This is a genomic window from Brachybacterium equifaecis, assembly GCF_023509525.1.
Taxonomy (GTDB): Bacteria; Actinomycetota; Actinomycetes; order Actinomycetales; family Dermabacteraceae; genus Brachybacterium; species Brachybacterium equifaecis.
The window spans coordinates 451,405-508,765 of the sequence record NZ_JAKNCJ010000002.1 but is presented as its reverse complement, the minus strand read 5'-3'; the positions used below and the strand labels follow the sequence as shown (position 1 = coordinate 508,765).

Annotated in this window: 47 protein-coding genes and 1 pseudogene (2 of these 48 running past the window's edge); 24 read left to right on the top strand and 24 right to left on the bottom strand. The window is 71.1% G+C overall.

What is annotated here, in order from left to right; translation table 11 throughout:
* From Bequi_RS06820 to Bequi_RS06795, 6 genes are all read left to right on the top strand, one after another.
* On the top strand, window positions 1–301 hold the 3' portion of the coding sequence (locus Bequi_RS06820) for a 5'-nucleotidase C-terminal domain-containing protein (RefSeq protein ID WP_249737194.1). 2,273 nt of this gene lie to the left of the window's left edge; the window shows 301 of its 2,574 coding nt (coding positions 2,274–2,574); its start codon lies beyond the left edge, outside the window; its stop codon occupies window positions 299–301.
* 130 nt (window positions 302–431) lie between these two features.
* Window positions 432–3,587, top strand: coding sequence for an ExeM/NucH family extracellular endonuclease (locus Bequi_RS06815; protein ID WP_249737193.1), 3,156 nt, complete (start codon window positions 432–434; stop codon window positions 3,585–3,587).
* Between the two features lie 167 nt (window positions 3,588–3,754).
* Window positions 3,755–4,942 (top strand): exonuclease SbcCD subunit D, encoded by a 1,188-nt coding sequence (locus Bequi_RS06810; RefSeq protein WP_249737192.1) that lies wholly within the window; start codon window positions 3,755–3,757, stop codon window positions 4,940–4,942.
* Window positions 4,939–8,082 carry an AAA family ATPase gene (locus tag Bequi_RS06805; protein ID WP_249737191.1) on the top strand — a complete coding sequence of 1,048 codons (3,144 nt, stop codon included), beginning with the start codon at window positions 4,939–4,941 and terminating at the stop codon, window positions 8,080–8,082. The genes Bequi_RS06810 and Bequi_RS06805 overlap by 4 nt, the downstream gene beginning before the upstream one ends.
* Window positions 8,083–8,344: 262 nt before the next feature.
* Window positions 8,345–8,851, top strand: a complete 507-nt coding sequence (locus Bequi_RS06800) for a DUF456 domain-containing protein (RefSeq protein ID WP_249737190.1) — start codon at window positions 8,345–8,347, stop codon at window positions 8,849–8,851.
* A gap of 78 nt (window positions 8,852–8,929) precedes the next feature.
* The gene (locus Bequi_RS06795; protein ID WP_249737189.1) at window positions 8,930–9,838 is read left to right on the top strand and encodes a class I SAM-dependent methyltransferase; all 909 of its coding nucleotides are present in this window, start codon (window positions 8,930–8,932) and stop codon (window positions 9,836–9,838) included.
* Between the two features lie 24 nt (window positions 9,839–9,862).
* Here Bequi_RS06795 and Bequi_RS06790 read toward each other — a convergent pair whose 3' ends face one another.
* Both Bequi_RS06790 and Bequi_RS06785 read right to left on the bottom strand, forming a co-directional pair.
* Window positions 9,863–10,510, bottom strand: coding sequence for a DUF6318 family protein (locus Bequi_RS06790; protein WP_249737188.1), 648 nt, complete (start codon window positions 10,508–10,510; stop codon window positions 9,863–9,865).
* Window positions 10,511–10,665: 155 nt separating this feature from the next.
* Window positions 10,666–11,184, bottom strand: coding sequence for a hypothetical protein (locus Bequi_RS06785; protein ID WP_249737187.1), 519 nt, complete (start codon window positions 11,182–11,184; stop codon window positions 10,666–10,668).
* 97 nt (window positions 11,185–11,281) lie between these two features.
* Here Bequi_RS06785 and Bequi_RS06780 point away from each other — a divergent pair, with 97 nt between their 5' ends.
* Both Bequi_RS06780 and Bequi_RS06775 read left to right on the top strand, forming a co-directional pair.
* Window positions 11,282–13,018, top strand: coding sequence for an ABC transporter ATP-binding protein (locus Bequi_RS06780; protein ID WP_249737186.1), 1,737 nt, complete (start codon window positions 11,282–11,284; stop codon window positions 13,016–13,018).
* Entirely contained in the window at window positions 13,015–15,081 is a 2,067-nt protein-coding gene (locus Bequi_RS06775; protein ID WP_249737185.1) for an ABC transporter ATP-binding protein, read from the top strand. Before Bequi_RS06780 ends, Bequi_RS06775 begins: the two co-directional genes overlap by 4 nt.
* A gap of 22 nt (window positions 15,082–15,103) precedes the next feature.
* On the opposite strand, the gene Bequi_RS06770 is transcribed toward Bequi_RS06775, so the two are convergent.
* The 4 genes from Bequi_RS06770 to Bequi_RS06755 form a co-directional block, all read right to left on the bottom strand.
* Window positions 15,104–15,943: a LuxR C-terminal-related transcriptional regulator gene (locus tag Bequi_RS06770; RefSeq protein ID WP_249737184.1), complete on the bottom strand. Its 840-nt coding sequence runs from the start codon at window positions 15,941–15,943 to the stop codon at window positions 15,104–15,106.
* A gap of 5 nt (window positions 15,944–15,948) precedes the next feature.
* Window positions 15,949–16,578 carry a hypothetical protein gene (locus Bequi_RS06765; protein WP_249737183.1) on the bottom strand — a complete coding sequence of 210 codons (630 nt, stop codon included), beginning with the start codon at window positions 16,576–16,578 and terminating at the stop codon, window positions 15,949–15,951.
* Between the two features lie 191 nt (window positions 16,579–16,769).
* Window positions 16,770–17,756: an IS481 family transposase gene (locus Bequi_RS06760; protein ID WP_249737182.1), complete on the bottom strand. Its 987-nt coding sequence runs from the start codon at window positions 17,754–17,756 to the stop codon at window positions 16,770–16,772.
* Between the two features lie 69 nt (window positions 17,757–17,825).
* Window positions 17,826–18,554, bottom strand: coding sequence for an alpha/beta fold hydrolase (locus Bequi_RS06755; RefSeq protein WP_249737181.1), 729 nt, complete (start codon window positions 18,552–18,554; stop codon window positions 17,826–17,828).
* Between the two features lie 74 nt (window positions 18,555–18,628).
* Here Bequi_RS06755 and Bequi_RS06750 point away from each other — a divergent pair, with 74 nt between their 5' ends.
* On the top strand, window positions 18,629–19,321 hold the full coding sequence (locus tag Bequi_RS06750; RefSeq protein ID WP_249737180.1) for a helix-turn-helix transcriptional regulator: 693 nt from the start codon (window positions 18,629–18,631) through the stop codon (window positions 19,319–19,321).
* Between the two features lie 164 nt (window positions 19,322–19,485).
* On the opposite strand, the gene Bequi_RS06745 is transcribed toward Bequi_RS06750, so the two are convergent.
* Window positions 19,486–20,211 (bottom strand): hypothetical protein, encoded by a 726-nt coding sequence (locus Bequi_RS06745; protein ID WP_249737179.1) that lies wholly within the window; start codon window positions 20,209–20,211, stop codon window positions 19,486–19,488.
* Between the two features lie 181 nt (window positions 20,212–20,392).
* Entirely contained in the window at window positions 20,393–22,171 is a 1,779-nt protein-coding gene (locus Bequi_RS06740) for a GMC family oxidoreductase N-terminal domain-containing protein (RefSeq protein ID WP_249737178.1), read from the bottom strand.
* 217 nt (window positions 22,172–22,388) lie between these two features.
* Between Bequi_RS06740 and Bequi_RS06735 the strand changes: the two genes are divergently transcribed.
* The 3 genes from Bequi_RS06735 to Bequi_RS06725 are packed head-to-tail and all read left to right on the top strand — an operon-like array spanning window position 22,389 to window position 25,116.
* Window positions 22,389–23,342: an ABC transporter substrate-binding protein gene (locus tag Bequi_RS06735; protein ID WP_249737177.1), complete on the top strand. Its 954-nt coding sequence runs from the start codon at window positions 22,389–22,391 to the stop codon at window positions 23,340–23,342.
* Window positions 23,339–24,337, top strand: a complete 999-nt coding sequence (locus Bequi_RS06730; RefSeq protein WP_430623098.1) for an amino acid ABC transporter permease — start codon at window positions 23,339–23,341, stop codon at window positions 24,335–24,337. Before Bequi_RS06735 ends, Bequi_RS06730 begins: the two co-directional genes overlap by 4 nt.
* The gene (locus tag Bequi_RS06725) at window positions 24,337–25,116 is read left to right on the top strand and encodes an amino acid ABC transporter ATP-binding protein (protein ID WP_249737176.1); all 780 of its coding nucleotides are present in this window, start codon (window positions 24,337–24,339) and stop codon (window positions 25,114–25,116) included. The genes Bequi_RS06730 and Bequi_RS06725 overlap by 1 nt, the downstream gene beginning before the upstream one ends.
* Before the next feature lie 115 nt (window positions 25,117–25,231).
* Here Bequi_RS06725 and Bequi_RS14225 read toward each other — a convergent pair whose 3' ends face one another.
* Window positions 25,232–25,999 (bottom strand): transglycosylase family protein, encoded by a 768-nt coding sequence (locus Bequi_RS14225; protein WP_283774724.1) that lies wholly within the window; start codon window positions 25,997–25,999, stop codon window positions 25,232–25,234.
* A gap of 373 nt (window positions 26,000–26,372) precedes the next feature.
* Between Bequi_RS14225 and Bequi_RS06715 the strand changes: the two genes are divergently transcribed.
* From Bequi_RS06715 to Bequi_RS06695, 5 genes are all read left to right on the top strand, one after another.
* Window positions 26,373–27,374: a LacI family DNA-binding transcriptional regulator gene (locus Bequi_RS06715; protein WP_249737175.1), complete on the top strand. Its 1,002-nt coding sequence runs from the start codon at window positions 26,373–26,375 to the stop codon at window positions 27,372–27,374.
* A gap of 67 nt (window positions 27,375–27,441) precedes the next feature.
* On the top strand, window positions 27,442–28,740 hold the full coding sequence (locus Bequi_RS06710) for an ABC transporter substrate-binding protein (protein WP_249737174.1): 1,299 nt from the start codon (window positions 27,442–27,444) through the stop codon (window positions 28,738–28,740).
* Between the two features lie 54 nt (window positions 28,741–28,794).
* On the top strand, window positions 28,795–29,733 hold the full coding sequence (locus tag Bequi_RS06705) for a carbohydrate ABC transporter permease (protein ID WP_249737173.1): 939 nt from the start codon (window positions 28,795–28,797) through the stop codon (window positions 29,731–29,733).
* Window positions 29,730–30,590, top strand: coding sequence for a carbohydrate ABC transporter permease (locus tag Bequi_RS06700; RefSeq protein ID WP_249737172.1), 861 nt, complete (start codon window positions 29,730–29,732; stop codon window positions 30,588–30,590). Before Bequi_RS06705 ends, Bequi_RS06700 begins: the two co-directional genes overlap by 4 nt.
* A 7-nt stretch (window positions 30,591–30,597) precedes the next feature.
* Window positions 30,598–33,699: a glycoside hydrolase family 2 TIM barrel-domain containing protein gene (locus Bequi_RS06695; RefSeq protein ID WP_249737171.1), complete on the top strand. Its 3,102-nt coding sequence runs from the start codon at window positions 30,598–30,600 to the stop codon at window positions 33,697–33,699.
* 14 nt (window positions 33,700–33,713) lie between these two features.
* Here Bequi_RS06695 and Bequi_RS06690 read toward each other — a convergent pair whose 3' ends face one another.
* Genes Bequi_RS06690 through Bequi_RS06680 form a run of 3 tightly spaced genes read right to left on the bottom strand, consistent with a single transcriptional unit; the run spans window position 33,714 to window position 35,859 of the window.
* Window positions 33,714–34,313 carry a GNAT family N-acetyltransferase gene (locus Bequi_RS06690; RefSeq protein WP_249737170.1) on the bottom strand — a complete coding sequence of 200 codons (600 nt, stop codon included), beginning with the start codon at window positions 34,311–34,313 and terminating at the stop codon, window positions 33,714–33,716.
* A complete protein-coding gene (locus Bequi_RS14370) occupies window positions 34,310–35,377 on the bottom strand; it encodes an App1 family protein phosphatidate phosphatase (protein ID WP_249737169.1) in 1,068 nt (355 codons plus the stop codon). Before Bequi_RS14370 ends, Bequi_RS06690 begins: the two co-directional genes overlap by 4 nt.
* Window positions 35,374–35,859, bottom strand: coding sequence for a GNAT family N-acetyltransferase (locus tag Bequi_RS06680; protein ID WP_249737168.1), 486 nt, complete (start codon window positions 35,857–35,859; stop codon window positions 35,374–35,376). Before Bequi_RS06680 ends, Bequi_RS14370 begins: the two co-directional genes overlap by 4 nt.
* A gap of 150 nt (window positions 35,860–36,009) precedes the next feature.
* Here Bequi_RS06680 and Bequi_RS06675 point away from each other — a divergent pair, with 150 nt between their 5' ends.
* Window positions 36,010–36,537: an arsenate reductase/protein-tyrosine-phosphatase family protein gene (locus Bequi_RS06675; RefSeq protein ID WP_249737167.1), complete on the top strand. Its 528-nt coding sequence runs from the start codon at window positions 36,010–36,012 to the stop codon at window positions 36,535–36,537.
* Window positions 36,538–36,609: 72 nt separating this feature from the next.
* Here the strand turns inward: Bequi_RS06675 and Bequi_RS14210 are convergent, their stop codons facing one another.
* The 6 genes from Bequi_RS14210 to Bequi_RS06645 all read right to left on the bottom strand — a co-directional run bounded on the left by Bequi_RS14210 (window position 36,610) and on the right by Bequi_RS06645 (window position 43,469).
* On the bottom strand, window positions 36,610–38,019 hold the full coding sequence (locus Bequi_RS14210) for a hypothetical protein (protein ID WP_283774722.1): 1,410 nt from the start codon (window positions 38,017–38,019) through the stop codon (window positions 36,610–36,612).
* Between the two features lie 271 nt (window positions 38,020–38,290).
* The gene (gene pgm, locus Bequi_RS06665; protein ID WP_249737166.1) at window positions 38,291–39,943 is read right to left on the bottom strand and encodes a phosphoglucomutase (alpha-D-glucose-1,6-bisphosphate-dependent); all 1,653 of its coding nucleotides are present in this window, start codon (window positions 39,941–39,943) and stop codon (window positions 38,291–38,293) included.
* Window positions 39,944–40,057: 114 nt separating this feature from the next.
* Window positions 40,058–40,921, bottom strand: coding sequence for a hypothetical protein (locus Bequi_RS06660; RefSeq protein ID WP_249737165.1), 864 nt, complete (start codon window positions 40,919–40,921; stop codon window positions 40,058–40,060).
* A 73-nt stretch (window positions 40,922–40,994) separates the two neighbouring features.
* Window positions 40,995–42,017 (bottom strand): inorganic phosphate transporter, encoded by a 1,023-nt coding sequence (locus Bequi_RS06655; protein WP_249737164.1) that lies wholly within the window; start codon window positions 42,015–42,017, stop codon window positions 40,995–40,997.
* A gap of 2 nt (window positions 42,018–42,019) precedes the next feature.
* Window positions 42,020–42,640 (bottom strand): DUF47 domain-containing protein, encoded by a 621-nt coding sequence (locus Bequi_RS06650; protein ID WP_249737163.1) that lies wholly within the window; start codon window positions 42,638–42,640, stop codon window positions 42,020–42,022.
* Window positions 42,641–42,836: 196 nt separating this feature from the next.
* Window positions 42,837–43,469, bottom strand: a complete 633-nt coding sequence (locus Bequi_RS06645; protein WP_249737162.1) for a hypothetical protein — start codon at window positions 43,467–43,469, stop codon at window positions 42,837–42,839.
* Window positions 43,470–43,491: 22 nt separating this feature from the next.
* On the opposite strand from Bequi_RS06645, the gene Bequi_RS06640 reads away from it, so the two are divergent.
* A complete protein-coding gene (locus tag Bequi_RS06640) occupies window positions 43,492–44,103 on the top strand; it encodes a DUF4126 domain-containing protein (RefSeq protein ID WP_249737161.1) in 612 nt (203 codons plus the stop codon).
* Here the strand turns inward: Bequi_RS06640 and Bequi_RS06635 are convergent.
* A complete protein-coding gene (locus Bequi_RS06635) occupies window positions 44,084–44,755 on the bottom strand; it encodes a hypothetical protein (RefSeq protein ID WP_249737160.1) in 672 nt (223 codons plus the stop codon). The two genes, Bequi_RS06640 and Bequi_RS06635, sit on opposite strands and share 20 nt — an antisense overlap.
* Window positions 44,756–44,869: 114 nt before the next feature.
* Window positions 44,870–46,960 carry a M3 family metallopeptidase gene (locus tag Bequi_RS06630; RefSeq protein WP_249737159.1) on the bottom strand — a complete coding sequence of 697 codons (2,091 nt, stop codon included), beginning with the start codon at window positions 46,958–46,960 and terminating at the stop codon, window positions 44,870–44,872.
* Window positions 46,961–47,086: 126 nt separating this feature from the next.
* Here Bequi_RS06630 and Bequi_RS06625 point away from each other — a divergent pair, with 126 nt between their 5' ends.
* Both Bequi_RS06625 and Bequi_RS06620 read left to right on the top strand, forming a co-directional pair.
* Entirely contained in the window at window positions 47,087–48,394 is a 1,308-nt protein-coding gene (locus tag Bequi_RS06625) for an OmpA family protein (protein WP_249737158.1), read from the top strand.
* A 27-nt stretch (window positions 48,395–48,421) separates the two neighbouring features.
* Entirely contained in the window at window positions 48,422–49,693 is a 1,272-nt protein-coding gene (locus Bequi_RS06620) for an ROK family transcriptional regulator (protein ID WP_249737157.1), read from the top strand.
* 29 nt (window positions 49,694–49,722) lie between these two features.
* Here Bequi_RS06620 and Bequi_RS06615 read toward each other — a convergent pair whose 3' ends face one another.
* Window positions 49,723–52,101 (bottom strand): alpha-galactosidase, encoded by a 2,379-nt coding sequence (locus Bequi_RS06615; RefSeq protein WP_249737156.1) that lies wholly within the window; start codon window positions 52,099–52,101, stop codon window positions 49,723–49,725.
* 170 nt (window positions 52,102–52,271) lie between these two features.
* On the opposite strand from Bequi_RS06615, the pseudogene Bequi_RS06610 reads away from it, so the two are divergent.
* Window positions 52,272–53,175, top strand: a pseudogene (locus Bequi_RS06610) (IS5 family transposase).
* Window positions 53,172–53,471 carry a DUF1330 domain-containing protein gene (locus Bequi_RS06605; protein WP_084451238.1) on the top strand — a complete coding sequence of 100 codons (300 nt, stop codon included), beginning with the start codon at window positions 53,172–53,174 and terminating at the stop codon, window positions 53,469–53,471. The pseudogene Bequi_RS06610 and the gene Bequi_RS06605 overlap by 4 nt, the downstream one beginning before the upstream one ends.
* Window positions 53,472–53,678: 207 nt before the next feature.
* Here Bequi_RS06605 and Bequi_RS06600 read toward each other — a convergent pair whose 3' ends face one another.
* A complete protein-coding gene (locus Bequi_RS06600) occupies window positions 53,679–55,124 on the bottom strand; it encodes a YlbE family protein (protein ID WP_249737155.1) in 1,446 nt (481 codons plus the stop codon).
* Between the two features lie 17 nt (window positions 55,125–55,141).
* A complete protein-coding gene (locus Bequi_RS06595) occupies window positions 55,142–55,927 on the bottom strand; it encodes an AllF/FdrA family protein (RefSeq protein WP_249737154.1) in 786 nt (261 codons plus the stop codon).
* On the opposite strand from Bequi_RS06595, the gene allB reads away from it, so the two are divergent.
* Complete coding sequence (gene allB / locus Bequi_RS06590) at window positions 55,823–57,124, top strand: allantoinase AllB (protein ID WP_430623097.1); 1,302 nt, start codon at window positions 55,823–55,825, stop codon at window positions 57,122–57,124. The two genes, Bequi_RS06595 and allB, sit on opposite strands and share 105 nt — an antisense overlap.
* A 204-nt stretch (window positions 57,125–57,328) precedes the next feature.
* Here the strand turns inward: allB and Bequi_RS06585 are convergent, their stop codons facing one another.
* Window positions 57,329–57,361, bottom strand: the 3' end of a protein-coding gene (locus Bequi_RS06585; RefSeq protein ID WP_249737153.1) for an MFS transporter. The gene runs 1,563 nt beyond the window's last position; 33 of the gene's 1,596 nt are visible here — the last part of the coding sequence; its start codon lies beyond the right edge, outside the window — the gene reads right to left on this strand; the stop codon is at window positions 57,329–57,331.

The following is a 57,361-nucleotide window of genomic DNA, read 5'->3' as shown; positions in this document are numbered from 1 at the left end:
GGTCGCGGCCGACGGGACTCGGGAGTTCCGTCCGGTGACGCCGATCGATCGTGATGCGATGGCCGCGTTCGTGTACCGGTATGCGGGGGAGCCCTCTGCATCGGCGCCGGCGGCGGGTCCGTTCACCGATGTTCCGGCGGGTCTGCAGTACGCGAAGGAGATCGCCTGGCTGAAGGCGCAGGGCATCACCACCGGCTACCCGGATGCGACGTACCGCCCCTGGAGCCCGATGAAGCGCGACGCGATGGCCGCGTTCATGTACCGCATGGACAAGGCCGGCGTGGAGTTCGTCGACAACTGATCAGCACGCGGGGCGGCCCGGAGACGGGCCGCCCCGCCGCCCATGAGGGGGCGAGGCGAAGCGCCGCGCCCCCTCCCTCACGCCTCCACCTCGAAGCCGCTCCTCCCCTCACCCCCACCAGGAGACCCCCATGACCATCCGCACCCTCCCTCTGCGCGCCGCGGCGCTGCGCCGGCTCGCCGCCTGCGCCGGAGCCGCCGCCCTCGGCGCCACCCTGCTGCCCTTCGGCATGAGCGCCGCGCTCGCCGGCCCGATCGTCCCCACGGCCGTCTCGATCAATGAGGTGTACGGCGGGGGCGGGAACAAGGGTGCGGAGTTCAAGAACGACTTCGTGGAGCTGAAGAACAGCTCGAGCGCGGCGGTCTCCGTCGACGGCTGGTCGCTGCAGTACTTCGCCGCGAATGGCAACCCTGGTGGATCGGTGAGCCTGACGGGGACGATTCCCGCAGGCTCGACGTACCTGATCCAGCTCGCGGCGGGCAACGAGATCGCGAAGGACCTGCCGACGCCAGACGCCGTCGGCACCATCGCAGCCAGTGCGACCAACGGGACGTTCCTGCTGTCCAACGGAACCGCGGCGATCAAGTGCACCGCCGCCACCTGTTCCGAGAACCCGGCTGTTCTGGACGTCGTGGGCTTCGGCTCAGCCACGGTCTTCGCCGGCGATGCGGCGGCGCCGGCGCTGTCGAACTCCACCTCGGCCTCGCGCATCGCGGCGACGGGCAGCAACAGCCAGGACTTCGCCGTCGGCGCCCCCACTCCGCAGAACTCCGGCGCGACGCCCACCGATCCCACCACGCCCACCGATCCGCCCACCCCGACCGATCCGACCACGCCGCCCTCCGCGAGCGTCGTCTCCATCGCGGACATCCAGGGCACCGGCGCCGCCTCGCCGCTCGCCGGGCAGACCGTCACCACCACCGGCGTCGTCACCGCCGTGTACGCCACCGGCGGCCTGAACGGCTACGTCATCCAGACCGGCGGCACCGGCGGCGCGCTCGACTTCTCCAGCCACAAGGGCTCCACGGCCCTGTTCGTGTACTCGCCCGCGACCGTCGCGTCGGTCCAGATCGGCCAGAGCGTGAAGATCACGGGCGCGGTCTCCGAGTTCAACGGCTCCACGCAGATCTCGGTGGCGCGGGCCGCAGACTTCTCCGTGCTGCCGGATGCGCTCCCCGCCGTCGCACCCTCCACCTTCACCGGCGCGTTCCCCACCGATGAGGCCGCTCGCGAGTCGCTCGAGCACATGCTCCTGCAGCCCGGGAAGGGCGCCTTCACCGTGACGGACGTCTACGGGACGATGAACTACGGCGAGGTCAGCCTCGCGATCGGCGACAAGCCGCTGCGCCAGCCCGGTGATGTCATGCGCCCCGGCCCCGAGGCCACGGCGGAGTTCAACGCCGCCGCCGCGCAGGTCATCCTGCTGGATGACGCGAAGACCACGAACTTCTCCCGCGCCACCGACGAGCCGCTGTCCTACCTCTCCAACCAGGAGCCGGTGCGCGTGGGCGCTGCCGTGGAGTTCGAGAAGCCCGTCATCTTCACGACGTCCTTCAACGCGTGGCGGCTGAACCCGACGACCCCGTGGTCGAGCTCCGCCAGCGACGGCATCGCCTTCGAGAACACGCGGACCTCCGCCCCCGACGCCGTCGGCGGCGACCTCCAGGTCGGCTCCTTCAACGTGCTGAACTACTTCACCACCCTCGGCGCGGACACCACCGGCTGCACCCCCTACACGGACCGTGCCGGAGTCGGCGTCTCGGTGCGCGGCGGCTGCGACCTGCGCGGCGCCTGGGGCCAGGCGGACTTCGAGCGCCAGGAGAAGAAGATCGTCGAGGCGATCTCCGCCTCCGGGATGGACGTCGTCGGCCTGATGGAGATCGAGAACTCCGCGCGCCTGGGCGAGACGCCCGACGAGGCCACCGCGACCCTCGTCGCAGCGCTCAACGAGAAGGACGGCGCCGGCACCTGGGACTACGTCCGCACCGCGCCCGCGTACGCGGCGGCCGGCCAGAAGGGCGGCCAGGACGCGATTACCAGCGCGATCATCTTCAAGCCCGGCCAGGTGCGCCCCGTCGGCGATGCGCAGATCCTCATCGGCGATCCCGCGTTCGACAACGCGCGCGAGCCCATCGGCCAGGTCTTCGAGCCCATCTCGGCCTCTGCCGACGGCACCGTCTCCGCAGGCGAGCCGTTCTTCTACGTGGTCAACCACTTCAAGTCCAAGGGCTCCAAGGACGCGGAGGACGCGAGCCTCCCGGCCGACCCGGTCCAGGGCAACTCCCGCACCTCCCGCCTGCAGCAGGCCGGCGCGCTGAACACCTGGGTCGAGGGGCGCCAGAGCGCGCTCCACGTGCAGGACGTCCTCCTCGTGGGAGACTTCAACGCCTACACCCAGGAGGAGCCCCTGCAGCTCTTCTACGGCAAGGGCTACACGGACGTCAGCAGCCACTTCGACCCGGAGGGCTGGTCCTACAGCTACGGCGGCATGGTGGGCTCCCTGGACCACGTCCTCGCGAGCCCCTCGGCCCTGGAGCGTCTGACGGGCGCCGACGACTGGGGCATCAACGGACCGGAGTCTCCGGCCTTCCAGTACTCCCGCCACAACTCCAACGTCACGGACCTGTACGAGGGCGGCCCCTTCGCCTCCTCGGACCACAACCCGCTGATCGTGGGCATGAAGTCCGAGATCACCGCGCCCCCCGCGCCGTTCGAGTGCACGTTCGCGGATGTGCCCGCGTCGCTGCAGTTCCACGACGACATCTGCTGGGCGGCGGAGCAGGGCTACGTGACGGGCTGGGCCGACGGCTCCTACCGTCCCGTTTCCCCGGTGAACCGCGATGCGATGGCCGCGTTCCTGTACCGCATGGCTGGATCGCCTGCGGTGGACACTTCCGGGGCGTCGCCGTTCACGGATATCAAGGCCGGGGACGAGCACTATGCCGCGGTGCTGTGGGCCTACCAGGAGGGCATCACCACGGGTTGGGTGAAGGCCGACGGGACTCGGGAGTTCCGTCCGGTGACGCCGATCGATCGTGATGCGATGGCCGCGTTCGTGTACCGGTACGCGGGGGAGCCTGCGGCGTCGGCGCCGGCGGCGGGTCCGTTCTCGGATGTTCCGGCGGGTCTGCAGTACGCGAAGGAGATCGCGTGGCTGAAGGAGCAGGGCATCACGACGGGCTTCCCGGATGGGTCGTACCGTCCGTGGGGTCCGATGAACCGTGATGCGATGGCTGCGTTCATGCATCGCATGGACACGGCAGGCATCGACTTCGTCGACAACTGATCGAGGAGCGGGCGCTGAGTGCGCCCGCCCTCCGCGAGGCCCTCGGGTCGCTCCGCTCCGGCGGAACGGCTCGGGGGCCTTCTCGCTGCCCAGGGCCGGGACGCGGGGAGAGGGCTCTCGGAGCCGGCCTGTCCTCGAATGTCGGCGCCCCTCCCTAGAGTCGAGCCATGAGAATCCTGCACACCTCCGACTGGCACCTGGGGCGGACCCTCCACGGCGAGAGCCTGCACGAGCATCAGGTGCGCTTCCACGACTGGCTGGTGGATCTGGTGGCGGAGCGCGAGGTCGACGCCGTCGTCATCCCCGGCGACGTCTACGACCGCGCGGTGCCCGATGTCGCCTCCGTCGAACTTCTTGGCCGCACGCTCTCGCGCCTGGCGCGCATCACCACGGTGATCCTCACTCCCGGCAACCACGATTCCGCGGCCCGACTGGGATTCGGCCGGGACCTGCTGCGCAGCGGCGTGCATCTGCTGACGGACCTGCCCGGCATCGAGCACCCCGTCGTCCTCGAGGACGAGCACGGCGAGGTTCTCGTCTTCGGGCTGCCCTACCTCGAGCCCGACATGGTCCGCCACGCCCTCACCCCTGAAGGCGAGGAGACCCTGGGGCGCAGCCACGCCGCGGTCCTGCAGGCAGCGATGGACAGGGTGCGCGAGCGGATCGCCCAGCACGCCCGGCACGCGCAGCGCCCCCGCGCGATCGTGCTCGCGCACGCCTTCGTCGCAGGAGGCAGTGCCAGCGACTCCGAGCGCGACCTCTCCGTCGGCGGCATCGGGTCCGTGCCCGGGAGCGTCTTCTGCGGCATCGACTACCTCGCGCTCGGGCACCTCCATGGCGGGCAGGATCTCAGCGCGCTCGTCGGCGCCCCCGCCTGGTACTCCGGCTCGCCGCTGGCGTTCTCCTTCTCCGAGAAGGACCACCGCAAGAGCGTCCTCCTCCTCGACATCGGCGCCCCGTCGGCAGGCGGCCCCGCCGAGATGACCGTCGAGCGGATCTCGACCCCTGTGCCGAGGCCGCTCACAGAGCTCCGGGGAACGCTCGAGGAGGTGCTCGCCGAGGCCCCCGCGCACGGGCAGGACTGGCTGAAGGCGATCATCACCGACGCCGCCCGCCCGCCCCACCTGCAGGAGCGGCTGCACCAGGTGTTCCCGCACCTGCTGCTCACCGAGTTCGATCCCCAGGGCCGCGGGGAGCGGGACCTCGCTCCGCTCGTCCGTCGCGAGGCGGATCCCCTCGCCGTGATGGACGAGTTCTTCGACTTCGTCACCGGTGCGCCCCCGACCCCGCTCGAGCACGAGATCCTCGATGACGCCTACAGCGCCGTGCGCGCAGGCCGGCAGGAGGCGTCATGAGGCTCCACCACCTGCGCCTGCGCGGCATCGGCCCGTTCGCGGGGGACGTCACGATCGACTTCGCCGCCCTCGGCGCGAGCGGAATGTTCCTGCTCGAGGGGCCGACGGGCTCCGGGAAGTCCACGATCCTCGATGCGATCGTCTACGCGCTGTACGGGACCGTCGCGGGCGCCGGGGCGAGCGGGGATCGCATCCGCTCCCAGTTCGCGAGCCCCCGCGAAGCCAGCGTCGTCGACCTCGTGTTCGAGACGAGCAGCGGCATCTATCGCGTGCGCCGCGAGCCCGAGTACCAGCGCGCGAAGCTGCGCGGGACCGGCACCACGAAGGAGCAGGCGAAGGCACTGCTGTGGCGACTGGGCTCGCCCGCGCTGATCCCCGAGGTCGTCGCGGACCGCGCGGGTGCGGGAGGCGGCGTCGAGCCGATCGCGATGCGACTGGACGAGGTGGGCCGGGAGATCCAGCGCGCCGTCGGCCTGACCCGCGAGCAGTTCACCCAGACCGTCCTCCTCCCGCAGAACGAGTTCGCCAGGTTCCTGCGGGCGAGCTCCGGGGACCGCCAGCAGGTGCTGCAGCGGGTGTTCGGCACGGAGATCTACCAGGACGTCGAGAAGCAGCTCGGGGAGATGCGCAAGGGCGCGAAGCGGCAGGTCGACGAGGCGAGGGGAGTGCTCGGCCAGTCGCTCGCCCGCTTCGGCGAGGCAGCAGGCCTGGAGGACGAGGACCGGAAGCAGCTCGATGCCTGGGCCGACCTCATGCAGCTGGATGCGATCACCGAGGCCGCAGCTGCGCGCACCGAGGCCCTGACGGCGGAAGCGGAGACGGTCGCGCAGCAGGCGAGCGCGCGGGCGCAGGCCGAGACCGCGGCCCGCACCGCTGCGGAGACCTCGCGCTCGCAGCGAGACCTCATCCTGCGGCGCAGGCAGCTCGATGCCCTGGCCGCGCAGCTGGAGCAGTCGGCACCTGCTGCGCAGGATGCCCAGCGCAGCCTCCTGGGCCACGAGCATGCGCGACCCGTCGCAGCGCTGCTCGCCCGGCGCGACACGGCCCTCCAGGAAGCGGGCGATCGCGAGCGCGCGCTCGATCAGCTGCGCGAGCGCACCGCCGGCGAGCACCCCGATCTCACCGCGCTCCTGACGGCAGAGGACCCCGCCGCCGCCCTCGCCGAGGCCAGCCAGTCCGCGGCATCCTCGGCCGGCGAGCTGACCGCCCTCGCCGAGGCCGAGAAAGCACTCCCCGCGCGGGAGCAGTCGCTCGGCGCCCGGCTCTCGCAGCTGACGGCCCTCGAGTCGGATCTCGAGGCCCTCGGCACGCAGATCGCTGCGCGGCCCGAAGCCCGTGCAGCCCTCCTCACCCAGCGCGACGCCGCCCGTGCCGCGGCTTCAGGCCTCGGCGATGCCCGTCTCGCGGAGCAGTCCGCGACGGCCCGGCGCGACGCGGCGACGAAGGCGCAGGCGCACCGGCCGGTGCTGGAGCGCGCGGCGGATGCCGCGGGTGCGGCGCTGAGTGCCGCAGCGCGCGCTCTCGAGGCGGAGGCTGATCTGCGCCGACGACGGATCGCGGGGATCGCGGCGGAGCTCGCGCAGCAGCTCGAGCCGGGGGAGAGCTGCCCCGTCTGCGGGAGCACCGAGCACCCGGCCCCCGCAGCGCCGTCCGACGACGCCGTGAGCGCGGAGCAGGTCGAGAACGCGGAAGCGGCGCGGCAGGCTGCGGATGCCGCCCTCGCCGCGGCCCAGCAGAAGCACGCCCTCGCCCTCCAGGAGCTCGAGGAGCTCACCGCACGGGCCGGCGGCCTTGCGCTCCCGGACGCGCAGACGGCGCTCGCTCAGGCGAGCGCCGTGGTCGCATCCGCCCAGAAGGCGCAGGGGGAGGCCGCCGCGGCAGAGACAGCGATCGAGAAGCACGATGACGCCACCAGCGCCCTCGTGCAGCAGCGCGAGAAGACGGCTCTCGCGCTGGAGACGCAGCGCACGGAGGCCGCCGCGCTGCGCACCTCCCTCGAGGAGGACCAGGCCCGAGTCGCCGCCGGCCGCGGCGCGCACGAGAGCGTCCTCGCGCGCCGCGCCGAGCATCAGGAGCGGGCCCGCGCCGCGAGCGCCCTCGCCACCAGCCTGCGCGAGCGCGACCAGGCACGACAGCGGGCCGCGGCGCTCGCGGAGGAGAGCGCCCAGTCGCGCGCCGCCGCGAGCGCGCAGCTCGCCGACGCACTGCGAGTCGCGGGGATCTCCGGTGACGCTGACGCCGGCCCTGCGGCTGCGGATCCGTTCGCGCAGGAGCCCTCGGTGCACGCGGCAGTGCTGGAGCCGCGCACTCAGCGCGAGCTCACCGCGCTGCTCGAGAAGCACCGCCTGGATTCCGCGCGCCTCGCAGAGGGGATGGCACAGGAGGGGATCGCAGGTGTCGAATCGAGCGACGAGGCATTGAGCGGTGCGGAGGCTGCTCTCGAGCAGAGCACGGCCCAGCTCGCCCTCGCCCAGCAGGCCGCTCGGGATGCCGCCGGGGTCGCGGCCAGGGCATCGTCCGCGCAGACTCGCACCGACCAGGCCCGAACAGCTCTGCGCGGCGCGATCCGGAGCGTGCGCGAGGTGGGTGAGCGGGCCGGATCCGTGGTGCGCGTCGCCGACCTCGCCACGGGCCGCAGCGCTGATGGCGACCGCATCCCCCTGTCGACCTTCGTGCTGATGCGGCGCTTCGAGGACGTCATCACCGCCGCGAACGCGCGCCTCGCCCTCTTCTCCAGCGCGGATCTCGAGCTGCTGCGGGACACCGGCGCGCGCGGCGCCCGGAAGACCGGGCTGGACCTGCTCGTCATGGATCGCCGCACCGACCAGGTGCGCGTGCCCGAGACGCTCTCCGGAGGCGAGACGTTCTTCGTCTCCCTCGCGCTCGCGCTCGGCCTCGCGGACATCGTCACCGCCGAAGCGGGCGGCGTCCAGATGGAGACCCTCTTCATCGACGAGGGCTTCGGCTCGCTGGATCCGGAGACGCTCGAGACCGTCATCCGGGAGATCGGCCGCCTCGCCGAGCACGGCCGCACGATCGGGATCGTCAGTCACGTGGGGGACATGAAAGCCCAGATCAGCGAACAGATCCACGTGCGCCGCGGCCCGGATCGGACCTCCACGGCGACGGTCACCGCGTGAGGCAGCGACGCGCACCCTCGCTCGGCCTGTCAGCGCGCCGCGGCTCCGCTCCTCCTCAGTAAGGATCCGCAAAACCATCGGTGTGAGAGCCGGTGGCGTGGACCAGTCCACGCGAGCGGCCCTCACACCGAGGACTTTGCTGCTCCGCCGGCGCAGGGCCGCCGGGTGAGCCGCTTTGCGGGTTGCAGACTGAAGCGCTCGCGGACTCTCCCGATACGATGACCGCTCCCGAACGCACCCCGCACCGACCCCCGGAGGCACCGTGGATTCTCTGACCCTGCAGGTCCTCGTCACCATCCTCGTCGGCATCGCCTACGCGGTGGGCCTCACCGGGATCGTCGTCCCCGTGATCCCCGGCTCCATCACGATCCTCATCGCCTCGCTGGTCTGGGCGATCGTGCTCGGCGGCTGGGCCTGGCTCGGGTTCGGCCTCATCGCGCTCTTCTGCGCCGCAGGCATGACCTGCAGCTACGTCATGACCGGGCGCAAGCTCCGCCAGGCAGAGGTGCCGTACTGGCCGATCGTCATCGGCATCGTCGCCGCGATCATCGGCTTCTTCGCGATCCCCGTGATCGGCCTGCCCATCGGATTCGTCGCCGGGCTCTTCGGCGCCGAGTGGTACCGCCGCAAGGATCCGAAGCTTGCCTGGGACTCCTCGTGGGTGGCGATCAAGGCGCTCGGCATCGGCATCTGCCTGGAGCTGCTGTGCGGCTTCCTGTCGCTGCTCACCTTCGGCATCTTCACGGCGCTGCACTTCTTCGCGCTGTGACGGGCACCGAGGGACGGGCCGCGAGCACGGTCGACCCCCGCGCCATGATGGACCTCGAGCTGTGAAGGGCTCCGGACTGTGACGGGCCCCGGGGGACGGGACGCGCCGAGCGCCCTGAACGCCCCTGCCGTCTCCTCGCGCGACGCGCCGCGCTTCGGCAGCGATGCGCGCAAGCGGGCCCTCGCCGCCGCGTTCGAGAGCCAGGGCGCCGACTATGACCGGCTGCGCCCCGGGTATCCGGATGCTCTCCTCGACGCGCTGCTCGCCGCCGCGCCCGCAGGCGCTCGCGATGCGGTGGATCTCGGTGCGGGCACGGGGAAGCTCTCCTGGCAGCTCGCGCGGAGGGGACTGCGCGTCGTAGCCGTCGACCCGTCTGCTTCGATGCTCGAGACCGCCCTGGCCGTTGGCGCTGAGCAGGGCAGGGCGGGAGGCGGCTCCCCCTCGGAGGGTGCGGAAGCAGGGGAGGGTTCCTGGTCCGTCTCGGCGGGAGGGAGCGTGACCGCGCACATCGGGACGGCGGAGGCGACGGGCCTGGGGGAGTCCTCGGCCGATCTGATCACCGTGGCGCAGGCGTGGCACTGGTTCGATGCCGAGGCGGCCGCGCAGGAGTGCCTGCGGATCCTCCGGCCGGGTGGAGTGCTGGCCCTGCTGTGGAACAGCCTCGACGTGCAGGTCCCGTGGGTTCATCGCCTCTCGAGGATCATGCATGCGGGCGACGTGCACCGCGAGGACTTCGAGCCGCCGATGCCTCCGGTCTTCGCCCTGGAGAGCACGCAGTCCCTGCGCTGGGAGGATCCGATGCCGACCCCCGACCTCATCGATCTCGCCCGCACGCGCAGCTACGTCATCACCGCGGCCGAGGAGCAGCGCCGCCGAGTGCTCGCGAACCTCGACTGGTACCTGCACGAGCACCTCGGGCACGCCCCGGGCAGCGTCGTCGGCGTGCCGTACCGGACGGAGCTGTTCCTCTATCGCGCCGCTGGCTGATCAGCCCTGCGTCCCGCTGGCTGATCAGCCCTGCGCGCCGCCGCCGTCCGAGACCGATCCGGAGTCTGCGGTGATCGCCATGTCGCCGACCCGCCACTGCGTGCCATCCCAGACCATGACCATCTGCATCTCGCCGGCGAATCCGGGGACGTCCACTCCCTCCCGGGTGGGGTCATCGATGATGACCGCCGGATCCTGCGTGACCTGCAGGGTGACGGTGCCGCTCGCCGGGGGCTCGCCCGTGCCCTCGAACGTCGTTCCCGTGACGGTGAAGACGCCGCCTGACTGGTATCCGGCCTGGGAGTGCAGCTGGGTGGCGTTGCTGAGGAAGCTCTGGCACACCTGGCATCCGCCGTCGATGACGGCGCCCCAGGCCTGCATGTCCCCGATCGCCATCATGTACGCGTAGGACTCCAGCGTGTAGCGAGCCGTAGCCTGGGCGCCGTCGGCCGACTGCTCCGTGAGGCCGGCGGGGAGCGCAGGCGCCGTGGTCGGCGAGGGCGAAGGCTGGGACGCGGGGTCGACCGCAGGGCGCGTGTCCGCAGGGGCGGTCGCAGCAGGGACGTCCCCTTCCCCAGGACCGAACGCCTGTAGGAGCCCGACGGCACCCAGCGGCAGCACCAGGACCAGTGCGACCACGAGGATCACGACCTTCTGCATGCGGGAGTTCATCGGGCCAGCCTACGGAGTGTTCCTGCGCTGACAGGCGGATGTCGGGCGCGGGTGCAGGTCGGGATCGCTGGGGAATGGAAGCGGGTCGACAATGCGCGAGTCCCGCACCCCCTCGGGGGTGCGGGACTCGTCGGAGTGCGACGTCTCGCTGGAGATCAGCGCTCCCACACGTTCGTGCCCCAGGGGGAGATCGTCGTGATGCGGTACTCAGGGTTGGAGATCTGGCCGGCGGGGGCGTAGTGCGGAGGATAGAAGAGCTGGTACTCGATGGCACCGTCGCCTGGCGAGCAGGTCGGATTGATCATGGTGACCTGCCACGTGAATCGAGTGCGGCCGTTCGGACCGACCGATTTCACACCCACGTACTGGTTGTCGAGGGATCCGGACTGAGGCTGGAAGCCACCGTGACTCGTGACCTCGTAGTTCTCTCCGCGATCAGGCTCCTGGGTGATCATGTAGACCCAAGCGTTGCCCTCCGGAGGACGCCCGGGGAGGTCGTTGTATGTCTTGGGCGTATCGGAGCAGGTGTCGTCCCCGCCGATGTTGTCCACGATCACCGTGACGACGTCGCCCATGACGCTGCAATCGGTGTTGCACTTGGTGTAATCCGAGGGGTAAGGGGTGACGGCGTTGGCGACCGGCGTCGCGAGCTCTTTCGAGGTGTGGTCGCCCACCGGAGGGGCATTGCTCCCGCCGACTGTCCGCCCCCGCGAGTAGGCTCCGAGTCCGGCGGGAAGCGCCCTTCCCGCCCTGCTCCATCGAAGGATCCTCGTGACGCTGCTCCGCCTCTCCCTGCGCGCACTCCGGCCGTACTGGCCCTGGGTGCTCGTCGTCATCGTCTTCCAGCTGATCGGCGTGCTGGCCTCGCTGTATCTGCCCACGCTCAACGCCGACATCATCGACGAGGGCGTCGCCCAGGGCGACGTCCCCGTGATCTGGCGCCTCGGCGGCTGGATGCTGCTGGTCACCCTCGCGAACATCCTCGCGGTGATCGTCGCGAACTTCGCCGCTGCGCGCGCCGCGATGCAGGTGGGGCGCGACCTGCGCAGCCGCGTGTTCGACCAGGTCGCCACCTACTCGGCGCAGGAGGTCGGCCGCTTCGGTGCGCCCTCCCTCATCACCCGCTCGACGAACGACGTCCAGCAGGTCCAGATGCTCGTCTTCTTCACGATGCAGTTCCTCGTGCAGGCGCCGATCACGGGCATCGGCGGCATCGTCCTGGCGCTGCGCGAAGAGGCCGGGCTCGCCTGGCTGATCGCGGTCATGGTGCCGCTGATGCTCCTGGCCGTGGGCCTGATCATCTGGAAGGCGGCGCCGCTGTTCCGCGTCATGCAGGAGCGCATCGATGCGATCAACCTCGTTCTGCGCGAACAGATCACCGGCATCCGCGTGCTGCGCGCCTTCACCCGCGAAGACTTCGAGCGCGAGCGCTACGAGCACGCCAATGAGCTCCTGACCGACACGAACAGGCGCGTCGGCCTGCTGATGATCCTCATCAACCCCATCATCATGTTCCTGCTCAACGTCTCGAGCGTGCTCGTGCTGTGGTTCGCCGCGCCCCGCGTCGATGCAGGCCAGATGCAGATCGGCTCGATCACCGCGTTCATCGCCTATCTGATCCAGATCCTGATCGCGGTCATGATGGCCACCTTCATGACGATGATGATCCCGCGCGCCATGGTCAGCTCCGAGCGCATCGACGAGGTGCTCAGCACCGAATCCTCCGTCGTCCCGCCCGCACGGCCCGTCACGGCGGTCGACGTGCACGGGCAGCTCGCCTTCGAGGACGTCTCCTTCACCTACCCCGGGGCCGATTCGCCGGTGCTGGAGGGCATCACCTTCGACGCCCGCGCCGGGCAGACCGTCGCGATCATCGGCGGCACGGGCGCGGGCAAGTCCACGCTGCTGAACCTCGTGCCCCGGCTCATGGATGCCACCGCGGGCCGCGTGGTGCTGGACGGCCACGACGTCCGCGATCTGGATCCCCAGCTGCTGTGGCAGGGCATCGGCCTCGTGCCGCAGAAGCCCTACCTGTTCTCCGGCACGATCGCCTCGAACCTGCGCTTCGGCCGGCCCGATGCCACCGACGAGGAGCTGTGGCACGCGCTCACCGTCGCGCAGGGACGCGACTTCGTCGCCGCGATGCCCGACGGGCTCGACTCGGCGATCGCCCAGGGCGGCACGAACGTGTCCGGCGGTCAGCGCCAGCGGCTGTGCATCGCCCGCGCGCTCGTCGCCCGCCCCGAGATCTACCTTTTCGACGACTCCTTCAGCGCGCTCGACCTCACGACCGACGCGAAGCTGCGCGCCGCCCTGAAGCCGGAGACGCGCGATGCGCTCGTGCTCATCGTCGCCCAGCGCGTCTCGACCATCACGAGCGCGGATCTGATCCTGGTCATGGATCACGGGCGCGTCGTCGCCTCCGGCACCCACGCACAGCTGCTTGAGAGCAGCGAGACATATCGAGAGATCGTCCGTTCGCAGGGCGCAGAGGAGGTGGCGGCATGAGCCGACAGGACCAGGCCGAGAACACCGAGCTGGACGATCAGTCCGCGACTTCCTCACCGGCCGTCGTCGGCGACGAGGCAGCAGAGGCCGCGGAGATCGCCGCGGAGAAGGACGCCGGGCGCGGTCTGCGCCCCGGCCAGAGCGCGAAGAGCTTCGGCCCCTCCGCCCGCAGGCTGATCGCCCAGATGGCCCCGGAGCGCGCGTATGTGATCTGGGGTCTGCTCCTCGGCGTGATCAGCGTGGGCTTGTCGGTCGTCGGCCCGAAGGTGCTGGGCTGGGCGACGGACATCGTGTTCTCCGGCGTCATCTCCCGCCAGCTCCCCGCTGGGACCACCAAGGAGCAGGCGATCGCGCAGCTGCGCGCGGCGGGCAACGACACCTTCGCCGACATGCTCACCGGAATGGATGTCACCCCCGGCCAGGGCATCGACTTCGCCGAGCTGCACCGGGTGCTGCTCCTGATGGTCGGGCTCTACGTGGTCGCCTCCCTGTTCCAGTGGCTGCAGGGGCTGATGCTCAACCGGATCATCTTCAAGATGGTGTACCGCCTGCGACGGGACGTCGAGGAGAAGCTGCACCGCCTGCCGCTGGGCTACTTCGACGGCCAGCGGCGCGGCGACATCCTCTCCCGCGTCACCAACGACATCGACAACATCCAGAACACCCTGATCAACACGCTGACAGGCCTGGTGAACTCGATCCTGATGCTCATCGGCGTCGTGATCATGATGTTCACGATCTCGTGGAAGCTCACCCTCATCACGCTCGCGATCATCCCGGTCGCCTTCGCCGTCACCGCGATCGTCGGCACCCGCTCGCAGAAGCTGTTCCAGCAGCAGTGGGATGCGACCGGAAAGGTCAACGCCGAGGTTGAGGAGGCCTTCAGCGGCCATGAGCTGATCACCGTCTTCGGCCGCCGCGCCGAGAGCTCCGCGCTCTTCGAGGAGCGCAATGCCGAGATGTACCGGGCGAGCTTCGGGGCGCAGTTCGTCTCCTCGCTGATCATGCCGCTGATGATGTTCGTCGGGAACCTGAGCTACGTCGGCATCGCGATCGTCGGCGGGCTGCAGGTCGTCTCCGGCAGCATCACGCTCGGCTCCGTGCAGGCGTTCATCCAGTACAACCGCCAGTTCACCCAGCCCCTCAGCCAGGTCGCCTCCATGGCCACGATGCTGCAGTCCAGTGTTGCGAGCGCAGAGCGGGTCTTCGAGCTGCTGGACGCCGAGGAGCAGGAGCCCGAGACGGCCGACTCCGTCACGCGCGCTGCTGCCGAGCGCATCCGCCAGGGCCGCGTGGAGTTCGACCACGTGCGCTTCTCCTACAGCCCGGATCGGGAGCTGATCCGCGATCTCTCGCTGGTCGCCGAGCCCGGCCAGACCGTCGCGATCGTCGGGCCGACGGGCGCCGGCAAGACCACCCTGGTCAACCTCATCATGCGGTTCTACGAGATCGACGGCGGGCGCATCACGCTGGACGGCGTGGACATCCGCGACCTCACCCGGCGCCAGCTGCGCGAGCGCACCGGGATGGTCCTCCAGGACACGTGGCTGTTCAACGGCACGATCATGGAGAACATCCGCTACGGGCGCCTCGATGCGAGCGACGAGGAGGTCATCGAGGCGGCGAAGGCGACGCACGTCGACGACTTCGTCGCGCACCTCCCGGAGGGCTACGAGACGGTGCTCGATTCGGACGCCTCGAACGTCTCCGCCGGTGAGAAGCAGCTGCTGACCATCGCCCGTGCGTTCCTCGCCCGGCCGAGCCTGCTGATCCTGGACGAGGCGACCTCGAGCGTGGACACCCGCACCGAGGTGCTCGTGCAGCGCGCGATGAACCTCCTGCGCGAGGGCCGCACCTCCTTCGTCATCGCGCACCGCCTCTCCACGATCCGCGACGCCGATCTGATCCTGGTGATGGAGGACGGCGACATCGTCGAGCAGGGCAGCCATGAAGACCTCATCGCGTCGGGCGGCGCGTATGCCCGTCTCTACCGCTCGCAGTTCGAGGGCGGTGCGGCGGAGCCTGCCGAGAGCGAGGAGCAGGAGGCTGTGGCCGGCGCCTGAGCCGCAGAACGGCTCGTCACGCTCAGGCGGGGGAGCTCCCTGGTGCCGCATCGGGGCTGGGTCCATCGCTCTCAGCGCTGCCGGTGATGTCGGCGATGACTGCGGCCGCCCCGGCCGCAGTGCCGACGACGGCAGCGGCTGCCGTGGCTTCGGCGGCGCCGACCCCTGCCGTTGCCGCGACTCCAGCGGCTCCCGCGGCGCCGACGGCGATGCCGATGGCGAGGAGACGATCGGCGAAGGCGGGCTGGGAGAGCCCGGTCCCGCCTGTCTTGGTGCGAAGGCGCCGGAGGTGCACCTTCAGCGTGCCCTCCGAGATCGACAGCATCTCGGCGAGAGCGGTGCGCGTGAAGGAGGGATCTGCGGCGATGATCTCGGCGATCTCGCGCTCACGCGCGGAGAGCGGTGCGCTCAATCCGCTGAGCTCCGCGTCGGGGTCGACGACGGGAAGAGCGCCGATGCTCTGGAACTCCTCCGGCCCCTGCGTGACGAACTGGTTCAGAGCGGAGTGCGCGATGCCGTCCGTCGTCATCAGCTGGATGTTCTCGCGCTCGAGCTCCTCGCGGAGGTGAGTGGGCACGCTGCCGACGACGGTGACGAGCAGCCCGCGGCGGCGCGCCCGGAACGCTCCGGCGAAGGCCTCCGGGTCGCCCTTCCACGCGGCGAAGAGAGCAGTGTGATGCAGGTGCGCAGGGCCGAGCTCCGCTTCGGAGGCCAGCGCGTGGACCTGGACACCATGGGGGTTCAGGATGTGCGCGATCGCCGAGCGGTCCAGCTCGCTCGCGCCGATGAGGAAGACCTTCAACGGCTCAGTCGGCTGAGCGGCCTGCGCTGGCTCAGTTCGGGGGCCACCGAGATCGGACATAGGCGTCATCCTACGAGACCGGACTCGCCGATCATCAGTCCGCATCCGCGCAGCGCAGCGGAACGCTCCGCCCGGGTGCTCGCCTCCCACCCCGACTCCTGGAGGATGCGCCGCGCGGTCTGCAGCTGGGTCCTCACCGTGGTGACAGAGGTGGCGAACATGCGCGCGAGGTCCTGCGCGGAGGGGGACTGCGTGCTGGCGTAGAGGCAGGCGACCTGCAGCACCCGATCGGAGAGGATCGGCTCGACCTCGCAGATGCGGGGCAGCGGGGGCGGATCCGCCGCGACGTTGCGCAGGGTGGTCAGTGCTGCCTCTAGCCCATCGCTCTCGCTGATCAGCGCAGCGGCGCCGGCGTCGAGCATGCGCTTGCGCGCAGCTGAGGTCGCATCGCCGGGCAGGATGAGCGCGACCACGCAGTCGAGGCGGCGCAGGGCGCGCACCTTCAGCAGTGCGGGCCACATGTCGCAGAAGTCGGCCCGGAGGACGACCAGGTCGGAGCCGTAGCCCCAGTCGTGGAAGGCGAGCCAGTCGGAGGAGGAGACGCCGAGGCGCAGCTCTGGAGCCGCGGCCAGCATGGTCGACGCTGCGGCCTCGCGGAGCGCGATGTTCGGGTCGCAGATGTGCAGATATCGCACGGTCGTCTCCTAGAAGGGCTGGGCAGGGGAACAGCAACGGGGTGCATCAGGGGTCGACCTGAAAGTCGATCGGAGCCTGCTCCGGCTGGGTATGTTCGTGCATCTTCGCATCGTCGTGGCCGCGCTTTGAAAGGTGTCCATGTAACGACATCGGATCCATCTCGGGTTGTACTCCGGTCGCAGTCTGTTCGCTAGATGTACTGACCGGGCACGTTGATCAATCGCGAGGAGGGCGGCTGGTTGCCGCAGGCGGTATGCGGACGGTGTTCGTTGTACTGGTGCAGCCAGTCCGGCAGGGCGTCACGTCGTTCTTGCTCGCTGGTGTAACAGCGGGCGTACGCCCACCCGTCGGCCATGGTCCGGTGGAAGCGCTCCACTTTTCCGTTGGTCTGCGGCCGGTACGGACGGGTCCGCTTCGGGGTGATCGATAGGGCCTCGCAGGTGTCGCGCCACAGGTGTGACCGGTATGCCCCGCCATTGTCAGACAGCACCCGTTCGATGGTGACGCCGCGGTCTGCGAACCACTCGACCGCCCGGTGCAGGACGGCGACGGCGGTGATGGCGGTCTCGTCGTCGTGGACCTCGGTGTACGCGACGCGGGAGTGGTCGTCAATGACGGTGTGCACGAACGCGGACCCAAGCTTTGGGTTGTGCCATTTGCTCTTCGGCTTCCCGGGCGTGGCGGCGCGGTTGCGTTCGCCGTGGAGTCGGCCGACAAAGCGCCAGCCGCCGCCGTCGGGGATGTTCCCGAGCTTCTTCACGTCCACGTGCACCAGCGAGCCGGGATGGGGGTGTTCGTACCGGCGGATCGGCTCGCCGGTGGCACGGTCGGCGTAGGACAGCCGGTTGAGGCGTGCCGTCGTGAGGATTCGGTGCACCGTCGATGGTGCGATGCCGAGTCGAGCGGCGAGCTGAACTGGGCCTTCGCGCAACCGCATTCGCAGGCTGACGCACCGCTTGGTCACCGTCTTCGGGGTCTTGTTCGGCGACACCCTCGGGCGCGAAGACCGGTCTTCCATGGACTCGTCGGCGAGGTAGCGGTCGACCCACCGCTTCACCGTCGGCCAGGACACCTGGAACCGAGCGGCCACCTCGCTGATCGGCCACCCATCCTCGACGACGAGGCGAGCGACCTTCAGCCGGTGGCGGGGTGTCAGGGCGGCGTTCTTGTGGCTCATGGGGGCTTTCGGAACGGGATGAAGGGGGTCAGCGGCAGTGGCTGACCCCCTTCATCGGTGACGAGGAACTCAGGAGGCGAGAGCGGCGGCGGCGATCGCGTTGGCCAGATCCTCGGGGCGGCTCCACATCGGCCAGTGACCAGTGGGCAGGTCGATGATCTGGACGTCGATCAGGTCGTTGACGGCGGCGAACATGGGGTGTCGTGCCTGGGCCAGCTCAAGGACCTGGCTGGACGGTAGGGAGCAGCAGATCAGGGTGGTCGGCACGCTGTGGCGCAGATCACTGGTCAGGGAGACGGTGGCGCGGGCGACACCTGCAGGCTCGGGAACAGCGCGGGCGCGGAAGGTCTTGAGCTGACCATCGCTGAGCCCTTCGAGGCTGGCCTGCTGACCGAGCGTGTCAAAGTCAGGCAGCGGGAGCTCCTCGATGTCCTGCGGGAGCTCCGGCGCGAAGGCTCCTCCGTCTGGCATGGGCCCGGAATCTACCCAGATGACCCGGCGGAGCAGCTGCGGGATCCTGTCTGCGACGGTGCTCACCGCGGCGTTGGCACCGCTGTGCCCTACGAGAACGACGTCGCCGCCGGCCTGTTCGACGAGGGCCTGGAGGGCGTCGGCCTGGTCCTGCAGAGTGGTGTTCTTCCGGTCGGGATCCTGCTCGTCGAGGCCCGGCGGAGTGACGGCCTCGACGTCGAGCCCTTGCTCCTTCAGAGCGGGCACTACGTCATCCCAGGCCCAGGCGCCCAGCCAGTAGCCGGGAACGAGGATGACGCGTGGTTGGTCCATTGCTTTCGATGTCATGTGCTCGATGCTGGCAGGGCTCTTGGACAACGGAGTGGCACTATTTGTGACATGAATATGGCGATGGTTTCCTGATGAAGCGTTCGGAACGCCTCCACGCACTGTCGGAGGCGCTCAGGCGCGGCGGGAAGCGTGGGAGGAGTGCTGAGGGGCTGGCCCGTGAGTTCGGGGTGTCTGTCCGGACGATCAAACGAGACTTGAGGGCACTCGAAGCTTCCGGGGTACCGCTATGGTCCCGCCCTGGTCCAGGCGGCGGGTACGGGATCGTAGAAGGTGGCTCCCTGCCGCCGGTCGCATTGTCCCCGGCTCAGGCCTTGGCACTGCTGGCAGCGGTCAAGGCCGCACCCGATGCGCCGTACTCTGATCTCGCCGCAGCCGCCGTCCGCAAGATCGTGGATGTCCTCGACCCGCGCACTCGGGAGCAAGTAAGCGAGCTCGCGCAGCGCGTCTGGGTCGACTCGCCCCCCAGCACCTCTCGGTCCGTCCGCTCGGCCTGCGAACAGGCCATGACAGATCAACGAGTGCTGCGCATCGACTTCGTCTCCGCCGCGGGCGAGCACACCCGTCGCGACGTCGAGCCCATTCTGTTCGCCGGCACCCATGGTAGCTGGTACCTCATCGGGTGGTGTCGACTGCGCGGCGCTGTGCGGTGGTTCTCTCTCGACCGCATTCGCAAGGCTACGCTCACGCGCCATCCGTGCTCGGGCCACACCGCCGACGAGATCGGCACACCCCCGGACACCGCCGCCAGCGTCACCTTGGACTGAACTCGATCGGGTCGATCAACGTCCCCGGTCAGTACAGCTAGAAGACTCGAGGTCGCGAGCGCCGCATGCTTCCACATGCTGAATACGTCCGACCTCTGACAACGCCCCGAACGCCATGCGGCGTCCGGGGCGTCGAGTGCCTCAGCATTCGATGAGCGGTCCGCTCAGGCGCTCCACCCGTAGGAGGTCGCGCGCCGCGGCATGCAGCCGCCGTCGGCCTCGAACGTCGCCGAGAAGGTGAGGCAGCAAGGGGTCGCGGGCCCGCCGGCGAGGGAGACGGGCGTCGTGCCGTTCACCGGGATGATCGAGTACGGGACCGCGATCCGTACCGGGTTCGAGACCGGGTTCCGCTCGGGGAAGCAGCCGCCGGTGGAGACGTCGTAGGGCATCTCGGTGGCGATCGTGATGTCCATGCTGAGGCCGGCGCCCGCCGTCTGCGGGGAGCAGCGGTACGGCGTGTTGGAGACGACGGCGCCCGCGTAGGACGTCCCCTCGGCGTTGGTCACCGCCTTCTGGAACATCGGGGACGGCACAGTCGCGACCGAGCAGTCCGACGTTCCGAACCAGCCCGGCAGTGCATAGAAGCCGGTGATCCTGCGGCCGGTCGTCGTCACGTAGGTGCGGGCGCTGGGGATGTTCCAGATGCCCATGGAGATGCCGAGCTTCGCGCCCGAGGCGACGTTCCGGTCGGGGATCAGGTTCTGCGTGATCGCGGGGCGGGTCGAGCCGCCCTGCAGCTGGATGATTTTCGCGAGCTGGTCGCATGTGCGCACCACGACGTCGCTGGAGGCGGCGAAGGCGGGAGCCGCGACGGCCGCGGCGGCCGCGGCGGCCGCGGGCAGGGTCCAGGCGGCGCCGCGGGCGAGAGTGCGACGGGACAGGTCAGACATGGATTCTCCTCGAGGCAGGCACGAGAAGGCGGTACGCCCAGTCGGCGCGGCATCGTCGATGCCGCAAGTGCCTGTTACTCAAGGGTAAATACTGCCGAGGGTTCCTTCAGCGCCGAACGTCCTCGGCGGGCCGTGACATACCCCGATCCGATGATCCGGACGGGCCCAGCGGGCCTCCCGCTCAGGCGTTGTACGTGTTGATCGCGTTCACGCGTCCGAGCCGCTCCGACAGTGCCACCCCACCGCTCATCGCCGCGTTCGGGACCGACGCACGCACGAAGAGCTGAAAGGCGACGTTGATCATCGGGGGCTTCACGAAGTAGCGCAGGGGGAGCGTCACCGATGCCCCGGCGGCGAGCGGCTGGCTGATCGTGAAGGCGAACTCGGAGCCCTTGCGGGAGCCGATGGGGGTCGCGGTCTCGGTGATCGTCATCCCGGCCGCGGTGCCGCTGAGGTCGGTCGCCTCGCCCAGCACCATTCCGCCCAGCGGGTGGTAGGTGAGGAAGTCGGCGTAGGCCTTCGGCCCCTCGAACAGGTCCGTGCGCACGGTGCCGCCGTCGACCGCGTTCATGCGGTTCATGACGTTCGTCATCGCGCTCACGCCCGGAGCGGCCATCGCAGGGGTCCAGGTGAGCTCCAGCGCTCCGGTGGCGGCGTTGCGCTGGTACTGCGCCTCGTTGGGGTTGTTCGTGATGGCGAGGTACAGGCTGGTCTCCATCTCGAGCCCGGTGGGCAGCGGCGCGACCTCGGCGAAGACCGAAGCGGGGGAGTCGTCCCAGGTGGTGATGCCGGCGACGGGGATCCCCGACTGCCGCGCGCCGGTCGCGATGCCCCGATGGCGGCGCGAGGTCACCACGTTGCCGTTCGGTCCCCAGCGCTTCCCGGTCTCGGCGGGGAGGTTCCGGATCGCGCCCGTCGCCTTCGCCGCCATGAGCAGCTTCGCGGTGCCGACGGAACCGGCCGCCATGATCACGCGGCCGTAGCGAGCGGTGGACTGCGAGACGACCGTGCGGTCGAAGGCGATGGTCTTCATCGCGAGGGTGAAGGTGCCGTCGGCCTCCTGCGTGATCGCGGTGACCTCGGTCATCGGGATGACCTTCACGCCCGACTGGCGGCGGGCGGTCGCGAGGTAGGTCTTCGTGAGGTCCTTCTTGCCGTGGTTGTTGCCGAAGATGACCTCCTGCGCGAGCGCCGATCGCGTCTCGCGCTCCACGACCTCGCGGCGCATGTACTCGAAGTCGTAGACGTTCGGGACCATCGCGTGGCCGATGCCGGCCTTCTTCGCCTGCTGCACGCCGACGCGCGTGAACTGGTACCAGGCCGACTCGAGGACCAGGTCCATCGGCGGGGCGGTCACTCCGAGCGCATCGTTCGCGCGCGGGAAGTACGTCGAGTACATCTCCGCGGCGTCCACCTGCGGCGGCACCTGCGAGAAGAAGGAGCGGCGCGGGGTGACCGCCATGCCGCCGTTGACCAGGGAGCCGCCGCCGAGGCCGTGGCCCTTGTAGACCTTGATGCCGCTGAAGTACTCGATGCCCAGCACGCCCGCGCGGCGGGGGATCGCGCGGTTCACGACGTCCATGCCGCTGAGGTACGCGAAGGGCATGTCCGTGCGGTCCAGGAACCACTGCGAGTTGCCGTCAGGGTTCGTGAGCTTGTTGAAGGAGCCCGGATCGGTGGTCCAGTCCTTGCCCATCTCGATGAGATCCACGCTCTTGCCCGCCTGGCCGAGGCGCAGCGCCGCGACGGCGCCGCCGTAGCCGGAGCCGATGATCGCGATCCGGTCCGTCAGGGGGGTGCTGCTGCTGGCGAGGGCCGGGGCGCCGCTCGCGGCGATGGCGAGAGGGGCCGACCAGGCGGCCGTCCCGAGGACTGCGCGGCGCGAAGGGGCCGCGCCGGACGGACGGCGCTGAGCGACGACGTCGCGCGCGGAGGCGTCGGTGGGGGAGGGCTGGTTCACGGGGCTCCTCTGAGCGGGGCGGCCGACGCCGTCGGAGAAGCGACGAATCGGGCATTACTGAGTGGTAATTCTACGCCAGTCACCCCGCCGGGGAAGGGGTGCGGGCTGTGACCTCCGGTGCATCCGCCCGCTCCCTCTGCGCTGCGGCGCGGTGGGGCCCCCGTCCCCCCGTGGCCCGCAATTTGTGAACATGCACAGCACTGCATAAGATTGCGTCATGAACGGCCCTCCCTGCCCTCTTGCGCGCCCGGCTCCCCGCCGCCGCACGCTCCTGCGCGCGCTCCCGCTCGCGCTCGCCGCCGGCGCTCTCGCGCCGGCCCTGACCGCCTGCACCCACGCCTCCGAGCGCCTGGATGCGGAGACGAACGCGATCCCTGAAGTCGACCTCACGGGCATCGAGCAGATCCCCGAGCTCGCCGCCCTCGTCCCCGCCGCGATCCGCGAGCGCGGGGTCCTCACCAACGGCGCCGCGCTGAACTACGCGCCCGGAGAGTTCGTCGGCTCCGACGGTCAGGCCGTCGGCTACGACATGGACATCCTCGCCGCGATCGGGGCCGTGCTCGGGCTCGATACCCGCACCGAGTCGGCCGTGTTCGCGCAGATCATCCCCTCGATCGGCACCAAGTACGACGTCGGGATGTCGAGCTTCACCATCAATGCCGAGCGCCTGCAGACCGTCTCGATGGTGTCCTACTTCCGCGCGGGCATGGGCTACGCCGTGAAGGCGGGCAACCCCTACGGCATCGACCCGACCGACCTCTGCGGCACTCGCGCCGCCCACCAGGTCGGCACCTACATGGATGACGTCGTCGTCGACCTGGATGCGAGTTGCCGCGAGGCCGGTCGCAAGGGCGTCATCGACCAGCCGTACACCGGCAACGCAGACGCCGCGACCGCCGTCGCCGGCGGCAAGGCCGACGTCCTGCTCGCCGACTCCCCGGTCATCGCCTACGCGGTGGACCGCTCGCGCGGCGAGCTCGAGACCGTCGGCGACATCGCCGACTCTGCCCTCAACGGCATCGTCGTGGCCAAGGACGCCCCGGATCTCGCGCTCGCGATCCAGGGCGCCGTCCAGCACCTCATCGACTCCGGCCGCCTGCGCGAGATCCTCGCCGCCTGGGGCAACGAGTCAGGAATGATCGAGAGATCAGAAGTGGATCCGCAATCGTGAGCACCTCCGCCAGCACCCCCGCGCCCCCTCCCGGCGCTCCCTCGGCCCCTCCCGCGGAGCACGCGACCGGGATCCCCGGTCGCATCCGCGCGAAGGCGTCCCCGCGCCCCGGCACCTGGATCAGCGCGGTCATCGTCGCGATCCTGGTCGCCGCCCTCATCCGCTTCCTCATCGTGAACCCCGTGTTCAAGTGGGACACGGTCGCCGCGTACCTGTTCGACGTGAAGGTGATCCAGGGCGTCGGCTGGACGCTGCTGATCACGGTCGCAGCGATGATCCTCGGCACCCTCGCCGCTCTCGCCGCCGCGATCATGCGGCGCAGCGCGAACCCGGTTCTGCGCGGCGTCTCCTGGGCGTACATCTTCGTCTTCCGCGGCACTCCCGTGTACACGCAGCTCGTGTTCTGGGGCCTGTTCTCCGTGATCGTGCCGCGCATCGCCGTCGGCGTGCCCTTCGGTCCGGAGCTGTTCGCGCTCTCCACGCGCGACATCTTCCCCGCGCTCGCCGGCGCGATCGTCGGCCTCGGGCTGAACGAGGGCGCCTATCTCGCGGAGATCTTCCGCTCGGGACTGAACTCGGTCGACCGAGGCCAGAGCGAGGCCGCGAAGGCGCTCGGCATGAGCGAGAGCCGGATCCTGCGGCGCATCATCGTGCCCCAGGCCATGCGCGTGATCATCCCGCCGCTGGGCAACGAGACCATCGGCATGCTGAAGACGACCTCGCTCGTGCTCGCCGTGCCCTTCACCCTCGACCTCACCTTCGCCACGAACGCGATCGCGAACAAGCTGTTCACCCCCGTGCCCCTGCTGATCGTGGCGGCCCTGTGGTACCTCGCGATCACGAGCGTGCTCATGGTCGGCCAGCACTACCTCGAGCGCTACTTCGGCCGCGGCTTCGACGACCGCAGCTCCAGCCCCGCCAAGCGCTCCCGCCAGGCGTCGGTCAACAGCGCCGGCACCACTCCCCGCAACGCACTCCCGGAGGTCGAGCTGTGATGACCGAGACCAGGCCGCTCATCGAGATCGAGGATCTCCACAAGGCCTTCGGGGACGTCCATGTCCTCAAGGGCAACTCCCTCAGCATCGCCGAGGGAGAGGTCGCCGTGCTGATCGGCCCCTCCGGCTCCGGCAAGTCGACCCTGCTGCGCTGCATCAACCAGCTCGAGGAGCCGACGGCGGGCCGCGTGCGCATCGCCGGCGTCACCCAGGGCTTCGCAGAGGAACCTCTGGCCGACGGCCGCTGGCAGCGCCTCTCCGAGAAGGAGATCGCCGCCCAGCGGGCGAAGATCGGCATGGTCTTCCAGCGCTTCAACCTCTTCCCGCACCTCACGGCGCTGGGCAACGTGATGGAGGCGCCGGTGCAGGTGCTCGGCCGCCCCGCCGCCCAGGCGAAGGAGCAGGCGCTCGAGCTGCTGGACCGGGTGGGCCTGCTCGATCGCGCGGAGCACTACCCCTCGGAGCTCTCCGGCGGCCAGCAGCAGCGCGTCGCCATCGCCCGCGCGCTCGCCATGGAGCCCGAGCTCATGCTCTTCGACGAGCCCACCTCGGCGCTCGACCCGGAGCTCGTGGCCGAGGTGCTCGCCGTCCTCAAGGACCTCGCCAGCGGGGGCATGACGATGGTCGTGGTCACCCACGAGATGGGCTTCGCCCGCGAGGTCGCCGACCAGGTGGTCTTCATGGCCGACGGCCGCATCGTGGAGCAGGGCCCGCCCGCGGAGATCATCGACCATCCGCGCTCCGAGCGCCTGAAGGGCTTCCTCGACTCGGTGCTCTGAGCGCCTCGCGGCGCACTGCATCGCGCCGCGACGACGAATCCCCGGCCCGGACGCCTGCTGCTGCAGGGGTCCGGACCGGGGATTCGTGCATGCGCGCTGCCGGCGCGCTGCGGTATCAGCCGTTGAGGTGCGACTGCAGGGCGCGCACGGTGGCGCGGTCCGTGCGGAAATTGCGCGCGCCGTTCTGCGGGGCGCCGATGGCGGCCTGCAGCTTCGCGGTGGTCTCCCGGCCGACGACGCCATCCGCCTTCGCGCCGACCTTGGTCTGCAGCGCCTTGATATCGGAGGTGGAGAGGTAGCCGTTCTGGGGCGCGCCGATCCAGGCCTCGATCGCGCGCGAGGTCGCCGGGCCGAGCTTGCCGTCGACCGCGAGGCGCGCCTGCACACCGCCGGTGGAGGGAGCGGCGGCCGGAGCCGGAACCGGAGCCGGGGCGGCGGGAGCCGCGGAGGAGCCGTCGGGCTGCGCGTTCGCGTTCGCCCCGCCGTTCTGCTTCGTGAGGCCGGCCTTCTTGGAGCAGGAGGGCCAGGCGCCGGGGCCCTGGCTCGCCAGCACGCGCTGGGCGACCGCGATCTGCTGGGCCTTGGACGCCTTGTCGGCGGTCGCGGCGTACTCGGTGCCGCCGAAGGCCTTCCAGGTCGACTTCGAGAACTGCAGGCCGCCGTAGTAGCCGTTGCCGGTATTGATCGACCAGTTGTTCGTGGACTCGCACTTCGCGACCGCGTCCCACACGGCGGGGGTGTCGGCCTGTGCGGCGACGGTGCCGACTCCGGCGAGGCCGGCAGCGGTGAGCAGGCCCGCGGCCGCGGCGGCCAATCGCGGCAGCACGCGAAATCCGAGGGGCGTCACGGCGGGGCCGGTTGCGCGATGGGTGTTCTGAGTCATGGGGAACCTCCGCGTGCCGTGGCGCGGGAGGCGCCGTCGACGTCGACGCGAGAGCTCGGGGGAAGCCCCCGGGGTCGGGGCCGACGGTCTCGCTGTGGTCTGCCCACCCTTGCATCCCGCCCGCGCGATATCGCCTGCGCAGACCATTGCTTTGCCGATCCTTGGGGGTGCACGTGGAGTCGATTACAGAGCCGTGGGGTCATTCCGGGCGCGCGTGCGATCCGGGCAGCGCGCCTCGGAGACCCCGCCCGCGGCCAGGGTCTAGCGCGGTCGTGTGACCGGTGCTACAGTGTGGGAGCGCTCCCACTTCGGGTTCGCCGGGCCCCACCCCCGGCGGCAGCGCTGTCGATGACGACCGAGGGGGCGCGACGCCGTGAAGCCGACGATCGAGGATGTCGCCGCCCTCGCGGGCGTCTCCCGAGGCACGGTCTCCCGTGTGCTGAACGGCGGTCCCGTCTCCCGCGCCTCCGCAGAGCGCGTGCACGCCGCGATCGCCGAGACGGGCTACCGGGCCCACCACTCCGCGCGCTCCCTCGCCGGCGGGCGCAGCGGCGTCTACGCCGCCGTCATCAGCGAGCCCTACGGGGAGCTGTTCGAGGATCCGACGTTCGGCCTCCTGCTGCGCGGCATCTCCTCGCAGCTCACCGGAGCCGTGCACACCAGCCCCGACGTCTCCCTCAGCCTGGTGCTCATCACCGATGAGGAGGAGCGGCGCCGAGCGGACCGTCTCCTCGATCCCCGGCGGGTGGACGGCGTCATCCTGCTGAGCCCGCACGTCCACGACCCGATCCTCGGATCGATCGACCCGTCCCTGCCGGTCGTGGTGTGCGGGGAGCTCGACGAGCCCCGCGACCTCACCTGGTCGGTCACGATCGACGACGCCCACGGCGGCGCGGCCGGGGCCCGCCACCTCCTGCAGCGCGGAGTGCGGTGCCCCGCGATCATCGGGGGGCCCCTGGCTGCCCGCGGGGCGCTGCGCCGGGTGCACGCCCAGCAGACCGAGCTCGGGGACCTCCTGGATCCGGCCCTCCTCGTGCACGCGAACTATGCGGCCAGCGGCGGCGTCGAGGCGATGCGCGAGCTGCTGGTGCGCGACCCCGGGATCGACGCGGTGCTGTGCGGATCCGACCGCCAGGCCGTCGGCGCCCTGCAGGTGCTGCTGGAGTCCGGCCGGTCCGTCCCCGACGATGTCGCGATCGTCGGCTTCGACGACCAGCGCTTCGCGGCGACCACCTCCCCGCCGCTGACCACGATCAACCAGCCCATCACCGAGGTCGGCGCGGTCGCCGCCCGCACCCTCGCCGCGCATCTGCGCGGCGAGGAGGTCAGCGACCAGACCCTGCCCACCTCCCTCGTCATCAGGTCCTCGGCCTGATCCCCGTGCCCCGCCCGCTCGACCCTGCACCATCCCACCCCGAATGAGAGAACACAGGAGTTCCGTCATGAACGCATCACCCCTCGATCAGATCCCCGCCTCGGTCCGGGCGCTCGCCCCCAGCCGCCGCGGCCTCATGCTGGGCGGCGCCGGCGTCGGCGCGGCTGCCCTCCTCGCCGGCTGCGGCGGCTCCAGCAGCGGCGGCGACAGCAAGTCGGTCACCGTCGGCTCCAACCAGTCCGACGAGATCCCGAAGAAGGCCGTCGCCGAGATGATGGCCGGGTTCACCGGCGGCGAGGTGAAGATCAACACGATCGACCACGCGACCTTCCAGCAGAACATCACCAACTACCTCCAGGCCGATCCGGACGACGTCTTCAGCTGGTTCGCCGGCTACCGCGCCCGGTACTTCGCCGATCAGGGCCTCGTGGGCGACCTCTCCGACGTCTGGTCGAAGATCACCGGCATGCCCGAGGCGATGAAGGCCGCCTCCACCGACAGCAGCGGGCGGCAGATCTTCGTGCCCTCCACCTACTACCCCTGGGCCGTCTTCTACAAGCCCAGCGTCTTCGCCGAGCACGGCTGGAGCGCTCCCACCACGTACGACGAGCTGATGGCGCTGAACGAGCAGGTCAAGGCCGCGGGCATGACGCCCTTCGCCATGGCCGACAAGGACGGCTGGGAGGCGATGGGCACCTTCGACATCCTCAACCTGCGCCTGAACGGCTACGACTTCCACATCTCGCTCATGGCGGGCGAGGAGGCCTGGGACGGCGAGAAGGTCAAGAACGTGTTCTCCGCCTGGAGCGACCTCGTCCCCTTCCAGCAGGCCGATCCCCTGGGCCGCACCTGGCAGGAGGCCGCGCAGTCGATGCTGAAGAACGAGTCGGCGATGTACTACATCGGCATGTTCGTCGGCCAGCAGTGGCAGGAGAGCGAGGCTCCCGAGGACCTCGACTTCTTCACCTTCCCCGAGATGGACACCGCCATCGGCGCCGACGTCGTCGAGGCGCCGGTCGACGGCTACATGATGGCCGCGAAGCCCAAGAACGAGGCGATGGCCAAGGACCTCCTGCTCTACATCTCCACCCCGGAGGCGGAGGCCATCACCCTCAAGGGCGACCCCTCGGTCATCGGCGCGAACGACGCCGTGGACCAGAGCGGCTACAGCGCGCTCCAGAAGAAGGCCGTCGAGCTCATCGGCAGCGCCGCGAACCTCAGCGCGTTCCTGGATCGCGACACCCGCCCCGACTTCGCCTCGACGGTCCTCAGCCCCTCGATCCAGGGCTTCCTGCAGAACCCCTCGGACATCGACTCGATCCTCAAGAGCATCGAGAGCCAGAAGGCGTCGATCTTCGGCAGCTGAGCGGCCCCCGCCGGGCCCGACGAAGGAGATCCTGATGAGAGAGAGCACGACGCCATGACCACATCCACCCCCGCGCCCGTCGGGCGCGCGAAGCGGCGGCGATCCGCCGCTCCGCAATCGCTCGGGCGACTGACCGGGAAGGACCTCGCCATCGTCATCGCGATGAGCATCCTGCCGGTGCTGGTCGTCGGCGCGTTCGTCTGGTTCCCCGCCATCGCCACCGTCATCCTGTCGTTCACGCGCTGGGACGGCATCGGCGACCTCTCGAGGATCGAGTTCGTCGGGCTCGACAACTACCGGGACATCGTCACCAACTACCCGCCGTTCTGGCCGGCGCTCACGCACAACGTGATCTGGCTGCTGGCCCTGTTCCTCGTGTTCACACCGCTGGGCATGCTGCTCGGCGTGCTGCTGGACAAAGAGCTGCGCGGCACGAAGTTCTACCAGAGCGCCCTCTACCTCCCGGTGGTGCTCTCGGGCGCCCTGGTGGGCTTCATCTGGCAGCTCATGTACTCCCGCGACCAGGGCTTCCTCAACGCCGTGCTGGGGACCTCGATCGACTGGTACGGCGATCCGAGCATCAACCTGTACGCGGCGATCATCGCCAACGGCTGGCGGCACACCGGCTACATCATGCTGCTCTACCTGGCGGGCCTGAAGGGCGTGGACATGAGCCTGCGCGAGGCGGCGGCGCTCGACGGTGCCTCCGAGGTCGGCACGTTCTTCCGCATCGTCTTCCCGGTCATGCGCGACACGAACATCCTGCTGCTCGTGATCACCTTCATCGAGGGGCTGCGGGCCTTCGACATCGTCTGGGTCATCAACAAGGGCCGCAACGGCCTCGAGCTGATCTCGACGCTCGTCACGCAGAACGTGGTGGGAGAGGCCTCGAGAGTCGGCTTCGGATCGGCGCTCGCCACGGTGATGCTCCTGATCAGCTCCGTGTTCATCATCATCCAGCTCCGCATCATGCTGAAGGGGGAGGGCGCATGAACACCCTGACCAGACCCACCCGCATCATCGTCCAGATCCTCCTGCTCGCGATCTCGATCGCATGGCTGTTCCCGTTCCTGTGGGCCGTGTTCAACTCGTTCCGCGACTACGCCTACACCTCCCAGCACGGCTACTTCTCCTTCGGCGGCCTCACCCTCAGCAACTGGGCGAACGCCTGGGAGCGCGGCGGGTTCGGGCAGTCGTTCCTGAACTCGGCGATCATCACGATCTGCGCGGTCATCCTGACGCTCGCGCTCTCCTCGTGCATGGCCTTCGTGCTCTCGCGCTTCAGCTTCCGCCTGAACATCGGCCTGCTGGGCTTCTTCGTGGCCGCGAACCTGCTCCCTCCGCAGTCCCTCCTCGTGCCGATCTACCGCATGTTCCGCATGATCCCGATGCCGGAGTTCCTCTCCGACTCGGGCACGCTGCTGAACACGCACGCCGGCGTGATCCTGGTGAACGTCGCCTTCCAGACCGGCTTCTGCACCTTCGTGCTCAGCAACTACATGAAGTCGATCCCGCGGGAGATCTACGAGTCCGCGGAGGTGGACGGCGCGGGAATCTGGCGCCAGTTCTGGACGCTCACCATGCCGCTGTGCCGGACGCCGCTGGCGGCGCTCGCGACCCTGCAGACCGCCTGGATCTACAACGAGTTCTTCTGGGCGACGGTGCTGCTGCAGAGCGGCGACAAGTTCCCCGTCACCAGCTCCCTGAACAACCTCCAGGGATCGTTCTTCACCGACTACAACCTGCTCTCGGCCGGCTCCCTCATCGCCGCGCTGCCGATCCTGATCGTCTTCTTCGTGCTGCAGCGCCAGTTCGTGTCAGGACTGACCATGGGCTCCACGAAGGGATGATGACGAGATGACCACCCCCGCCCCCTCCGCACCCGCATCCGCACCTGCCGCCGTCGCGTCGGTCGAGGACGAGATCACGAGCTTCTCCCCGGGCTCCGGTCGCAGGGTCGCCCCGCGCGCGCATCTGCGCAGCAGCGCCCCGGCGATCGATCTCTCCGGCCAGTGGGCCTTCTGCTTCTCTCCCGACGCGGCCTCCGCGCCGGGCGGAGCGGAGGCAGAGGACTTCGACGACTCCGGCTGGGACCGGATCCCTGTGCCCTCCCACTGGGTGCTGGAGGGGGACGGGGAGTACGGTCGGCCGGCGTACACGAACGTCCAGTTCCCCTTCCCCGTGGACGTCCCGCACGTGCCCGACGAGAACCCCACGGGGGACTACCGGGTCGTGTTCACCCTGTCCGAGCGGGCCGAGGGGGAGCGCACGATCCTGCGCCTGCTCGGCGCGGAGTCCCTCGCGATCGTCTCGGTCAACGGCGAGCGGGCCGGCGTGGTGCGAGGCTCCCGCCTCACCCAGGAGCTCGACATCACCGCTCTGACCCGCGAGGGGGAGAACCTCCTGCACGTGCGGGTCCACCAGTTCAGCGCCCATTCCTACCTCGAGGACCAGGACCAGTGGTGGCTGCCGGGGATCTTCCGCGAGGTCGAGGTGCTGACCCGCCCCGGCGGCGGGATCGACGACGTCTGGCTGCGGGCCGACGTCGACCCCGCCACGCTCCAGGGGACCCTCCTGCCCGAGATCCGCGCCGAGGCCTCGGCGTTCCCGATCACCGTGGAGATCGAGGAGCTCGGGCTCGCGCACGTCTTCGACAGCGCGGCCGACGTCGGCCCGATCCCCGTCGGCGAGGTCGAGCCGTGGAGCGCCGACGTGCCGCGGCTGTATGCGGTGCAGGTGCGCGGCGCGGCAGAGACGATCGAGCTGCGCGCGGGCTTCCGCCGGGTCGAGATCGTCGGTCACGAATGGCGGGTGAACGGCCGCAAGCTCCGGCTGCGCGGAGTGAACCGGCACGAGTTCGACCCGCTCCACGGGCGCGTGTTCGACCGCGAGCAGGCGCGAGAGGGCCTGCTGATGATGAAGCGCAGCAACATCAACGCCGTGCGGACCGCCCACTACCCGCCCCACCCCGAGCTGCTCGAGCTGACCGACGAGATCGGGCTGTGGGTGATCGACGAGTGCGATCTGGAGACCCACGGGTTCGAGCTCGGCGGCTGGATCGACAACCCGACCGACGATCCCCGCTGGCGCGACGCTCTCCTGGATCGCGTCGAGCGCTTCTTCGAGCGCGACAAGAACCACCCCTCGGTGATCTGCTGGTCGCTGGGCAACGAGTCGCACACCGGCAGGAACCTGGCCGCGATGGCCGCCTGGCTGCACCACCGCGACCCCGAGCGCCCCGTGCACTACGAAGGCGATTACGAGGGCCGCTACACCGACCTCGTCTCGCGCATGTACGCGACCGTCGAGGAGATGCGGGAGATGGCCGCGGGCATCCTGCAGGAGCAGACGAACTCGCCGGGCCGCAACGCGGTCCTCGCCCAGCGCCCGATGATGCTGTGCGAGTACGTGCACGCGATGGGCAACGGCCCCGGCGGCATCGAGGAGTACGAGCGGGTCTTCGAGGAGGAGCCGCAGTGGCACGGCGGGTTCGTGTGGGAGTGGCGCGACCACGGCCTGCTCAGCCGCACGGCCGACGGCACCGAGTTCAGCGCCTACGGCGGCGACTTCGGCGAGCCCCTGCACGACGGCAGCTTCGTCTGCGACGGCATGGTGATGTCCGACGGCACCCCGAGCCCCGCCCTCGCCGAGTACAAGGCCGTGGTCAGCCCCATCGCCCTCGAGATCGCGGATGCCGCCTCCCGCACGGAAGCCGCCGGGGGAGCGGCGGCCGATGCGCCGGCCGTCCTGCGCGTCGGCAATCGCCGTCACGCGGGCGACACCTCGGACCTGCGCTTCCTCGTGATCGACGAGGCCGACGGCCGCGAGATCGCGCGCACCGTTCTCGAGGTCCCGCCCGTCGGCCCCGGGGAGAGCGTCGAGGTGGAGCTGCCGCAGCTCCCGGACGCGGAGCAGGTGCCGGTCGGCGCGGAGCTCTGGCGCACGGTGCGCGCCGAGCTCGCCGCCGATGCGCCCTGGGCGCAGGCGGGCCACGAGATCGTGACCGCGCAGCAGCAGCTGCGCCCCGCCCGCGGAGGCCTGCGGCTCGGCGCGCCCTCCCCGAGCGCCTCGCGCCCCGCGCCCGTGCGCGAGGGAGACGTGATCCGCCTCGGCGACGCCGTCTTCGATGCGCGCACCGGAGATCTGCGCTCCCTCGGGGATCTCGATCTCGCCGGCCCTGTGCTCACGCTGTGGCGCGCGCCGATCGAGAACGACGTCTGGGCCGACTCCCCGTCCCTGATCGTCGCCGACCCCACGACCACGCACGGCCGCGGGGCGCCCGCGCCCTCCACGGCCCAGATGTGGCGGGACCAGGGACTGGACCGCATGCAGCGCCGCGTGGTCGAGGTGCGCGAGGAGGGGAGCGCACTGGTGGTGCGCCACCGCTGCGCCCCCGCGGCCTCGCGCAGCGCCGTCGAGGTCGAGCTGCGCTGGACCATGGAAGGCGACGGGCTGCGCCTGGAGGCCTCGGCGAATCCCTCGAACGGATGGACCGGCACCTGGCCGCGCATCGGGCTGCGCTTCACCCTGCCCGCCGCCGTCGGCCGCGCCGAATGGTTCGGCACGGGCCCCCAGGAGAACTACTCCGATTCCCGGGCCGCGGCACGCGTCGGCCGGTTCCAGGCGGAGCTCGAAGAGCTCACCGTCCCCTATGCGGTGCCGCAGGAGAGCGGTCATCGCGCCGACCTGCGGGAGCTCCTGCTGCCGGAGATCTCGCTGGCGGTGCGCACGGCAGTGGTCGGAGGGAAACGCCCCGGGTTCTCGCTGCGCGCGCACGACGAGCACGAGGTCACCGCGGCCGCGCACCCGCATGAGCTGGGGGAGCCGCGCGCGGCGCACCTCTACCTCGATGCCGGCCAGCACGGGCTCGGCACCCGCTCGTGCGGGCCCGACGTGCGGCCGGAGCATCAGCTCCGCCCGTGCGCCGCGCAGTGGTCGGTGCGGCTCAGCAGGCAGTGATCCCGGGTGCGGGATCAGCGCGCGTAAGGCGCGCGCAGGTCCCGCACCATGCGCTCCATGCCGAGGCCCTCGACCTTGAGGTTCTCCGGAGCGCCCGCGAACGGCACCACCTCGCCGGTCGCGACGAAACCGTGCCGGGCGTACCAGGCTGCGAGCTCGGGGCGGCTCTGCAGCACCTGCAGATCGATGCTCTCCAGGCCCTCGAGCGCGCGTCGGGCGATCTGCGATTCCAGCAGGGCGCCCCCGACCCCGGCGGACTGGACGTCCGGATCCACCGCGAACAGGCCGAACTCCGCGCCGTCATCATGGCGATGCGTGTAGCAGCAGCCCGTAAGGCGCCCGCCCTGCTCGGCCACCAGCACGAGGTAGTCCGGGTCGTCCAGCAGGGACTGCATCTCGGCCTCGTCGATGCGCAGCCCGCCGACGAGATGGGCCTCCGTGGTCCAGCCGCCCTCGCCGCGGTAGGCGCGATTGACGACGCCGACCATCGCGGGGACGTCTCCGGCGGTCGCCTCGCGGATCACGAGGCCCGGCGTGAGCCGCAGGGCGCTCTCGGCGGGGGACTCGCCGCTCGCGGAGGAGCTGTGCGCAGGGGCGGGGGGAAGATCGGTCATGCGAGCACATCCTCGGAGCGCAGAGCGTGGAGAAGGGAGTGGCCGTCGGGCCCGGATACGGTCACGATGCCCTCGGCGCTGCGCTCGCCGATGGCGGCGCGGTGGCGCAGGCCGCTGGAGAGGACCTGCTCGGAATCGCTGAGCTCGCGGATCGCGATCGCCGCGACGCTGCCGGGATGGCGGCGGGCGAACTCGCTGTAGATCGCCGGATCGTGCTGGCCGTCGTCGCCGATGAGCAGCCACTTCACCTGGGGGAACTCGCGGGCGAGGCTCTCGAGCGCCTGGACCTTGTGGTCGCTGCCCGAGCGGAACAGGCCGGTGTTCGTCGGCCCCCAGTCCGTCAGCAGCAGCGGCGCGTCGGGATAGCCGTTCTTGTAGAGGAAGCGGCGCAGCACCGGGAACACGTTCCAGGCACCGGTGGAGAGGTACACGAACGGCGCCTCGGGATGCTGGCGCAGGATGCGCTGGTAGAGCATCGCCATCCCCGGCACGGCCCGGCGCGAGGTCTGGGGGATCACGAACGCGTTCCAGAACGCCAGCGCGGGCCGGGGCAGCAGCGTCACCATCACGGTGTCATCGATGTCGCTGACCACGCCGAACTGCTCATCAGGGGAGGGGACGAACACCTTGGCGGTGACCTCGTTCACCGCGGAGGTGCGAAGGCGCGCGATGTGCACCCCCGGCTCGAGCGCGGCCGGGACGGTGACATCGAGGATCCCGGCGCGGTTCGTGCGCTCGTGGAAGACCTGCCCCGCGATCTCGATGCGCACGCTCCGCCCGGGCGCGACCTGCGAGACGAAGTTCCGCCATCCTCGGCGGGCCATCGAGCGCATGTCCCAGACGGGCTGGTCGTGATAGTCGGCGGGCGCGGAGGGCCGCGCCCAGAGGACGCGGGCGATCACCCGCACCGCGCCGGACCGGCCGAAGCCCGTGAACGGCTTGATGCGCAGCTCCCAGCCCACGCCGCTCAGCGCACGGCTGACCGCCTCGTTCTTGACGTTCTCGATGCGCGCCGCCCAGTGCGGCTTCGCGCCCGAGGGCGCATCCGCTGCAGAGGCGGTCACACGCCGTGCGACATCTTGATCCAGGAGGACTTGGGATCGTCCTCTGCGACCTCCCAGCGGTCACCGGTGTCGGTGAAGCCAAGGTTCTCGTACGCGTGCAGCGCGGCGGCGTTGTCGGGGCCGACGTAGAGGGTCACCGTGTCGGCGCCGTCCTCCTCGGCCCAGGTCAGGACCGCCTCGACCAGGCGCTGCGCCAGGCCGCTCTTGCGCGAGCCCGGAGTGACCCACATGGCCTGCAGCTCGCGCTCGTTGTCGAGAGCGTCGGCCTCGTGGCGGGAGGCGACGATGGCCAGCGGCTGGGCGTCCTCGAGGGCGAGGAACCACGCGGCCTCGCTGACGCGCGCGCGCCAGGTCTTCTCGTCGTAGGTGCTCTCCTTGTCCCACGACTGCCCGAAGGCTGCCGGGTCGGTGCTCAGGGAACGCAGACGGATCTCGCGCACGAGGGACCAGTCGTCCTCGCGTGCCCGCATGATGTCGACCATGAGTCTCCTCCGGATGTCGGCGCCGAGGCGCGGCAGGGGTGGGACGGGAGCCGTCCCGCGCACCATGCTACCGGGGCCTGACTGACCGATCGGGAACTGTGCGGGATGCGCAGGCGCGTCCACGCGGGGAATCCTGACAGAATGTCGGGCGTGGTTCCCTTCCGAGTCCTCACCGTGTGCACGGCGAACGTCTGCCGCTCCCCAGCCGGGGCGGCGATGCTGCGCCAGGAGGTCGCGCGGGCCGGACTCGCCGAGCAGGTCGAGGTCGGCTCCGCCGGCACGAGCTGGGAGGCCGAGGGGATGCCGATGGATCCACGGGTCGTGATCTCGCTGGTGCGGGCCGGTTTCACCGATCCCCTCGAGCACAGCGCCCGCAGCGTGCACCAGTCCGAGCTTCCCCGCTGGGACCTCATCCTGGCGTTCACCCCGGAGCATGCCGAGTCGCTGCGCCGCAAGACCGAGCAGATCCCCGAGGGCGAGCCCCGGCCGCGCGTGCTGCTGTGGCGGGAGTTCGATCCGAAGGCGCCGGCGAATGCGCGCCCGGAGGACCTCGTGGTCCCCGACCCCTGGTACTCGGGGCAGAAGGAGTTCGATCGGACGATCAGCGCGATGGCGCGCGCCGTCCCCTCGATCCTCGTCTACATCCGGTCCCGGCTGCGGGAGCGCGCGGGAGCCTGAGGCGGCCGCGGCTGCGCCCGCGGGGATGCGGCGCGCTGGAAGGGCCGACGGTTCGGCAGGCCCAGGGCCCGCTCAGCGCTTGCGGCGCGCCCGGAGAGTGGCCGTGCCGAAGCCGGCGGCCGTCAGGAAGCCGATGCCGAGAGTCCCGATCAGCACGTTCCGCATGCCGCCCATCGGCGAGCCGGAGTCGGAGAACGCGCGCAGCACCTCGATGAGGGGGCCGCTCTCCTGGGCCGAGCTGGTCATCGTGGCCGCGCCGCTCGCCGGTGCCGGGGCTGAGGTCGGAGCGGCGTCGCGCGCGGCGGGGCTCTCGGTGGAGCGATCGTGCGCGGGGGCGGGATCTGTCGGCGGGCCGCTGAACTCTGCGGGGGAGGCGTCGGGTGCGAGCGGTGCGGGGGTCGCGCTGTAGGCAGGGGTGGGCGCGAGGTCCGGCGCGGGATCAGCGGGACGCTGCTCGGCGTTCGACTCCTCCGGTGCGACGAGCGCACTGGAACCGCTGGTCGCAGCCGGATCCTCGGGCGCGGGAGCGGCAGGCGCCGTGTCCTCGTCCGAGGAGCTGGGATCTTCGGAGGAGCCCGATGCCGACGGCGTCGTCGGAGCAGGGGTCGACGGCTCGGCGGGGGTGGAGCCCGCGCTTCCGCCGTCCGACGGGGTCGTGGGCTGCTGCGACGGAGTCGCAGGGCTCTCAGGGTCCGAGGGCTGCGCGGGCGTCTCCGGGTCGACCGGCGTTTCAGGCTCCGTGGGCGTCTCAGGCTCAGTCGGCGTCTCGGGCTCGACGGGGGTCTCCGGGTCAGCTGGGGTCTCGGGCTCGACCGGGGTCTCCGGGTCAGCTGGGGTCTCAGGCTCCACGGGCTGACCTGGATCTGTAGGAGTCTCCGGCTCGACCGGGGATTCGGGGTCGACCGGAGTCTCAGGCTCTGCAGGCTGCTCGGGATCCGACGGGGTCTCCGGATCGGCAGGCGCCTCTGTCTCGGGCGGGGTCTCGGGGTCCGCTGGTGTCTCAGGCTCTGCGGGCTGCTCCGGTTCGACCGGAGTCTCCGGCTCTGCCGGGGCTTCGGGCTCGGCCGGGCTCTCAGGCTCCGCGGGCTGATCCGGATCGCTCGGTGTCTCCGGATCGGCGGGGATCTGGGGATCGGCGGGCTGCTCGGGCTCCGCAGCCGTCTCACCGCCCTCGTCGCCATCATCATCGTGATCGTGATCGTGATCGTGATCGTGCCCCCAGTGGTGCCCCGGCGGGTGGGCGGCGGCAGCGGCGAAGGACGGGACGGCCGCGGACTCGGCGGCGTGCGCGGTCCCCGCGCCGAGGCCGATGAGAGCGGCGGCGGCGACCGTCGAGGTGCCAACCGCGGTGGCGGCCAGGAAGCGGCTGCGAGGGGCGAAAGCGATCGGGCGCGGCGGACGAGCCGTATCCGCGGTGCCGCGGGCGGAGAGGTCGCTGCTGGACTGCGCCATGGAGTCGTCCTTCTCCTCTCGCCTGATCATGCCGCCGGGTGGATCGCTCGACGACCTGCTGCATGGATGGGCCCGCGGGAAGGCCACCACGATAGCGATGACCGCCGCTCGCGTCGATTGGCGCGAGCTGATGTGCGCCTCGGGAGCCGGGCTTCCCCTCCAGGGTGCCGCGACCTCCCGGGCGTGCGCAACCGCTATGTGCACCAGCCCTCACCGCGCGCCGCAGCGCGCAGGCGGCGCGATCCGGCCGGATGCGCGCGGTGCGTGCGCAACCGGCCGGATCGCAGATCGCCCTCGGGGATCAGCTCCCGGCGCCGCCGAGCGCCGCGTCGACGACCTTCTTCGCGGCCTCCTGCACCTCGGCGAGATGCTCCTCGCCCTTGAAGGACTCGGCGTAGATCTTGTAGACGTCCTCCGTGCCCGAGGGGCGTGCGGCGAACCACGCGGACTTGGTCGTCACCTTCAGACCGCCGATGGCCTCGCCGTTGGGGGCGTCGGTCATCTTCTCCTCGATCGGCTCGCCCGCGAGCTCGGTCGCGGTGACCTGCTCGGGGGAGAGCGCCTTGAGCTTCGCCTTCTGCTCGCGGTTCGCGGGCGCGTCGACGCGGGCGTAGGCGCTCTCGCCGAACTGCGCGGTGAGCTCCTGGTGCAGCTGGCTCGGGGTCTTGCCGGTGACGGCGATGATCTCCGCGGCCAGGAGGCACAGGATGATGCCGTCCTTGTCGGTCGTCCACACGGATCCGTCGAAGCGCAGGAACGATGCGCCCGCGCTCTCCTCGCCGCCGAAGCCGACGGAGGAGTCGATGAGGCCCGGCACGAAGTACTTGAAGCCGACCGGCACCTCGTAGAGGTCGCGGCCGAGCGAGGCGGACACCTTGTCGATCAGGCTCGAGGAGACGACGGTCTTGCCGACCTTCGCGCCCTGGGGCCAGTTCGGGCGGTGCGAGAACAGGTACTGGATGGCGACGGCCAGGTAGTGGTTCGGGTTCATCAGCCCCCCGTCGGGCGTGACGATGCCGTGGCGATCCGAGTCCGTGTCGTTGCCGGTGGCGACGTCGTACTGATCGCGCGCCTCCAGCAGCGAGGCCATCGCCCAGGGGCTCGAGCAGTCCATGCGGATCTTGCCGTCGCGGTCCAGCGTCATGAAGGCGAACTGCGGATCCACGTTCGGGTTCACGACCGTGAGATCGAGATCGTGCATGTCGGCGATCATCGCCCAGTAGTCGACGGCCGCGCCGCCCATGGGATCGGCACCGATGCGCACGCCGGCCTTCCGGATCGCCTCGATGTCCACCACGTTCACGAGGTCCTCGACGTAGGTGCGCACGTAGTCGTAGCGGTCGGCGGCCTCCAGGGCCTCCTGGCGCGAGGCGCGCTTCACGCCGTCCATGCCGGCCGCGAGCAGCGCGTTGGCGCGCTTCGCGATCCAGGTGGTCGCGTCGCTGTCGGCCGGTCCGCCGTGCGGGGGGTTGTACTTGAAGCCGCCGTCGCGCGGGGGGTTGTGGCTGGGGGTGACGACGATGCCGTCGGCGGCGGTCGGATCGCCCTCGGCCTTGTCGCGGTTGTGCACGAGGATCGCGTGCGAGACCGCGGGGGTGGGCGTGTAGCCGTCGCGCGAGTCGATCAGCGCCGTGACGCCGTTCGCGGCGAGCACCTCGAGGGCGGTGTAGAACGCCGGCTCGGACAGCGCATGGGTGTCGCGGCCGATGAACAGCGGACCGCGGATGCCCTGATCGGCGCGGTACTCGACGATCGCCTGCGTCGTCGCGGCGATGTGGTCGTCGTTGAAGGCCGTGTCCAGCGCCGAGCCGCGATGGCCCGAGGTGCCGAAGGCGACCGCCTGATCGGGATTGCGAGGATCGGGATGGAGATCGTAGTAGGCGTCCAGCAGAGCCTGGACGTCGATGAGATCCTCCGGCTGCGCCGTCTGGCCTGCGCGGGGGTGCTGCGCCATGGGTGGTCATCTCCTCGGTAGGGGCTGATGGCGCCAGTCTACGGAGCGTGGCCCCGATCACGGCCAGGTTCCCCGCGAGTGAGACGGAGCAGCCCGCGGGGCGGGCCCGGGGGCTCAGCCGCGGCGACGCGAGCGGAGCAGCAGCACGGTCCCGACCACGGCGAGCGTCAGCCCGATCAGTCCCGCCATCAGCGCCAGCCCGAAGCAGATCGCGAAGGGGACCAGCAGGCTCATCGAGTCGATCGGGCCGACGTACACCGGGTCGTATCCGCTGGTCGCCGGGGGCCCGGAGGGGTCGATCGGGGTGCAGGTGATGGTCAGGGTGGTGTCGGTGTTGGCCGTCGCGCCGAGGGTCTGCACGTAGGCGCGGCCGTCGGGGAGCGTCACCTCGGCCTGGCGGGTCATCGTCTGCACCGACCCCGGTGCCACGCCGGTGGCGGAGCATCCCAGGTTCGCGGCGTCTTCGGCGGGGACGTAGATGATGACCGCCTCCAGCGAGTCCAGCGGCAGCTGCGCCTGGCCGCCGCTGATCGCGTGGGTCTCCTCGCCGAGGCCGTCGGCGAGGCCGGTGAGTCCCCAGATCAGCCCGCCGATCGCGAGCGCCGGTGCCACGAGCAGCAGGAGCGCGAGGCCGAGGATCAGCGGGAGGAGGCCGCGGCGGCGGGGCGGGCCGCCGACGGCCGCGTGGCTTCCGCCCCCGGACGGACCCGCAGGTGCCGCGGTGCCGAGGGGGGAGGGCGCGGCGCCCTGGTGGGGCGCACCGCCTGCGGAGGAGTCGAACGCGGAGGAGCCGAGGGCCGGAGAGCCGGGGATGGGACCGCCGGAGGCAGGTGCATCGTGGGAAGCGGTGCCCCCGCCGGGGGCCTGCGGCGCAGGTGCCCCGTCGGCCGGACCGGCTGCGGGCGGGGCGGCGACGGGACCGGGCAGGCCGTAGCTCGGGCGCGGTCGAGGTGCGGGGCTGTGCTCCGGGGTGGGCATGACTGCTCCTGTGTGCGTCGGCGGGTCCGGCAAGGATAGTCAGCGCGCCCGAGCCGCGTCCGAGAGCCCTGGGTCAGAGCAGGCGGTAGGCCAGGAGGGTGAGGATCGCGCTGATCGCGAAGCATGCGAGGGGCGTCGCGATCCAGACCGTCGCAATCCGCCCGTAGACCCCCCAGCGGATCTGGCGCGGCCCCAGGGCGAGCCCGGCACCGGCGATGCTCGACGTGAGGGTCTGCGAGCTCGACAGGGGCACGCCCAGGCCGATCGAGACCGTGCCCATGAGCGCCGCCGTGCCGGCCTCTGCTGCGAAGCCCTGGACGGTGGTCAGGTTCGTCAGGCGCCGCGAGAGCGTCGAGATGATGCGGCGCCCGCCCACGAGCGTGCCGAGACCGAGGGCGAAGGCGACCAGCAGGATCGCCCACGGCATCGGCCCGCCGCCCGGGTTCATCGCGATGCCCTCGTAGTGGGCGGCGATCACGATGAGCGCCATCGGCAGGTGCGAGTCGATGACCCCATGGCTGGTCGCGACGGCCCCCGCGGAGAGGGTCTGCACGCAGCGCATCGCGCCCGTGCCCATCCTGCCCGCGGCCGCGAGGCGGATCACCCCGCGCGCCAGGAGATGCGCGCAGAGCGCTCCCGCGAGCGGCCCGATGAGCAGGGCGAGCGCGAGGATGCCCAGGAGCCTGCCCCATTCCACCGGCTGGCCGAGGATGAGCGCGCCCCCCGCGGCCGCCCCGTACATCGCGTGCCAGGTCGAGGAGGGGGTGCCGGTGGCCCAGGTCGCCACATCCCAGAGGATCACGGTGAGGGCGCTGCCGATCAGCAGCGGAGCGAGCAGCGCGCTCCCGGTGAGCGCGGCGGGATCCAGGGCGCCGAACCCGAGCAGCGGCAGCGCCCAGGAGAGCGAGAAGGCGCCGATGCTCAGCCCGATCACTGCGCCGAGGGTGTTCAGGATCGCCGCGTAGGCGAGCGCGGAGGATTCGCGCATCGTGCGCGTGGCGATGGAGGTGGAGACCGCGTTGGAGGCGTCGTGCAGGCCGTTGACGTACGCGATCACCACCGCGAGGAGGGTGGCGATCAGCAGCAGGGCGGTCATCCTCAGGGGGCCTTGACCCGCAGCAGATCCGCCAGGCGGCCCGTCTGGTCCAGGTGGGCTGCGATCCGCTCCATCGACTCGATGAGGTCGCGGGCGCGCATCAGATCGGCCGCCGCCCCGCCCTTCTCGTACAGCTCGAGGGTGGCGCGCAGGGTGAGGCGATCCGCGTGGCGGCGCTGCCGGCGGATCTCCACGTAGTAGTTCTCGAGCTCCTTCACCTTCTGGAGCTTCCAGAGCGCCTCCACGATGATCTCGCTGGAGCGCTCGATGGCGCCGGCGACCTCGAGCAGGACGTCGGGAACGGTCCCCGCGCCCTGGGCCGAGGCCAGCTCGGCTGTGCGCTCCATGGCGTTGACGGCGTCGCTCACGGTCATCGCCAGATCGTGCAGGGCACCGGCCTCGAAGGGCGTGATGAGGGAGTCCGCCAGGCGGTTGGAGATGCGGTGGGTGAGCTCGAGGGACCGGGCGGCGTGGTCGTGCAGCCGGGGGAGCGCACGGGCGCGGTCGCGCAGGGGCTGACCGAGGATCTGCGAGAGCAGCTCTGCGCCGCCCAGGAGGTTCTGCGCGTGCTCGTTGAAGAGATCGTGGAGCGGCTGCTCGAACCGTCGGGAGAACAGTCGCACCAGGGATCCTCCTCCTTGCGGGGCGCGCCGGACCGGGTGCGCCTGACGGCGCGAAGGCCGCTCGAAGCGGCAATTTTTGGAGCCCGGGGCAACCGCGGCCCGACGCGCGAACCATGGTAGAACACACGGCGGACTCCAGGGAACCGGGAGGTGGCCGCGCGGTGCGAAAGAGGCGTCTCAGTCCGGCAGAGGCGTCTCAGTCCAGCGCGTGGTCCTCGGCCAGCCTCGCGGCGGCGAGCAGATCCTCGCCCGTGGACAGCAGCCGGCTCGCCTGCCGGGTGAGCGCGGCCTGCTCGGCGGCCGCCTCTCGCCGATCGGCGAGGTGGGCGGTGCCGTAGGCGCAGAGCACGGCGAGCGCCCCGGCCCTGCCGAGCGCGATCGGGAGGTCGCCGGTGAAGGCGCCGCGCAGGATCGTGTCCATGGCAGCCTTCGCCTGCTCCACGTCGGGGGGATCCGCGATCCCGGCGAGGTAGCGCAGTCCGGGCACGGTGCCGGCGCCCTCGCGGTAGCGCCGCACGACCTCGTCCCCGCTGCGCTGCACCCAGGTGTGCAGCAGGTACAGCCGCCACAGCGCGCCCGGCAGAGTGAGGGCGGGGGCGGAGGACCAGAGCTGCGCCAGATCCTCGAGCCCCTCGGTCTCCACCAGGCGCAGCACGCGCTGCACCACGCGCTCGTCGGATGCGCGGTAGACGCCGTCCAGCAGGGCCCGCGCGCTCGAGTGCGCCAGCGCCGTCGCCTCCTGCGGATCCGGGGCGCCGGGGATCTCGTCGGCCCGCGCCGGAGAGAGGGACGCGGGGCGGCGGAACTGCGGGGAGGACGGGCGCGGCATCGTCTCAGCCTAGGCTGTCGCCATGGAAGCCCTGATGATGACCCTCGGATCCGGCTGGGTGAGCGGAGTCCGCCCCTACTTCATGCTGTTCCTGCTGGGACTGAGCGGGCGTCTGTTCGACATCGAGCAGATCCCCACGGTGCTGCAGCGCACCGACGTGCTCGTGATCGCCGGCATCCTGCTGGTCGTCGACTTCGCCGCCGACAAGATCGCCTTCCTCGACTCCTTCTGGGATGCGGTCCACACGTTCGTGCGCCCCCTCGCGGGCGGCGCGATCGGCTATCTGCTGGGCGGAGAGACCGACACCACCACGGCGATCGTCATGGCCGTGCTGGGCATGATGACCTCGCTGGGCGCGCATGCCACGAAGAGCGCCGCCCGCGCGGTCGTGAACGTCTCGCCCGAGCCCGTCTCCAACGTGATCGTCTCGGGCGCCGAGGACGTCGCCGCCGTCGTCGTCGGCGGCCTCGCGATCGTGCTGCCGGCCGTGGCCGGGGTGCTCGCGCTGATCCTGCTGGTGATCGGCGGCTTCCTCATCTACCGGGCGATCCGCCTGGTGCGGCGGATGCGCGCCCGCAGGGCCGCCCGCGGGGGAGACGGCTCGCACGCGGTGATCAGCGGCGAGCTGCGCTGACCCCGTCGTTCCAGAGGCCCTCGATCAGGGCCTGCAGGTCCTGGGGCTTCGTCGGCGAGACGCTCAGGGTGCCCTCCTCGGTCATCGGCAGGTGGCCGACGTGCCAGGAGCCGTCGTCCTCGACGTGGAGCATCATCGGCACCGCAGTGGCGAGGTCGCGGGCGTCGGTGCAGCGCAGGGAGACGGTGCGCCCGGGCCCCTGGCCGAGGAACGCCGCGGCGATGTCGGCGACGTTCCGGCCGACGGTCCCCGGGGCGCCGAGGGAGACGATGCGGAAGGACTCGAGCTCGTCCTGCGTGAGCATGAGGACGGCTTCGTTCGCCTTCACGACGAACGCGCCGCGCATGGCATCGCCCTGCGCGAGGGCGATGCCGAGCCAGCGGTCGGCCGCGCTGAGCACCGTGGCGATGACCTGGGCCTCTTCGCCGAGCACCCACTCGCTGCCGTCGTGGTGGATGCGGCCGCGTGCGCGCAGGCCCGCCATCACGGCCTCCCGCACGAACTCCTCGGCCTCCTCGGGCACGCCGAGGATCCCGATCTGCTCGCGCGAGGCGCGGCTGCCGTCGTTCTCCCGCAGGGAGAGCATGAAATCCAGCTCGTAGGTCGAGTAGAGCGCGGGCTCATCGACGGGTGCGGAGTTCGACGCGGTCATGGGGCGCTCCTGGTGTGACGGCGGGCGGGCCGGTGCTGTTCGGGCGGATGCCGACGGTTCGGGCATGAGCATGCCAGAGGTCGCTGTGACGCGGCGCTCCCGCCCGAGTGCGGCTCAGAGCAGGCCGCGCCGCTCGAGCAGCCAGCGCACGTCGCGCTCCTGGCCGCGGAAGGCGCGGTACGCCTTGAGCAGGTCCCGCGAGCCGCCGATGCCGAGCACGCCGTCGCGGAACTCCTGGCCGACCTCGCGCAGCGGGCGGCCCGCGCCGAGCTGCTCCTCGAACCAGGCCACGGAGTCCGCGTCGAAGACCTCCGCCCAGAGGTAGGAGTAGTAGCCCGCCTCGTAGCCGCCGGCGAACGTGTGCTGGAAGTAGCCGGTGCGGTAGCGCGGGGCGACCAGGGGGTGGGCGAGACCGGCGTCCTCCAGCTGCTGCTCCTCGAAGGCGTGCGGATCCTCGACCGCGCTGCCGGCGCCGAGGCGGTGCCAGCGCCAGTCGAGCACGGCCGCGGCCAGGTACTCGGCCGTGCGGAACCCCTCGTTCCACAGGGCGGCTGCGCGGACCTTCTCCAGCAGCTCCGCGGGAACCGGCTCGCCGGTCGTCACATGGCGCGCGTAGACATCCACGAACCCGGGGCGCAGCGCCCACATCTCGTTGACCTGGCTGGGGAACTCGACGACGTCCCGCGGGACGCTCGTGCCCGAGACGGAGACGTGCTCGACGTCGCTCAGCAGGGCATGCAGCGCGTGGCCGAACTCGTGGAACATCGTGGTCACCTCGTCGAGGCTGACGAAGGCGGGCTCCCCAGGGGCGGGGCGGGAGACGTTCATGGTGTTCATGACGACGGGGCGCGTGCCCTCGCGCCGGGACTGGTCGACCAGGGTGTTCATCCAGGCCCCGCCGCGCTTGGTGTCGCGCGTGAAGTAGTCGCCGATGAACAGGCCGACGCCTTCGCCATGCTCGTCGCTCACCTCCCAGATCCGCGCGAGCGGGTGCGGGGGCACGAGGTCCGTGCGCTCGGTGAAGCGCAGCCCGTAGAGCGCGCCGGCAGCGCGGAACACGCCGTCCTCGAGCACGCGATCGAGCACGAAGTACGGCTGCAGGGCCGACTGGTCCACCGCGAAGTCCTCGGACTGCACGCGCTCGGCGTAGAACGGCCAGTCCCACGGGGCGAGGTCCGTGATGCCGTCCTTCGCGGCGACGGCGGCGATGCGCTGGGCCTCGCGCTCGACGTTGCGCATGGCGGGCGCGGCCGCCTGCGCGAACAGCTCCTCGACGGCCTCCGGAGTGCGGGCGGTGCGGTCGGCGACAGCGAGCGAGGCGAAGTCGGCGAAGCCGAGCAGCTGCGCCTTCTCCGCGCGGAGCTGCGCGATCCGTGCGGCCAGATCCCAGGTGCCCTCCCCGCGCTCGTGGGAGGCGCGCCAGAGCCGCTCGCGCAGCCCGCGGTCCTCGAGCACGCTCAGCAGCGGCTGGATCGTGGGCAGGATCAGGGCGATCAGCCAGCCCTCGAGGCCGGCGTCCTCGGCAGCGGTGCGCGCGGCCGAGAGCTGGGCGGCGTCGAGCCCCTTCAGCCGCTCGCCCTCGCCCGGGCCGACGTGCACGGCCGCGGCCTTCATGTCGGCGGTGACCGTCTGCGAGAACTCGGTCTGCAGGCGGGAGATCTCCCCGTTCAGGGCCGAGAGCCGCTCGCGCTGCGCAGGATCCAGGAGGGCGCCGCGCAGGGTGAAGCGCAGGTGGGTGCGCTCGAGGATCTGGCGCTGCTCCTCGTCGAGATCCAGGGCATCGGCCCGCTGGGCGAGAGCGTCCACGCGCGCGAACAGCTGCGGGTCGAGCCAAGTCGCATCCTCCAGCGCCGTCAGCTCCGGCATGATCTCCGACTCGATCGCGTGCAGCTCCTCGGTGCCGTCGGCCGCGACGAGATGGAAGAAGACGGCAGCGGCGCGCTCGAGAAGAGGCGAGGGGAGCTCGAGCGGCGCGAGGACGTTCTCGAACGTCGGCGGCGCGGTCTCGGCGCTGATCGCAGCGAGCGCGGCCCGGTGCTCCGCGATCCCGGCGCGCAGGGCGGGGAGGAAGTGCTCGGTGCGGATCGCCCCGAAGTCGGGCAGCCCGTAGGGGAGGTCAGAGGGCTCGGCCAGGGGGCCTGCCTGCGCGCGGAGGTCGGCGAGGGCGGCGGTGTCGTCTGCGGTGACGTCAGGTGAGGGGGTCATTCCTCGACCCTAGCGGGAGGTGCCGACGATCGGGGCGGGTCGGTCGGACGGGAGCGGCACCGCGGGCGGGGCGCACGCGTGAACAGTCGGTGAATCCGCGGCGCAGCCCTGTCCGGGATGACCGGGATGCCCCATCCTGACTGCATGATGCGCGCCTCGGCCCCTCGTCCGGCACTCCCGCTCCCCGTACTCGACGAGCCGGCGGAGATCCTCGCGCGCCCCGCGCTGCGGGCGGCGGCGCTGCTGATGTGCGCGGGCCTGCTCGGAGGCTGCGGCACGGGCAGCGGCACCGCCGATCCCGCCCCGTCCGGCTCGAGCGCTCCGGCCTCCGCTCCGGCCGCGAGCGGCACACCCTCGGACGGGGGCGGCAGCGCGCCGGCGGAGCCCGCCGCGCCTGCCGTCGCCGGATTCGCTCCCGGGGAGATCCCGCCCGTGCCGCTGTTCACCCTTCCCGACGTCTCCCTCATGAACTCGCGGAACTCCGCGGCGGTCGTCGACATCGCCGCCGAGCTCCCGCCCATCGAGGGGATCACGGTCGCGCCCGCCTCCTGCGATGCCTCCGGGGTGGTGCGCGCAGGCGGCGGCTCGACCATCCTCTACGGCGATGGCAGCGCTGTCACCAGCAACGATGATGGCGCGGTGGTGAACTACGGCGACGGCTCGGGGACGATCGTGCGCGACGGGGTCGCGGTCGTGGACCACGGGGACGGCTCGGGCACCTACACCGGCAACGGCGTCCAGATCACCACCTACGGCGACGGATCCGGCACCTACAGCGACGGCACCCTCTCGGTGGTGCTCCACGGAGACGGCAGCGGCACCTGGACCAAGGGCGGGACCGCGATCGTCAACCACGGCGACGGCTCCGCGACCTACACCTCCGGGGGCGTCTCGATTGTGAACTACGGGGACGGCTCCGGCAGCTACGCCGATGGCACCGTGTCGATCCAGAACTACGGCGACGGGACGGCTCTCGTCGACGGGGTCACGATCCAGGCCGCTCCGCTCCCGGCGACCCCGCCCGTCGGCACCTTCCCCGCCATGGCCGCGCTCGCCCCGCAGACCTCCTGCGGAGTGATGGTGACGCTCGAGGACTCCGTGCTGTTCGACTTCGGCTCCGCTGAGCTGCGGCCCGCCTCGCAGGACACCCTCGCGGCGCTCGCGACCGCCCTCGGACAGCTGCAGGCGCCGCGCGCGATCGTCACCGGGCACACGGACTCCATCAGCTCCGACGAGTTCAACCAGGACCTCTCCGAGCGCCGCGCCGCGGCGGTCGTCTCCGCCCTCATGGCGGCGGGCGTCACGACGCCCCTGGAGGCGGTCGGGAAGGGCGAGAGCGAGCCCGTCGCGCCGAACGAGAACCCGGACGGCACGGACAACCCCGCGGGGCGCCAGCTCAACCGCCGCGTGGAGATCTTCATCCCGAACGCCTGACCCCGCCCGCGCCGCTACCCTGCGGGTATGGAGCGACGCGCGCAGCCCGAGGGGCCCCGGCAGCCCGAGCGGCACGGGATCCCTTCGGCGACCGCGGAGCGGCCGTCGGCCCCGCAGTGGCCCGCGACCCTGCCTGATTCGGCCCGCACGGTGTTCCGCGCCCTCCTGCGCGAAGGGGCCGCCTCGCGCCGCGATCTCGCGCAGTCCCTCGGCCTCTCGATGCCGACGCTCACGCGCACCACCCGCGGTCTGCTGGACGCAGGGCTCCTGCGCGAGCTGCCCCCGGTGCCCCAGCCCGCAGGCAGGCCCGTCGAGCCGCTCGACGTCGAGGTCGAGGGCGGGCCGCGATTCATCGGTGTGAAGATCACCCGCGAGCGCATCTACGCCGCGCTCACCACGGTGCGCGCGGAGGTGCGCGAGGAGCTCGAGGACGGGCTCGAGACCGCCGGGACCACCGCGACCGACGGGGCCGACGGGGCTGAGGCGGACGTCGGAGCGAGCCCCGAGGCGGTCGCCGATCGGATCGCCGCTCTCGTCGGCGCGCTGCGCGCGGCGCACCCGGGGGTCGCCGGCATCGGCGTCAGCACTGCGGCCCGGGTCAGCGGGCGCCGTCGGCTCGAGGCGTCTGCGCTTCTCGGCTGGCCCGCGCGCGTCCCGCTCGCGGAGATGCTCGAGGAGAGGACCGCGCTCCCGGTGAGCCTGGAGAACGACCTGTTCTCGCTCGCGCAGAGCCGGATCTGGCACAGCGGCCCCCGCAGCTCCTTCGCCCTGATCACCGTCGGCGAAGGCGCGGGCATCGCGCTCGTGCACGAGGGCGTGCTGGTGCGCGGCGCCCACCATGCCGCTGGGCTGACGGGGGCGTTCCCCCTCGCGGGCCCGCACCGTACGGTCGCCGAGGCGACCGCATCGGCGGCGGTCCTCGAGCGGGCGCGCGCTGCTGAGGCGGTGCCGGCGGGAGCGACCTCAGGGGAGGCGATGCAGGCGCTGCGGGAGGCGGCCCGGCGGGGAGATCCTGGGGCCGAGGGGGTCATCGCGCAGATGCGCAGCGCCGTCGCGCAGGTGGCGGCCGGAGTGGTCGCCATCGCGGACCCGGCCTCGATCCTGCTCGCGGGCGAGACCGCGGATCTGCTGCTGGCCCGGCCCGGAGCGCTCGCAGCGGAGATCCGCGCCGCCCTGCCCGCGCTCCAGCAGGATCTGGAGATCCGCGAGCTGGGGCGCGGGTTCGACGACTGGGCGCACGGGGCCGCGATCATCGCCATCCAGCACTTCGTGGACGGCGAGGCGGAGACGGCCGGCTGAGGGTGGCGCGAGCGGCGCGCGACGGCCGATCAGTCGATCGCGCGCACCTCGAGGAGCACGGCGGTCTCCGGATCTATCAGCGGCAGGGCGATACCGGCGAGGCTGAGCACGGCGCCGCTCATCTCGACGCCGCCCGTGAGCGCGGCCGGCTCCGTATGCGGGGCGGCGACGCGATCGCTCGCGGCGGTGTGGTCCTCGCGCGCCCACGCGGGCCAGACCAGCCCCGTCGGCCGCTCCCCGAGCACGCGCGGCGTGAGCCGGTAGCGGCGCGCCGGATCCAGCCCCGGCAGCCGGAGCCGGCCGTGCGGGGCGACGCCCACGCGCTGCACGCAGGCCAGTTCGTAGAGCGCCGCATCCTGCTCCGGAGCGACCACGCCGGTCAGCCAGATCGGATCGTCCTCCCCGCCGCTGCGGTGCAGGGCGCCGGTGAAGATCAGCTCGCGCCTCTGCTTGTAGTACTCCACCCAGGCACGCAGCTCCGCGAGCTCCGTCTCCGTGGCCTGCGCGAGATCCCACTCGATCCCGAGGTGGCCGAACAGGGCGCTCGCCGCGCGGAAGCCGAGGGTGTGCAGGCGGCCCGTGGTGTGCGAGCGGCCCGAGGCGATGTGGCTGCCCATCAGCTCGAAGGGCAGGAGCTGGCTGGTCCAGCGGTTCATCTGCTGGCGCTCGAGCGGGTCGATGCAGTCCGAGACCCACACGCGGTCGGTGTGCTCGAGCACGCCGAGGTCGACGCGGGCCCCGCCGCTCGCGCAGGCCTCGATCTCCAGGCCCGGGTGCGCCTGCTTCAGCTCCTCCATCAGGCGGTACGCGGCGAGAGTCTGCTCGTGGGTCGCAGCGGCGCCGGTGGCGCGGGTCGCCGCCTCGATGAGGTCGCGGTTCTGGTCCCACTTGATGTAGGCGATGTCGTTCGCATCCAGGACGGCCATCATCTGGTCGCGCACGTGCGCGTAGGCCTCCGGGATCGACAGGTTCAGCACCTGCTGGTGGCGCGACTCGACAGGCAGCGCGGCGAGGCTCGGCCCCATGACCCACTCGGGGTGCTCGCGGGCGACGTCGGAATCCATGTTCACCATCTCGGGCTCGAACCAGAGCCCGAACTGCATTCCGAGGCCCGTGACGTGCTCGATGAGCGGCGTCAGGCCCTCGGGCCAGACGTCGGCCGAGACCACCCAGTCGCCGAGGCCCGCGTAGTCGTCGCGCCGCCCGCCGAACCAGCCGTCGTCCAGCACGAAGCGCTCCACGCCGAGCTCCGCAGCGCGATCGGCGAGATCGGTGAGACGGTCGAGGTCGTGGTCGAAGTACACGGCCTCCCACACGTTCAGGGTGACCGGTCGCGCGGTGTCCACGTGGCCCTCACGGGCGCGCAGCAGCGAGTGGAAGGAGCGGGCGATCGGATCCAGGCCCGCAGGGGAGTAGGCGCCGTAGAGCCAGGGGCTCTCGACGCTCTCGCCGCGGGCGAGGCGCACCTCCCCGGGCTGCAGGAGCTCCCCGCCGCCGATCACCTGGAAGCCGCTGCTGACGCGCTCGGCGTAGTGGCGGTGGTTGCCGGAGAACGCGGTGTGCACGGCCCAGATCTCGCCGTGCTCGAAGTCGAAGCCCGGGGTGCCCAGGTGCAGCAGGTGCGCGGAGTCCGGGCCGGTGCGCCCGCGACGGTTCTCCCGCAGGTGCACTCCGACGCCCATCCGGCTGCGCTGCGGAGTGCGCTCCTTGGTCCAGCGGCCCGCGAAATCGAGGATCTCCTCCGCGCGCAGCGGCACCGGCAGGGCGGGAGTGAGATCGGTGAGGGCGTACGCCAGGGCGGCGGTGTTGGTGACCGCGGCCCGGGTGCGCAGGATCCCGCTGGCCAGGAGCTCGAGGGTCAGCTCGACCTCGAGCCCGGCCTCCTCGGCGAACAGGGAGAACACCGCGGTCCCGGCCCCGGACTGGAGGAGCTGCGGGGCTGCGGGTGCTGCGGCACCTGCCGGCGCGGCGCCCGCCTGCGCGGCGCTCGGCTCCGCCGAGCCGGCGCCGTCGGCCGTGCTCGCCTCGCGGGTCTCCCCGGTGGAGGCGTCCGTGAGGCGCACCGAGGTCGTGACCAGACGCGGGGCCCAGCCGGAGCCGTCGGGCCGGGAGCCCGCGAGCCCGGGGCGACCCAGCCAGCCGTCGCTGAGCTGCGGGAGGAGGCCGACGCGCAGCGGCACGTCGGGCGCGTTCTGGGGGATCGGGCTCGCCGCGATCTCCGTGAGCTGTGCGGCGTCCTGCGCCGAGAGCTCGCCGAGGTCGGCGCCCCAGTGCGTGACCAGCGGGATCCGGCCCTCGCTGACGTCGAGCACGACCGAGACGCCGCCCGCGCGCAGGTGCACCTGCGCGGTCAGCGGGCCGCGCGCGAGGTTCGAGACGGGGGAGGGGTAGGCGTCGCGAGAGGTCACGGAAGCTCCTGGGGCAGATGTCGGCGATGGCGGCTGCGGAACAGCTTTCGTGACGAAACTAAATGGGGTGCGGGCCGGTGTCAAGGGGCGGGGCGGAGGGCGGCGCGGCCCGATGCCCCCTAGGGCGTGTTGCTAAAGGTCCGATCGCAGTGATCGGTCACGCTTGAGGCATGTCGCGTGACGTGGTCTCCGATGATGCATGGGCTGAGATCGAGCCGCTCTTCCCGCGAGCGAAGCCGAGAGGGCGTCCGCCGGCGGATCGTCGGGTCGTGGTGGAGGCGGTGGCGTGGCGGTTCCGGACAGGGGCTCCGTGGCGGGACCTGCCGGAACGGTTCGGCAACTGGAACACGATCTACAAGAACTTCAACCGGTGGTCCGAGCAGGGGGTGTGGGCGCGGGTGTTGGAGAAGACGCAATCCCTCGCACGCGAGTCCGGGGATCTGGACTGGGTCGCGTCGATCGATTCGACGATCGTGCGCGTACAGCAGCACGGTGCGACACTTCCGCGCACCACAGGGGGATCAGTCGAACTACAAAAAGTTCGGTGAGGAACCGCCCGACCACGCAATCGGCCGATCCCGCGGTGGGCTGACGACGAAGAATCACCTGGTCTGCGACGGGAAGGGCCGAGCCCTCGCGTTCATCCTCACTCCCGGGCAGGCTGCGGACACCAGCATGCTGAGCGCGACGCTGAGCGAGATCCGCGTCCCAGGCGCGAGGGGCAGGCCACGGTCAAGGCCGGACCGGGTGCTCGCGGATAAGGGCTACCCGTCCAAGGCGAACCGGGCGTGGCTGCGTCAGCGCGGGATCGCGGCGACAATACCCGAGCGCGACGATCAGATCGCTCGCCGCCGCAAGCGCCGCGGGCGACCGATCGACTTCGGCGAGCAGCAACGGGACCGCTACCGTGATCGCAACGTCGTCGAGAGATGCTTCAACAAACTCAAGCAGTGGCGCGGAATCGCGATGCGCTCAGACAAGACCGCCCGCAACTACCACGCCGGACTCTGCCTCGCCGCGACGCTCCACTGGATCTGCACTGGCAGGGGGTCGCACCCTAGGATCGGCAAATGACCAACGACATCGAGATCGAGCTCTGCTGCTTTCTATGGGCGCACGAAGGCGAGGCCCTCAGCCTTTCTGCCTATGAGGACCGGGTGCTCGCCCTTGTTCCCGCCCATGGTGGAGAGGTCATCCGCCGCGCTGTGAGCGATGGATCGAATGGTCGACCGCACGAGGTCCAGCTCTACCGCTTCCCGAATCAGACCGCGCTTGACGCGTACCTCGCCGATCCCGCACGCCTGGCCCTCGCAAACGACCGAGACCAGGCCATCGCCCGAACCGAACTGTTCCCCGTGTCGCTTCGCTGACCGGCCGCGCTGTCCCTGCCACTCCATCGCCAACTCGGATATAGCAACACGCCCTAGACCCCCGCCCCGCCGTGCCTCACCCGGCCCGCCCGCCCCGCGAGGCCCACCGACAGCGAGACCGACGCCCTGTTCCAGAAAGTGGAACAGGGCGTCGGTCTCGCGGTGCTGGCCTCGAAGGGTGAGCCCCGCCGCGGCGGGGCGGCCCGATCAGGCCTCGGGGATCTCCAAGGCCTTCAGCGCCTCGGTGAAGCACAGCAGCGGCGCGACGGTCAGGCCCGCGCCGATCTGGCCGATGCCCGGCTCCTTGTGGGCGATGCCGGTGGTGATCACGGGCTCGACGCCCGAGTCGACGACCTTGCGGATGTCGACGCCCACCGGGGATCCCTTGAAGTTCAGGGTCGGGATCTGGTACTCGCGGTGACGGCCGTGGGTGATGGTCGCCATCTCCTCGGTCGTGCGGATCGCGGAGTCCACGGTGCCGCCCACGAAGCCGACGATCGCCGGCGCCGCGGCGAGGGCGAAGCCGCCCAGGCCGTAGGTCTCGGTGATCGCGCTGTCGCCGATGTCGGGGTTGGCGTCCTCCGGGCCGTAGCCGGGGAAGTACAGCCCCTCGACCTCGGCCGCGGGGGAGGTGAACCACTGGTCGCCCAGGCCGCTCACCCGGATGCCGACGTTCACGCCGTTGCGGGAGAACGTGGTCATCAGGGTCGAGTGCTTCACGTTGTGGCCGGCGTGCGTGCCGAGCTTGCTCGCGACCATGGAGAAGTTCAGGAACCAGTAGTTGTTGGTGCGCAGGAAGTCCAGCGCCTCGATGCCGCCGAGATCGGCGTTGCGGGCGAGCCCGGGAGCGAGCTCGCGCGTGGTCATCGTGGAGGCGGCCTGGTTGCGGCTGTGCACCTCATCGCCCATCTGGAGGGCCTGCGCGGTGATCGAGCGCAGGTCGATGGGCTCCTCGGCCTCGCGGATCGCCGCGCCGAGGGACGGGCCCAGGCGCTCGCTGATCCAGTGCAGGCGCTTCATGACGTCCTCGCCGAGGGCGCCGTATCGCAGCGCGCGGCCCGCTCCCTCGTTGAGGTTCGTGAAGGCGGTGTTCCCGTTGACCGGGTCCTCGACGACCATGACGGGCATCGAGGGGGAGATGATGCCGCCCATGGGACCGACGGCCATGTGGTCGTGGGTCTGGTGCAGCGAGATCTTGCCCTCGCGCGCCTGGCGGGTGGCGTCCTCCTCGTCCTGCGCCCAGCCCTCGAGCAGCGCGGCGCCGATGACGCCGGCCTTCATGGGGCCGGCCATGTCGTCGAACGCGATGGGCGGGCCGGCGTGCAGGAGGGCCTTGCCCTCGCTGAGCACGTCGATCGCCTCGCGTGCGGGCACGACGTCCTTGAGGATGGCGCGCGCCGAGAGCATCTTCTCGAATGCCTCGTCATTCGCCTTCTGGATGATGGGGTTCGCGGTGAGCGCGGCGAGCTTCATGCCGAGCTCGTCGTCGCCGCCGGCCGGCGGGCGCCACTGCAGGTTGGTGACGGTGGCCCCTGCCTGCGCGGGCGGGGCCCCGAAGGACTCCACGCCGATGTTCACGATGTCCAGCGGCTCGGCGAGCATCCCGCCGAAGGCGGACGCTGCGCTCTGGTCTGTGTCAGTTGCGGTGTTCATCTGTTCGCTCCACTCTCTCACTTCAGGCTCTCGGCGACGAGGCGGGCGGCGGAGGTGCTGGACCCCACCACCAGGGCGCCGGCGTCGCGGAGCTTCTGCTTCTGGGCGGCGAGGCCCTGCGGATCCTGGTCGGTGCCCGTCACGAAGGCGACGACCAGCGGGGCGTCGTCCTGCGAGGTGATCTCCTGGATGGTCGCGGCGAGCGATCCGGCGGGATCCTCGTCGGCCATGAAGCCGAGCACGACGTCGAGCAGGATGATCGCGGTGCTCGGGTCCTTGCCCGCGGTCTCGAGCATGTCGATGCGCACGGTCGGGTCGATCATCGGGTGCGCGCGGCCGACGGTGAACGCGTCGTCGCCGAGGTCCACCACGAGGTGGCCGTCCGGCAGGACGGGGCCGTGGTCGTTGGTGCGCGGCTTCGCCTCGTGGGAGATCTCGCCGAGCTCGGGCTCAAGCAGCAGGCCGATCTCGTAGGCGAAGGTGCCGCCGGCGAGCAGAGCGCGCAGGTGCTTCCGATCGCCGCGGCGGGCCGCGGGGATCTCGTCGTCGGGCAGGGGCTCCGGGGCGGTGCCCGTGGCGAGCTCGACGAGCTTCGCCGCGGCGCCGGCCAGGGTCGGCTCGATGGTGACGCCCTCGGGAGCCGTGCTCGGATCGGCGCCGAGGAACGCGGCGACGACCGGGCGCCCGGTGGCGGCGGCGTGCTCGAGCACAGTCTTCGCGACGGCCGGGTCCGGCGGCTTCGAGATGAGGCCGATGACCTTCGTGGAGCCGTCGGAGGCGAGCGCGTCGATCGCATCGAGCATCGAGATCGCGCCGACCTCCTTGGAGAGGTCGCGGCCGCCGACGCCCACGTGCACGTCAACGAGCCCGGCCGCACCGAGTGGGAGGGCTTCGAGACCGTCACCAAGGCGGCCGCGGCCGGCGGCGTCACCACCATCATCGACATGCCGCTGAACTCGATCCCCTCGACCGTCACGGTCCCGGCGCTCGAGCTGAAGCGCCGCTACGCGCAGCGCAACGCGTTCGTGGACATCGGCTTCTGGGGCGGCGCGGTCCCCGGCAACCGCGGCGATCTCGCTCCGCTGTGGGGCGAGGGCGTCTTCGGCTTCAAGTGCTTCCTGGCCCCCTCAGGCGTGGACGAATTCCCGCCGCTCACCCCGCAGGAGCTCGGCGAGGACCTCGAGGAGCTCGCCGCGCTCGACGCGACGATGATCGTGCACGCGGAGGACGAGGGTGCGCTCGAGAACGCCCCCGGCGACGTCGGCCGCGAGTACTCCAGCTACCTCGCCTCCCGCCCCCGCGGCGCCGAGAACCTCGCGATCGCCGAGGTCATCGAGCAGTCCCGCCGCACCGGCGCGCGCACCCACGTGCTGCACGTGTCCTCCTCCGACGCCCTGCGGATGCTGAAGAGCGCCCAGGCCGACGGCGTGGACATCACCGCCGAGACCTGCCCGCACTACCTCACGCTCGTCGCGGAGGACATCCCCGACGGCGCGACCGCCTTCAAGTGCGCCCCGCCGATCCGCGAGGGCGCCAACCAGGACATCCTGTGGGAGGGCCTGCTGAACGGCACCCTGCACGACGTCGTCTCCGACCACTCGCCCTCCACCATCGAGCTGAAGGACCTCGAGGGCGGCGACTTCGGCAAGGCCAGGGGCGGCGTCTCCTCGGTGCAGCTGGGCCTCGCGCTGGTGTGGAGCGAGGCGCGCCGCCGCGGCGTGGGCCTGGAGCGCGTGATCGGCTGGATGTCCTCCGGCCCCGCCGCGCGCGTGGGACTGCGCCACAAGGGCCGCCTCGAGGTGGGCTTCGACGCCGACCTCGCCGTGTTCGCCCCCGAGGAGACCTTCACGGTCGACGTCGAGGAGCTGCACCACCGCAACCGCGTGAGCCCCTACCAGGGCAAGCAGCTCACCGGAAAGGTGCGCCGCACGTTCGTGCGCGGCGCCCAGGTCGACTTCGAGACCCCCGCCGGGAAGCTCCTGCGCCGCGGCGAGGCCTGATCAGGCACTAGCCGGGGCAAGCGGGGCCCGATCGGGCCCCGCCTACCCCCTCCGGCCGCAACACGCGCGAGATCGCCTTTCTGTGCCACTTTCTGGCACAGAAAGGCGATCTCGCGCTGAGCCGGGGGCGGCTGCGGCACGCGAGACCGCCAGGCGTCAGCGGCTGCGGCGGGGAAGGACCCCGCCAGCCGGCCGCGGCAGGCGTCAGGCCTTCGGCGCCCCCGAGCGGGGCACGAG

Bases quoted from the DNA above. Each gene is read 5' to 3' on its own strand.
- Bequi_RS14225 (WP_283774724.1), bottom strand. From the start codon at position 25,999: ATGACTCAGAACACCCATCGCGCAACCGGCCCCGCCGTGACGCCCCTC.
- pgm (WP_249737166.1), bottom strand. From the start codon at position 39,943: ATGGCGCAGCACCCCCGCGCAGGCCAGACGGCGCAGCCGGAGGATCTC.
- Bequi_RS06695 (WP_249737171.1), top strand. From the start codon at position 30,598: ATGACCACCCCCGCCCCCTCCGCACCCGCATCCGCACCTGCCGCCGTC.
- Bequi_RS06625 (WP_249737158.1), top strand. From the start codon at position 47,087: ATGCCCCATCCTGACTGCATGATGCGCGCCTCGGCCCCTCGTCCGGCA.
- Bequi_RS06700 (WP_249737172.1), top strand. From the start codon at position 29,730: ATGAACACCCTGACCAGACCCACCCGCATCATCGTCCAGATCCTCCTG.
- Bequi_RS06755 (WP_249737181.1), bottom strand. From the start codon at position 18,554: ATGACATCGAAAGCAATGGACCAACCACGCGTCATCCTCGTTCCCGGC.
- Bequi_RS06690 (WP_249737170.1), bottom strand. From the start codon at position 34,313: ATGACCGATCTTCCCCCCGCCCCTGCGCACAGCTCCTCCGCGAGCGGC.
- Bequi_RS06810 (WP_249737192.1), top strand. From the start codon at position 3,755: ATGAGAATCCTGCACACCTCCGACTGGCACCTGGGGCGGACCCTCCAC.
- Bequi_RS06770 (WP_249737184.1), bottom strand. From the start codon at position 15,943: ATGTCCGATCTCGGTGGCCCCCGAACTGAGCCAGCGCAGGCCGCTCAG.
- Bequi_RS06655 (WP_249737164.1), bottom strand. From the start codon at position 42,017: ATGACCGCCCTGCTGCTGATCGCCACCCTCCTCGCGGTGGTGATCGCG.
- Bequi_RS06790 (WP_249737188.1), bottom strand. From the start codon at position 10,510: ATGAACTCCCGCATGCAGAAGGTCGTGATCCTCGTGGTCGCACTGGTC.
- Bequi_RS06645 (WP_249737162.1), bottom strand. From the start codon at position 43,469: ATGCCGCGCCCGTCCTCCCCGCAGTTCCGCCGCCCCGCGTCCCTCTCT.
- Bequi_RS06750 (WP_249737180.1), top strand. From the start codon at position 18,629: ATGAAGCGTTCGGAACGCCTCCACGCACTGTCGGAGGCGCTCAGGCGC.
- Bequi_RS06775 (WP_249737185.1), top strand. From the start codon at position 13,015: ATGAGCCGACAGGACCAGGCCGAGAACACCGAGCTGGACGATCAGTCC.
- Bequi_RS06600 (WP_249737155.1), bottom strand. From the start codon at position 55,124: ATGAACACCGCAACTGACACAGACCAGAGCGCAGCGTCCGCCTTCGGC.
- Bequi_RS06735 (WP_249737177.1), top strand. From the start codon at position 22,389: ATGAACGGCCCTCCCTGCCCTCTTGCGCGCCCGGCTCCCCGCCGCCGC.
- Bequi_RS06680 (WP_249737168.1), bottom strand. From the start codon at position 35,859: ATGGTCGACATCATGCGGGCACGCGAGGACGACTGGTCCCTCGTGCGC.
- Bequi_RS06815 (WP_249737193.1), top strand. From the start codon at position 432: ATGACCATCCGCACCCTCCCTCTGCGCGCCGCGGCGCTGCGCCGGCTC.
- Bequi_RS06660 (WP_249737165.1), bottom strand. From the start codon at position 40,921: ATGCCCACCCCGGAGCACAGCCCCGCACCTCGACCGCGCCCGAGCTAC.
- Bequi_RS06745 (WP_249737179.1), bottom strand. From the start codon at position 20,211: ATGTCTGACCTGTCCCGTCGCACTCTCGCCCGCGGCGCCGCCTGGACC.
- Bequi_RS06760 (WP_249737182.1), bottom strand. From the start codon at position 17,756: ATGAGCCACAAGAACGCCGCCCTGACACCCCGCCACCGGCTGAAGGTC.
- Bequi_RS06595 (WP_249737154.1), bottom strand. From the start codon at position 55,927: ATGCTCGATGCGATCGACGCGCTCGCCTCCGACGGCTCCACGAAGGTC.
- Bequi_RS06635 (WP_249737160.1), bottom strand. From the start codon at position 44,755: ATGACCGCGTCGAACTCCGCACCCGTCGATGAGCCCGCGCTCTACTCG.
- Bequi_RS06605 (WP_084451238.1), top strand. From the start codon at position 53,172: ATGACCAACGACATCGAGATCGAGCTCTGCTGCTTTCTATGGGCGCAC.
- Bequi_RS06805 (WP_249737191.1), top strand. From the start codon at position 4,939: ATGAGGCTCCACCACCTGCGCCTGCGCGGCATCGGCCCGTTCGCGGGG.
- Bequi_RS06630 (WP_249737159.1), bottom strand. From the start codon at position 46,960: ATGACCCCCTCACCTGACGTCACCGCAGACGACACCGCCGCCCTCGCC.
- Bequi_RS06725 (WP_249737176.1), top strand. From the start codon at position 24,337: ATGACCGAGACCAGGCCGCTCATCGAGATCGAGGATCTCCACAAGGCC.
- Bequi_RS06640 (WP_249737161.1), top strand. From the start codon at position 43,492: ATGGAAGCCCTGATGATGACCCTCGGATCCGGCTGGGTGAGCGGAGTC.
- Bequi_RS06705 (WP_249737173.1), top strand. From the start codon at position 28,795: ATGACCACATCCACCCCCGCGCCCGTCGGGCGCGCGAAGCGGCGGCGA.
- Bequi_RS06620 (WP_249737157.1), top strand. From the start codon at position 48,422: ATGGAGCGACGCGCGCAGCCCGAGGGGCCCCGGCAGCCCGAGCGGCAC.
- Bequi_RS14210 (WP_283774722.1), bottom strand. From the start codon at position 38,019: ATGATCAGGCGAGAGGAGAAGGACGACTCCATGGCGCAGTCCAGCAGC.
- Bequi_RS06710 (WP_249737174.1), top strand. From the start codon at position 27,442: ATGAACGCATCACCCCTCGATCAGATCCCCGCCTCGGTCCGGGCGCTC.